The organism is Limosilactobacillus alvi, from assembly GCF_016900115.1.
Classification (GTDB): domain Bacteria; phylum Bacillota; class Bacilli; order Lactobacillales; family Lactobacillaceae; genus Limosilactobacillus; species Limosilactobacillus alvi.
In genome coordinates, this window is sequence record NZ_JACJJQ010000006.1 from 1 (window position 1) to 57,671 (window position 57,671).

The 57,671-nt window shown below is 42.6% G+C and carries 57 protein-coding genes, 1 pseudogene and 1 other annotated feature (1 of these 59 running past the window's edge); of the genes and pseudogenes, 4 read left to right on the plus strand and 54 right to left on the minus strand.

Annotation, left to right across the window (positions count from 1 at the left end):
• Positions 1-136: 136 nt before the first annotated feature.
• The 4 genes from tuf to rpsO all read right to left on the minus strand — a co-directional run bounded on the left by tuf (position 137) and on the right by rpsO (position 4,975).
• Positions 137-1,327 (minus strand): elongation factor Tu, encoded by a 1,191-nt coding sequence (tuf, locus tag H5993_RS01905; RefSeq protein ID WP_180870000.1) that lies wholly within the window; start codon positions 1,325-1,327, stop codon positions 137-139.
• A 198-nt stretch (positions 1,328-1,525) separates the two neighbouring features.
• Positions 1,526-2,428 (minus strand): hypothetical protein, encoded by a 903-nt coding sequence (locus tag H5993_RS01910; protein WP_204776014.1) that lies wholly within the window; start codon positions 2,426-2,428, stop codon positions 1,526-1,528.
• 71 nt (positions 2,429-2,499) lie between these two features.
• Complete coding sequence (locus tag H5993_RS01915) at positions 2,500-4,314, minus strand: RNase J family beta-CASP ribonuclease (protein ID WP_204776015.1); 1,815 nt, start codon at positions 4,312-4,314, stop codon at positions 2,500-2,502.
• A 391-nt stretch (positions 4,315-4,705) separates the two neighbouring features.
• On the minus strand, positions 4,706-4,975 hold the full coding sequence (gene rpsO / locus H5993_RS01920; protein WP_019205880.1) for a 30S ribosomal protein S15: 270 nt from the start codon (positions 4,973-4,975) through the stop codon (positions 4,706-4,708).
• Between the two features lie 245 nt (positions 4,976-5,220).
• Here rpsO and rpsT point away from each other — a divergent pair, with 245 nt between their 5' ends.
• A complete protein-coding gene (gene rpsT, locus H5993_RS01925; protein WP_180870004.1) occupies positions 5,221-5,475 on the plus strand; it encodes a 30S ribosomal protein S20 in 255 nt (84 codons plus the stop codon).
• A gap of 376 nt (positions 5,476-5,851) precedes the next feature.
• On the opposite strand, the gene holA is transcribed toward rpsT, so the two are convergent.
• The 13 genes from holA to H5993_RS01990 form a co-directional block, all read right to left on the minus strand.
• Positions 5,852-6,871 carry a DNA polymerase III subunit delta gene (gene holA / locus H5993_RS01930; RefSeq protein WP_204776016.1) on the minus strand — a complete coding sequence of 340 codons (1,020 nt, stop codon included), beginning with the start codon at positions 6,869-6,871 and terminating at the stop codon, positions 5,852-5,854.
• A complete protein-coding gene (locus H5993_RS01935) occupies positions 6,841-8,451 on the minus strand; it encodes a DNA internalization-related competence protein ComEC/Rec2 (RefSeq protein WP_204776017.1) in 1,611 nt (536 codons plus the stop codon). Before H5993_RS01935 ends, holA begins: the two co-directional genes overlap by 31 nt.
• Positions 8,452-8,463: 12 nt before the next feature.
• Positions 8,464-9,090 carry a DUF4131 domain-containing protein gene (locus H5993_RS01940; protein WP_204776049.1) on the minus strand — a complete coding sequence of 209 codons (627 nt, stop codon included), beginning with the start codon at positions 9,088-9,090 and terminating at the stop codon, positions 8,464-8,466.
• Between the two features lie 12 nt (positions 9,091-9,102).
• A complete protein-coding gene (locus H5993_RS01945) occupies positions 9,103-9,585 on the minus strand; it encodes a ComE operon protein 2 (protein WP_180870008.1) in 483 nt (160 codons plus the stop codon).
• Positions 9,586-9,650: 65 nt separating this feature from the next.
• Positions 9,651-10,295 (minus strand): helix-hairpin-helix domain-containing protein, encoded by a 645-nt coding sequence (locus H5993_RS01950; protein WP_204776018.1) that lies wholly within the window; start codon positions 10,293-10,295, stop codon positions 9,651-9,653.
• Between the two features lie 209 nt (positions 10,296-10,504).
• A complete protein-coding gene (locus H5993_RS01955; RefSeq protein WP_204776019.1) occupies positions 10,505-11,560 on the minus strand; it encodes a SepM family pheromone-processing serine protease in 1,056 nt (351 codons plus the stop codon).
• A gap of 12 nt (positions 11,561-11,572) precedes the next feature.
• Positions 11,573-12,094, minus strand: a complete 522-nt coding sequence (gene coaD / locus H5993_RS01960) for a pantetheine-phosphate adenylyltransferase (protein ID WP_180870013.1) — start codon at positions 12,092-12,094, stop codon at positions 11,573-11,575.
• Positions 12,094-12,660 (minus strand): 16S rRNA (guanine(966)-N(2))-methyltransferase RsmD, encoded by a 567-nt coding sequence (gene rsmD, locus H5993_RS01965; RefSeq protein ID WP_204776020.1) that lies wholly within the window; start codon positions 12,658-12,660, stop codon positions 12,094-12,096. The genes coaD and rsmD overlap by 1 nt, the downstream gene beginning before the upstream one ends.
• Positions 12,661-12,663: 3 nt before the next feature.
• The gene (locus H5993_RS01970; RefSeq protein WP_180870017.1) at positions 12,664-12,942 is read right to left on the minus strand and encodes a DUF2129 domain-containing protein; all 279 of its coding nucleotides are present in this window, start codon (positions 12,940-12,942) and stop codon (positions 12,664-12,666) included.
• Complete coding sequence (locus tag H5993_RS01975) at positions 12,935-14,086, minus strand: FtsW/RodA/SpoVE family cell cycle protein (protein ID WP_239457939.1); 1,152 nt, start codon at positions 14,084-14,086, stop codon at positions 12,935-12,937. Before H5993_RS01975 ends, H5993_RS01970 begins: the two co-directional genes overlap by 8 nt.
• A 354-nt stretch (positions 14,087-14,440) precedes the next feature.
• Complete coding sequence (gene typA, locus H5993_RS01980) at positions 14,441-16,285, minus strand: translational GTPase TypA (protein ID WP_204776022.1); 1,845 nt, start codon at positions 16,283-16,285, stop codon at positions 14,441-14,443.
• Positions 16,286-16,362: 77 nt separating this feature from the next.
• Complete coding sequence (locus H5993_RS01985; RefSeq protein ID WP_204776023.1) at positions 16,363-17,127, minus strand: inositol monophosphatase family protein; 765 nt, start codon at positions 17,125-17,127, stop codon at positions 16,363-16,365.
• Positions 17,124-17,408, minus strand: coding sequence for a UPF0223 family protein (locus H5993_RS01990; protein WP_239457940.1), 285 nt, complete (start codon positions 17,406-17,408; stop codon positions 17,124-17,126). The genes H5993_RS01985 and H5993_RS01990 overlap by 4 nt, the downstream gene beginning before the upstream one ends.
• A 174-nt stretch (positions 17,409-17,582) precedes the next feature.
• On the opposite strand from H5993_RS01990, the gene def reads away from it, so the two are divergent.
• Entirely contained in the window at positions 17,583-18,143 is a 561-nt protein-coding gene (gene def / locus H5993_RS01995) for a peptide deformylase (RefSeq protein ID WP_180870024.1), read from the plus strand.
• Positions 18,144-18,263: 120 nt separating this feature from the next.
• Here def and H5993_RS02000 read toward each other — a convergent pair whose 3' ends face one another.
• The 5 genes and pseudogenes from H5993_RS02000 to H5993_RS02020 form a co-directional block, all read right to left on the minus strand.
• A complete protein-coding gene (locus tag H5993_RS02000; RefSeq protein WP_204776024.1) occupies positions 18,264-19,388 on the minus strand; it encodes a glycosyl hydrolase family 8 in 1,125 nt (374 codons plus the stop codon).
• Positions 19,389-19,400: 12 nt separating this feature from the next.
• A pseudogene (locus H5993_RS02005) lies at positions 19,401-20,707 on the minus strand (glycosyltransferase family 2 protein).
• Positions 20,697-20,846, minus strand: a complete 150-nt coding sequence (locus H5993_RS02010; RefSeq protein ID WP_180870025.1) for a hypothetical protein — start codon at positions 20,844-20,846, stop codon at positions 20,697-20,699. The pseudogene H5993_RS02005 and the gene H5993_RS02010 overlap by 11 nt, the downstream one beginning before the upstream one ends.
• 163 nt (positions 20,847-21,009) lie before the next feature.
• A complete protein-coding gene (locus tag H5993_RS02015; protein ID WP_204776025.1) occupies positions 21,010-21,693 on the minus strand; it encodes a hypothetical protein in 684 nt (227 codons plus the stop codon).
• A gap of 260 nt (positions 21,694-21,953) precedes the next feature.
• Complete coding sequence (locus H5993_RS02020) at positions 21,954-22,391, minus strand: hypothetical protein (protein WP_180870030.1); 438 nt, start codon at positions 22,389-22,391, stop codon at positions 21,954-21,956.
• A gap of 127 nt (positions 22,392-22,518) precedes the next feature.
• Between H5993_RS02020 and H5993_RS02025 the strand changes: the two genes are divergently transcribed.
• Positions 22,519-22,731: a DNA-directed RNA polymerase subunit epsilon gene (locus H5993_RS02025; protein WP_204776026.1), complete on the plus strand. Its 213-nt coding sequence runs from the start codon at positions 22,519-22,521 to the stop codon at positions 22,729-22,731.
• Positions 22,732-22,802: 71 nt separating this feature from the next.
• Positions 22,803-23,768: a diacylglycerol/lipid kinase family protein gene (locus tag H5993_RS02030; protein ID WP_180870034.1), complete on the plus strand. Its 966-nt coding sequence runs from the start codon at positions 22,803-22,805 to the stop codon at positions 23,766-23,768.
• A 66-nt stretch (positions 23,769-23,834) separates the two neighbouring features.
• Here the strand turns inward: H5993_RS02030 and H5993_RS02035 are convergent, their stop codons facing one another.
• From H5993_RS02035 to mraZ, 32 genes are all read right to left on the minus strand, one after another.
• Positions 23,835-24,263: an ArsC/Spx/MgsR family protein gene (locus H5993_RS02035; protein WP_180870036.1), complete on the minus strand. Its 429-nt coding sequence runs from the start codon at positions 24,261-24,263 to the stop codon at positions 23,835-23,837.
• Positions 24,264-24,354: 91 nt separating this feature from the next.
• Positions 24,355-25,845, minus strand: coding sequence for an accessory Sec system glycosyltransferase Asp1 (gene asp1 / locus H5993_RS02040; RefSeq protein WP_180870037.1), 1,491 nt, complete (start codon positions 25,843-25,845; stop codon positions 24,355-24,357).
• Between the two features lie 5 nt (positions 25,846-25,850).
• Complete coding sequence (locus H5993_RS02045; RefSeq protein WP_204776027.1) at positions 25,851-27,374, minus strand: glycosyltransferase; 1,524 nt, start codon at positions 27,372-27,374, stop codon at positions 25,851-25,853.
• Positions 27,375-27,629: 255 nt separating this feature from the next.
• Complete coding sequence (locus tag H5993_RS02050; protein ID WP_204776028.1) at positions 27,630-28,082, minus strand: hypothetical protein; 453 nt, start codon at positions 28,080-28,082, stop codon at positions 27,630-27,632.
• A 246-nt stretch (positions 28,083-28,328) separates the two neighbouring features.
• Positions 28,329-30,467: a YSIRK-type signal peptide-containing protein gene (locus H5993_RS02055; RefSeq protein ID WP_204776029.1), complete on the minus strand. Its 2,139-nt coding sequence runs from the start codon at positions 30,465-30,467 to the stop codon at positions 28,329-28,331.
• Positions 30,468-31,053: 586 nt separating this feature from the next.
• On the minus strand, positions 31,054-32,052 hold the full coding sequence (locus tag H5993_RS02060) for a ribose-phosphate diphosphokinase (RefSeq protein WP_204776030.1): 999 nt from the start codon (positions 32,050-32,052) through the stop codon (positions 31,054-31,056).
• 104 nt (positions 32,053-32,156) lie between these two features.
• Positions 32,157-34,745, minus strand: coding sequence for an SF1B family DNA helicase RecD2 (gene recD2, locus H5993_RS02065; RefSeq protein WP_204776031.1), 2,589 nt, complete (start codon positions 34,743-34,745; stop codon positions 32,157-32,159).
• 8 nt (positions 34,746-34,753) lie between these two features.
• The gene (locus tag H5993_RS02070) at positions 34,754-35,011 is read right to left on the minus strand and encodes a YrrC family ATP-dependent DNA helicase (protein WP_180870049.1); all 258 of its coding nucleotides are present in this window, start codon (positions 35,009-35,011) and stop codon (positions 34,754-34,756) included.
• Positions 34,998-35,672, minus strand: coding sequence for a tetratricopeptide repeat protein (locus H5993_RS02075; RefSeq protein WP_204776032.1), 675 nt, complete (start codon positions 35,670-35,672; stop codon positions 34,998-35,000). Before H5993_RS02075 ends, H5993_RS02070 begins: the two co-directional genes overlap by 14 nt.
• A 12-nt stretch (positions 35,673-35,684) precedes the next feature.
• A complete protein-coding gene (locus H5993_RS02080) occupies positions 35,685-36,341 on the minus strand; it encodes a histidine phosphatase family protein (RefSeq protein ID WP_204776033.1) in 657 nt (218 codons plus the stop codon).
• Positions 36,342-36,510: 169 nt separating this feature from the next.
• Positions 36,511-37,644 carry a tRNA 2-thiouridine(34) synthase MnmA gene (mnmA, locus tag H5993_RS02085; RefSeq protein ID WP_180870055.1) on the minus strand — a complete coding sequence of 378 codons (1,134 nt, stop codon included), beginning with the start codon at positions 37,642-37,644 and terminating at the stop codon, positions 36,511-36,513.
• Between the two features lie 225 nt (positions 37,645-37,869).
• Positions 37,870-38,214, minus strand: a complete 345-nt coding sequence (locus H5993_RS02090) for a cysteine desulfurase (RefSeq protein ID WP_180870057.1) — start codon at positions 38,212-38,214, stop codon at positions 37,870-37,872.
• Position 38,215: 1 nt separating this feature from the next.
• A complete protein-coding gene (locus H5993_RS02095) occupies positions 38,216-39,370 on the minus strand; it encodes a cysteine desulfurase family protein (protein WP_204776034.1) in 1,155 nt (384 codons plus the stop codon).
• The gene (locus tag H5993_RS02100) at positions 39,370-40,080 is read right to left on the minus strand and encodes a 5'-methylthioadenosine/adenosylhomocysteine nucleosidase (RefSeq protein WP_180870060.1); all 711 of its coding nucleotides are present in this window, start codon (positions 40,078-40,080) and stop codon (positions 39,370-39,372) included. Before H5993_RS02100 ends, H5993_RS02095 begins: the two co-directional genes overlap by 1 nt.
• Positions 40,081-40,095: 15 nt before the next feature.
• Complete coding sequence (locus H5993_RS02105; RefSeq protein ID WP_180870062.1) at positions 40,096-40,335, minus strand: hypothetical protein; 240 nt, start codon at positions 40,333-40,335, stop codon at positions 40,096-40,098.
• Between the two features lie 18 nt (positions 40,336-40,353).
• Positions 40,354-40,899, minus strand: coding sequence for an NUDIX hydrolase (locus H5993_RS02110; RefSeq protein ID WP_180870064.1), 546 nt, complete (start codon positions 40,897-40,899; stop codon positions 40,354-40,356).
• Positions 40,889-41,107: a cold-shock protein gene (locus H5993_RS02115; RefSeq protein WP_180870066.1), complete on the minus strand. Its 219-nt coding sequence runs from the start codon at positions 41,105-41,107 to the stop codon at positions 40,889-40,891. The genes H5993_RS02110 and H5993_RS02115 overlap by 11 nt, the downstream gene beginning before the upstream one ends.
• Positions 41,108-41,238: 131 nt before the next feature.
• Complete coding sequence (gene ileS / locus H5993_RS02120) at positions 41,239-44,034, minus strand: isoleucine--tRNA ligase (RefSeq protein ID WP_204776035.1); 2,796 nt, start codon at positions 44,032-44,034, stop codon at positions 41,239-41,241.
• Between the two features lie 55 nt (positions 44,035-44,089).
• Positions 44,090-44,300 (minus strand) — a binding site (T-box leader).
• A 9-nt stretch (positions 44,301-44,309) separates the two neighbouring features.
• A complete protein-coding gene (locus H5993_RS02125; protein ID WP_180870070.1) occupies positions 44,310-45,062 on the minus strand; it encodes a DivIVA domain-containing protein in 753 nt (250 codons plus the stop codon).
• A gap of 16 nt (positions 45,063-45,078) precedes the next feature.
• Entirely contained in the window at positions 45,079-45,861 is a 783-nt protein-coding gene (locus H5993_RS02130; RefSeq protein ID WP_204776036.1) for a YlmH family RNA-binding protein, read from the minus strand.
• Between the two features lie 28 nt (positions 45,862-45,889).
• Positions 45,890-46,183, minus strand: coding sequence for a YggT family protein (locus H5993_RS02135; protein WP_180870074.1), 294 nt, complete (start codon positions 46,181-46,183; stop codon positions 45,890-45,892).
• Positions 46,164-46,592: a cell division protein SepF gene (locus H5993_RS02140; protein WP_180870076.1), complete on the minus strand. Its 429-nt coding sequence runs from the start codon at positions 46,590-46,592 to the stop codon at positions 46,164-46,166. The genes H5993_RS02135 and H5993_RS02140 overlap by 20 nt, the downstream gene beginning before the upstream one ends.
• 19 nt (positions 46,593-46,611) lie before the next feature.
• Positions 46,612-47,889 carry a cell division protein FtsZ gene (gene ftsZ / locus H5993_RS02145; protein ID WP_180870078.1) on the minus strand — a complete coding sequence of 426 codons (1,278 nt, stop codon included), beginning with the start codon at positions 47,887-47,889 and terminating at the stop codon, positions 46,612-46,614.
• A 24-nt stretch (positions 47,890-47,913) separates the two neighbouring features.
• On the minus strand, positions 47,914-49,323 hold the full coding sequence (ftsA, locus tag H5993_RS02150) for a cell division protein FtsA (RefSeq protein ID WP_204776037.1): 1,410 nt from the start codon (positions 49,321-49,323) through the stop codon (positions 47,914-47,916).
• A gap of 178 nt (positions 49,324-49,501) precedes the next feature.
• Positions 49,502-50,350 carry a cell division protein FtsQ/DivIB gene (locus tag H5993_RS02155; protein WP_180870081.1) on the minus strand — a complete coding sequence of 283 codons (849 nt, stop codon included), beginning with the start codon at positions 50,348-50,350 and terminating at the stop codon, positions 49,502-49,504.
• Between the two features lie 35 nt (positions 50,351-50,385).
• Complete coding sequence (gene murG / locus H5993_RS02160; protein ID WP_180870083.1) at positions 50,386-51,492, minus strand: undecaprenyldiphospho-muramoylpentapeptide beta-N-acetylglucosaminyltransferase; 1,107 nt, start codon at positions 51,490-51,492, stop codon at positions 50,386-50,388.
• Positions 51,492-52,865, minus strand: coding sequence for a UDP-N-acetylmuramoyl-L-alanine--D-glutamate ligase (gene murD, locus H5993_RS02165; protein ID WP_180870084.1), 1,374 nt, complete (start codon positions 52,863-52,865; stop codon positions 51,492-51,494). Before murD ends, murG begins: the two co-directional genes overlap by 1 nt.
• An 87-nt stretch (positions 52,866-52,952) precedes the next feature.
• The gene (gene mraY / locus H5993_RS02170) at positions 52,953-53,918 is read right to left on the minus strand and encodes a phospho-N-acetylmuramoyl-pentapeptide-transferase (RefSeq protein ID WP_204776038.1); all 966 of its coding nucleotides are present in this window, start codon (positions 53,916-53,918) and stop codon (positions 52,953-52,955) included.
• A gap of 25 nt (positions 53,919-53,943) precedes the next feature.
• A complete protein-coding gene (locus H5993_RS02175; protein ID WP_204776039.1) occupies positions 53,944-56,103 on the minus strand; it encodes a penicillin-binding transpeptidase domain-containing protein in 2,160 nt (719 codons plus the stop codon).
• Entirely contained in the window at positions 56,100-56,462 is a 363-nt protein-coding gene (locus H5993_RS02180) for a cell division protein FtsL (protein ID WP_204776040.1), read from the minus strand. The genes H5993_RS02175 and H5993_RS02180 overlap by 4 nt, the downstream gene beginning before the upstream one ends.
• A gap of 18 nt (positions 56,463-56,480) precedes the next feature.
• Positions 56,481-57,428 carry a 16S rRNA (cytosine(1402)-N(4))-methyltransferase RsmH gene (gene rsmH, locus H5993_RS02185; RefSeq protein ID WP_180870091.1) on the minus strand — a complete coding sequence of 316 codons (948 nt, stop codon included), beginning with the start codon at positions 57,426-57,428 and terminating at the stop codon, positions 56,481-56,483.
• 17 nt (positions 57,429-57,445) lie between these two features.
• Positions 57,446-57,671 carry the 3' portion of a division/cell wall cluster transcriptional repressor MraZ gene (mraZ, locus tag H5993_RS02190; RefSeq protein ID WP_180870093.1) on the minus strand. 203 nt of this gene lie beyond the right edge of the window, so only the last 226 of its 429 coding nucleotides appear in the window; its start codon lies beyond the right edge, outside the window; its stop codon occupies positions 57,446-57,448.

Below are 57,671 nucleotides of genomic sequence, written 5' to 3' on the forward strand. Positions count from 1 at the left end.
ATACATAAAATCCCCTAAATCAAAAAAATTGGTACTGCTAGGATTTTACTCCTATCAGTACCAAATATTGTAGACCCCGAAAAAAGCAAAAAAGAGGTTGAGTTTCCTCAACCTCTTTTCATTTTAACCAATAAAATTAGTCAAGCACTTCTGATACCACACCGGCACCAACAGTGTGTCCACCTTCACGAATAGTGAACTTAAGACCCTTTTCAATGGCAACTGGCTTTTGAAGGGCAACAGTAAAGGTTACGTTGTCCCCTGGCATAACCATTTCTACACCATCTGGTAATTCAATAGTCCCAGTAACGTCAGTCGTGTGGAAGTAGAATTGTGGACGGTAGTTTGAGAAGAATGGAGTGTGACGACCCCCTTCTTCCTTGGTCATAACGTAGACTTCACCCTTGAATTCCTTGTGAGTTTGGATGGAACCTGGAGCAGCCAAAACTTGACCACGTTCGATTTGGTCATGTGAGATACCACGAAGCAATACCCCAACGTTGTCCCCAGCTTCACCAAGGTCAAGCGTCTTGTGGAACATTTCAACACCAGTAACGGTTGACTTAAGGATTTCATCCTTCAAACCAACGATTTCAACTTCGTCACCGATCTTAACAGTCCCACGATCGATACGACCAGAAGCAACAGTCCCACGACCAGTAATCGTGAAGACGTCTTCAACTGGCATCATGAATGGCTTGTCAGTAGGACGTTGTGGAGTTGGGATGTATTCGTCAACAACGTCGAGCAAGTGAAGGATAACCTTTTCTTGTTCTTCGTCACCTTCGAGGGCCTTTAAAGCGGACCCACGAATAACTGGAATATCGTCACCAGGGAAGTCGTATTCGGACAAGAGGTCACGAACTTCCATTTCAACTAAGTCAACCAATTCATCATCGTCAACAAGGTCAGTCTTGTTCAAGAAGACAACAATGTATTGAACACCAACTTGACGAGCAAGAAGAATGTGTTCACGGGTTTGTGGCATAGGACCATCAGTTGCGGCAACAACCAAGATAGCACCATCCATTTGAGCAGCACCAGTGATCATGTTCTTAACGTAGTCAGCGTGACCTGGGGCGTCGATGTGAGCGTAGTGACGCTTTTCAGTTTCGTATTCAACGTGGGCAGTGTTGATAGTGATACCACGTTCCTTTTCTTCTGGAGCAGCATCGATATCAGAGTAATCTTCTGCCTTAGCCAAGCCCTTTTCAGCCAATACCTTAGTAATAGCTGCAGTTAAAGTAGTCTTACCGTGGTCAACGTGGCCAATAGTACCAATGTTAACGTGTGGTTTAGTACGTTCATAATGTTCTTTTTCTGCCATTTATGAAACCCTCCTGAGTAAATTACAAGTATCATGCCTATCCATTTAAAAAATGACTAGACACACCCTTATATCTTATTGTACTACTTCTGATCGCTAATTCAAAGAAGAAAATTAGTTAACCAGAATTCTTAATCATAATATCAGTTCACCCTTGATTTGTAAACGGATTTGACTAACTTTTTCGGAATCAAATTGCTAGATTCCCATTTGAACCAAAATTTGGTTTAAACGTTCCTGCCAATTTCGCATTTCTTGCACGATTGGTGCTTCTCCGCCTTGACGGGGAGTCCCCATGATAGCTACCCACTTTTGCGGATCAATAATAGCTTTATTAATGAACGGATAAAGTAAGGCAACTTGGAGATTAAATTGTTGTAACCGCATATGATAAGTTATCGGATCATTATTTTCATATTTATGTTGGAGAACGTGGTAAACGTGCTCAACAGTTGGATGTGTTTCGATGGTTGCAAATTTTGCCGGAATAATTGGGTATTCATGGTTATCCAACCATAAGAGCTTAAATTCCTTGTTGATTTTCAATTTGACCAATACTTGAACTAAGCTACTCTTGATAATTGGTTTGACAAATGGATCCCTTAAAACAAACTGACTTCCTTGTAAATACAGGTCTAGAGGTAGTTGAACAGCGTCGTTAAAATTCCGCTGTTGCTTTATAAATCCCCCATCACCTAAATGAAAGAAATGTTGTTGACGGGTTCTTAAAGTCTGCGGCATTGAAACTAAGGCTTGATGTTCGGATAAATGAATATTTTTTTGAAATCTATTTTTTGGAATTTCTGGCAAAGATTCAACTAATAATCGGGCATTGATAAAGTTACCATTTTTCAATTCAAGATTAATTAATAATTCTACCCCGGTAGCTGAATTTTGGTACTCAAAACGTCGTTCATTCGCAATTACTAAGGCTTGAGTATAGTTTTCTGCCTGTGTTAAAGCCTTTACGTATGCTAAGTTAACCTCATAAGCATCAACTTCATCATTCAAAGTTGCTAGCTTCTTTAAGGCTTTTTCCGTTTCACCCGCCTTCAGCGCCTGCTGGGCCTGATTTAACTGCTCATTTTGCTTATCTGTCATTTTCTCTCCTTAATTTGTTAAAAGAAGAGGCCAGGAAGAACTCCTCTTCTTCCTAGCCCCGATCTTAATAATTATTTTTCATCAGTCTGTTTTGCTGTTTCCTGCCGCTTCCGCTTTTTTCCTCGCCCACGTGATGGACGGTTACTTTGACGTTTTGCCTTGCCACCTTCTTTAGTTTTGGGAGTAGCGGTTTGCTTCTTCGGCTTGTTTTTCCGCTTTGGATGTTGGTTAATTTCCATAATGACTGGCAAAATTACCGGATGACGCTTGGTCTGATTAAACAAGAACCGATTTAATTTGTCGCGCACATTTTGCTTTAAATGACTCCAATCAAATTCTTTTTGGTCAAGGTCCTCCTGGATAATTTGTTCAACTAATTCTGCACTTTGCTTCATTAATTGCCGATTTGTCTTCACAAAGACAAAACCACGGGAAGTAATTTGTGGCCGGGTAACAATTTGCTTCTTCTTCCGATCAATTGTTGCCACCACGACAAAAATCCCATCTTCTGAAAGAACCCGCCGATCACGAAGCACAATATTCCCGATATCACCGACCCCAATTCCATCGATCATGGTGTTACCGACTTCAATCCGATCACCAAGGTGGAAAGTCCCATCTTGGTAGGTCAATACATCCCCCTTATTCGTTAAGAAAATGTTTTCGCGAGGAATACCAACTTCTTCTGCCAAAATGGCATGTTGATCAAGAAGGCGATATTCTCCTTGAATTGGCATAAAGAAAGTTGGGTGCATGAAGTTAAGCATTAATTGTTCATCATTTTGGTTTCCGTGCCCCGATGGATTAAGATCTTGAGCAATAAACTTCACTTCTGCTCCAGTCCGGTAAAGCATGTCAGTAACTTTTTGGACCACTGCTTCCATCGCATATGAAGGAGTAGTAGCAACAAATACCAAGTCGCCTTCCCCGAGTTGAACTTTTGGATCATCGCCATTGGCAATCTCTTGTAAAGCTTTAATTGGGGCGCCCATTTTACCAGTCTCAAGGATCACGACTTGACTTGGTTCTAAATCTTCCGTTTCTTCCATTGAAATTAGGAGTTTAGCATCAAAGTGCAACTTACCTAAATTCATTGCCGTACTAATGATTTGCTCCAGATCTTGTCCACCAGAGAGAACAACCTTCCGCCCACTAGCTTCTGCGGCATCAAAAATTTGTTGAACCCGCATAATATTTGATGCAACACTTCCAACAACGATCCGACCATTATGGTTTTCAAAAACATCCTTAATGTAGGCAGCAATATCCTTTTCTCGGGTCGAAGCATCGGTTAATGCTGCCCCTGCCGAATCACTCAATAATAGTAAAACGCCGTTTTGACCAATTTGAGCTAATCTTGCAAGGTCCGTCCGGTAACCATCACGAGCAGTTTGATCAAACTTAAAATCACCCGTGTAAACAATTTCACCCTCATCGGTATGCAAAACAATCCCTAAGGTATTTGGTAAGGTATGCGTGATACTAAAGAAGCTAACCGTTACGTCTTGGAAGTCTATTTCCGTTGCCGGATCAACTTCATGAAAATCATTAAATTTCTTAACTTGTTTATGTTGCTTAACTGCTAACTTAGCTAATTCAATTGTTAACTTACTTCCAAAAACCGGAACTTTGAAATCCATTAAAAAGTAAGGCAAGGCTCCAATTGCATCAGCGTGGCCATGGGTTAAGAAAACTCCCGCGATACGATCCGCATGTTCCTTAAGATACGACCAATCGGGAATAACAACATCAATCCCCATCAATTCGTTTTCAGGATATTTTAGACCACAATCTAAAATAAATATTTGTTCATTAATTTCAACGGCATACATATTCTTGCCGTTTTCGCGCACGCCCCCAAAGGGAATTACATTAATTTTACTCACGCTAAAAAGTCTCCTTTAAATTGATTCAACTGTCTTAGTTAGCTGATAATGGTTGGGTAAGCTAACCGATATTTCATACAGAATATTAATTAGTAACATCTTACCACACCCACGCTTAGCAATTCAAAGGTTTGTCAATAATCTTAGTTTTCACCTTAAAAAAAGGAAAAAAGACTAGGAAGAAACGTGAATTCTTCCTAGTCTTTCTCACATCTCTGAATATTACTCAGAAGTTACGGTCGAAAACCATGGACTTAGAGCATAAGTTCAAACGAAACAGTAGCTGAACGGCAACTGCCGCTAATCGCTCCAAGCCCAATTCTTATGATTCAACCCTCTCCTTATCCTTTTTAGACTGTTGAGAAGGTTTTCTCTCGACCTCTTAAGGAAATTACCGACGAAGACCAAGGCTCTTGATCAATTCACGGTAAGCAGGTAAGTCAGTCCGCCGAAGGTAAGCCAGAAGGTTACGCCGGTGACCAATCTTCTTCATCAAACCACGTTGTGAGTGGTAATCATGCTTGTGCGTCCGGATGTGTTCGTTAAGTTCGTTAATATCAGCAGTTAAAACAGCAACTTGAACTTGAGTAGAACCAGTGTCTCCTTCGTGCGTAGCGTATTGCTTGATGATTTCGTTCTTCTTTTCCTTTGAAATAGCCATAACTATTTTCCCACCTTTCATTTTTAAACCCCTAATTCTAAGTAAAACGTCGGTGAGGATCGTTAAACTGAGAAATAGGCTGGTCATTAGCGACCGTTGATAATATACTAAATTCTGGCATTAATTGCAAGTTTTCTTTTTTCATTATGGATCAACTATTGCAATGAAGCTAATGATTCTGTATAATGACAAATGTTGAAAAATTCTGGTCAACCGATACCAAAAGGTCCGGAGGTGAAATTAAAATGCCAATTATCAAGTCAGCAATCGAACGCGTCCGCGTTAACGAAAAGGCAGCTGCACGGAATGCTTCTCAAATGAGCGCTATGCGGACTGCTATTAAAAAGTTCGACAAGGCTAAGTTAGCCGGGGCCGACAACGTAGAAGACCTTTACAAGCAAGCAGTCTCCGCTATCGACCGGGCCCACTCTAAGGGCTTAATTAAGGCTAATAAGGCAGCTCGTGACAAGTCACGTCTCGCTGCACGTCTTGCTAAGTAATTAAAATAAAACTGGTGTTAGTCAAGTGACAAACACCAGTTTTTTTGTACATAAAAAAGAAGAGGATGAGGCATGGAAAGAAGCTTGTGCTTCTTCCCAGCCCCTTTTTTATCTCCGAATGTTACTCAGTAACTAAGGTCAAAGCAGTAGCTGAATGGCAGTTGCTTCCTTGACGGTCGCACCAACCGATTCAGCCTTGCATGGGCTCACAAACGCCAAACCAGTTGGCTGGTTCGCTCCAAATCACGGCCTTAGCGGATAAGTGCGAACGAAAGGCCGATTCTGATGAATCAACCTTCGTTCTTCTTATCCCACCCAGGCCGTCAAGGAGCTTTTTCCCAACCTCCATCCTCCTCAAAGTTTTCAAGACAAATAATCAATTAGCTTGATACTTAAGTAAAAATAATTGAAATAGTAGCTCTGGTGACCGACTAGTAGTCTTCAGAGCTTTTTCAATTTGAATTAACCCTAAAAATGCTTGCGCAAGGCGCGGAAGGCTAAAATTTCGAACCGTTTGCAATGCTAATTTTACCCGGTATGGGTGAACTCGAAGTTGCTTAGCTAAAGTTGCTTGACTCAAACCCCGGGCCGCTAAAATTTTAACTTGCAAGAGTAACCGAAATTGACTAACTAAAACCGCATTAATCTGAAGTGGTTGTTGTTGGGCAGCAATCAATTGCCGGTACAAATCCAGCGAATGTTCTTGTTGCCGTTTTAAAACCGCAGTTACTAAGTCAAAAACATTCTCATCTAAAGATTGAGTAACCAGACCTTTAACGCTGGTTAACTTAATGGTTTTAGTATCAATATCAAGTAATTTTAATTGTGGTAACCAAGCCATCATACGCCCATAATCGGCATTTGTCCGGCGAATCAGTTCATCTAAGGCTTCGTCTTCGAATCGGTACCCAGCCGTTTGGACTTGACTTTGAATTAATTGCCGGGCCTCTTTTTCAGTTAGTGGTGCAGCACTAACTTCAACCGCTTGCTTCTTTAATGCCTTGACCACTCCCTTGCGACCGTCTAGTTTCTCATATGGGGCTAAAATAACTAAAACCGTTGATGGCTGAGGAGCCTTTAAATAATCTTGAAGTAAATCTGGATTCTGTTTAATTTTCCCACGACTATTTCCACCGGTTAAAAAAGTTGGCTTATTTAAAATTACCAAGCGCCGTTCTCCAAAAAAAGGACTTGATTCCGCATCGTCAATCGCATCGGCTAGGCTGGTTTCTTCTAAATCATAGGAGCCAACATTCATGACTTGTTCTTCGGCTGGAATCAGCTTCAAAAAAGCTTCTCTTGCTTGATCGATTAAGACCTGTTGGGTCCCTAAAACTAAATAGACTGGAGCTGGTGGAACTGTTTTTAATTGCGTGCGTAGAGCGGCAACATCCATTTTAATTCACTTCCCTTTAATTTTGTGATTATGCTTCCCCGTTTTCCCCAATATTGGTAAGTAATCATCCCCCGATTCTGCGTCGACATAAAGGGACATCCAATTCGCTTTAAAGTTTGAATCGTTTCTTGATTTGGGTGGCCATACCGATTTTGACGTCCCGCTGAAATGATTGCCAATTGGGGGTGAAGGTGGCTTAAATATTGAGGATCACTTGCTGTTTTACTTCCATGGTGACCTAATTTTACGATATCCGCTTGGACTGATGGATATTTTTTGATAACAGCACGTTCATCAGCTCGATCAAGATCACCGCTAAAGATAAATTTTTTACCCCCCAATTCTCCCCATAAAACCATTGAGTCTTCATTTTTACCCTGTCCTGTTTTAAATGGATGCAAAATCAATAGCGGGAACCCTTCCAAATGTTGCTGGTCAGTTACCGGGACTATCGCTACTTTCTTTGGTAACCGTTTGGTAAATTTTGGCATTTTCTCCATTCCCGCTGGTACTAAGATTGTTTTAACTTGTAAATTTTTCATAACCGTACTAGTAAAACCAATGTGATCAGCATCACTATGGCTTAAGCATAGATAATCAACCCGGTGAATTCCTTTACTTTTTAAGTAATTAATGCTGGTACTGGTCGCCCGGTCATTCATATTTATTCGCTTTGCCCAAGCTGGTTGGCGAAAAGTCAATTGGCCACCAGTATCAATCATAATTACCTGGCGATTAAACGGTGTGCGAATAATTGCACAATCTCCTTGCCCAATATCGACAAAGGTTACCTCACCACTAAGGGGGAAATGGATAAAACAAAAACAAATGAGGTACATCGATCCTAATAGCGACCAATACCGTCTAAAACGAGACTCCTTTTCAATCAAAACTAACGCCATCACCGTTAAGCCGACTGCAATTAGCGGGCTAATTTTACCAAAGTAAACATTTCCCGGCCAAGCCGCAATTTGAATTAAAGTATTTTGAAAGATTAACAAGAGTTGGTTAGTAATTGAAATTAAGATTGGCAGGCTCTGACCAAATCCAGCGGTCACGATAACAGCCGGTAAAATAAAACTACCAAATAGTGGGATTAATAGCCAATTTAAAAGGACCGTTAAAAAATGAAATTGGTATGCGGAAACGAGTAATGCTGGTAAGCCTACCAACTGAATAGCAATTGCCCGTAAACCCGGATGGGTGATCCGACAGCGCCCGATTGCTAAGGCTAATAAATAAGATAGCTGCCCCCCCAACGATAGGAGTACTCCAGGCATAATCAAGGAATGAATAATTAAGCTGGTATTCCAAGCTACCTGTTGATTCTTTCCCAAAGCTTTCGCAATTAATTGGAGTTCTAGCATCAGAACCGCCCGGGTTAAACTTACCGCCCCACCTCCCAGGATCCAAAGAAACGGTAAGGCCAAAATAGCAACCAACGTAATTGTTTCTTGGGTCAAGTGAAGTTGACGCAGAACAAATTCAAGCAATCCAACAAAAACGAAGGCGTGTAAACCTGATAAACAGAAAAGATGGATCACTCCGAGTTCACGCGCTGCCCCAATTGTGGTTGCCAACTCTGGATCACTTTATCCTAAAAGGAGACGTTGACAATAACTTGCCAGGGGTTGCGGGAAATTAGTAAAACGGTGACTTATCCGAGCTCGCAAGCAATGGAGCTGGTCAAGTAAAGTCTGCCCTGGCAATAGGCGCAAACTTCCTTGACCCTTAATTTGGTTATAAATCCCTAATTGTTGTTCGTAAAAACGATAATCAAATTGATTTTGATTAGTTGCTGGTAGTAAGGGACTAATTTTACCATGAATTTGAAGACGAACTGGTTGGGTAACTGTCATTAATTCGCGTTGCTGTTGCTTACTGGTTAGAAATAACTGAACCAGGACTTTTTGATTTTGATACTTTCCCGTTGCCTGGTCAAAATTACCATTAACTCGCCACTGATCAGGTAAGACAGTGACTTGGTAGGTCCCGGTTTTCTCAGTTACGAGAGTTTGTTTTTGCTGATGCTGAATCTGTAACCAGCACCGTCCACCCATTAGGATGCAACAAATCACCACTAGCCACCGACCGCTTTTCGAACGCCAAGTTAGTAAGCGCCACAGAAAGTAGCCGAGGGCAAAAATTGCCCACCATTGATGAGCAAGGCTAACTGCCGCTAGTAACGAAACCCCTACCGCCGCAAAGAAAGTCCAAATTTGAACCGTAAGCTAATCCTTTGGATGGATATATTGGTCTAAATTGACCTCATCCAAAATATCTGGATCAAGTTTAATCTGGTGGAGTTTAACCCCCTTCATGGTAATTAAACGCATTGCATATTCATCATTATGATAATTTCGCAAATAATTAATTTGGGTAATTCCCGCTTGAAGTAAGCTCTTAGTACATTGTAAGCACGGAAAATCAGTTACATAAACCACTGCCCCATCCGTTGATGTCCCAAATCGAGCACATTGTAAAATGGCATTCATTTCCGCATGGATCGTCCGCACACAATGACCATCCCGCAGGCAACAATCTTCATCAATACAATGGACGTCGCCAGATACGGAGCCATTATAACCACTACCGATAATCCGCTTATCACGGACCAAGACGGCCCCGACAGATAGACGCTTACACGTTGACCGCGAAGCCAACAAAGCTGCCTGAATCATAAAGTACTGATCCCAATCAATTCTTTTCTGCACAATAATACCCCCATTCAATTTTCAATAGTAGTTCTAGTATAGCAAAGTTTGAAGGGGACACCAGATTAAACCGCAAGTTGCTCTTTTAATTTTGCGACGGTTTTTTCGCCAAACCCATCGACATTTTTTAACTCATCAATCGTTTTAAACTGTCCATGACTTTGGCGATATTCAATGATTTTATCAGCTTTTTTATCACCAATCCCACTTATCTTCAGCAAATCATCTTTGGTAGCTTGATTTAAATTAATTTTTGGCTGACTCCCCGAACTATCAGTTGAACCATCCAAACCAGTCGCAGAAGCCGTTGTCACTCCCGACAGTTGTTCTCCCTGGACCGGAATATAAACTACTTGTTGATCCATCAATTCTTTAGCCAAGTTTACCTGATGCATATCCGCTTGACTAGTCTGACCACCAGCCGCCGTAACGGCTTCTTGAACCCGCGACGTTTTAGGTAAAGTGTAAACTCCGGGTTTGTTAACCGCTCCTTTTATGTCAACCGTAACCTTTCCAGTGGGCGTTGCTGAACTAGCTATCGACTTAACCTGACTAGTTTGGTTAACGGCATTATTAGTTGCCAAATTCGCATTCATCCCCTGATGCTGGTACCAATAATAGCCCCCAAAGATGATACTTATGATCCCAATGATCACTTCCTTTCGATGCATTTCCCAAAGCTCACGTAACTTAGCAAGTAACTGTTCCATTTTTTCACCCCCTAATATATATATACGTAAAAAATGCCGCAAAATTAGTAGCATTCTCAATTTTTTTTGCTTGCAGTAAGCTAAAGGGCTGACATCAAAATTTCTAGGTGTTTGATAAAAGTACTGTCAATATCTTAAATCAGGAGTTGGTAATACAAAAACAGTGAGGCCGTCAAGGAGCTTTTTCCCCAGCCTCACTGTTAAGTTCTTTATTCATGATAATTTTTTAAATACTTAACCGCATCATTAAAGGTTTGAACCGGGACAACCTTCATCCCCGGCGCATATTTTTTAGCGGTTGCTTTGGCCATTTGATAATTCGTTTGATGACCTTCTTCATACTTAAGAAGCTCTTTAGTTGGTTTAACATATGGGGCAAAGAAAATCTTTGCCCCGGCTTTATGAGCAGCGATCACCTTTTTATCAATTCCGCCGATTTCACCAACTTGGCCCTTGGCATTGATCGTTCCCGTCCCCGCAATCTTTAACCCGTGCCGTAAATTTGTCTGGGTTAGTTGATTGTATACCTGGAGGGCAAACATCAAACCACCAGAGGGCCCACCGATTTGCCCAGGGGTGATTGAAGCCTTGATCTTGGTATCAACCTTAACATTATCAGTCAAGATGATGCCAATCCCAGTTTTGCCAGTTGCAAGTTTCACTAACTTTTGTTTTGCTTGGGCCACTTTTCCATTGTGAAGGTAAGTGACTGTAAGTTGACTCCCAACCTTCTGGTGTGCAATGTATTGTTGATACCCACTAGCATTGTTAAAGTGATGACCATTGACAGCCGTAATCGTATCACCCACTTTAATCTGATGGCGGAATTTAGAATTCTTTTGCACTGAAAGAACATAGATTCCTAAATATTTTTTCGTGTATTCCTGGTGGGCTGCTTTATAAGCAACCGCAATTGCTTCATTGATTGCGCTTTGCATATAAAAATCTTGAACTTTGTTGTAGGTCTTATTTGATTGTCCACCAGTCACTTCCGCAGCTGATTCGATCGTTGCATGCGGATTAAACTTTGCCCACACCCACGTTGCCGGTCGCGCTTGTTGAAGATAAACCGAAGTAATCATAAAACTACCCTTTTGTTTATCAGGATGTCCTTGGACCTTTACATAGGCTTTGAGATCATCAGCTGATCCCGGACTCTCGATGTAGCTATTTAATGGCCAGAACAGCGCCCAGCCAATAAATAGGATTGCCACAATTACTCCGAAAATCCGGCGCAAAATCCGTTGATCCTGTTTTTTACTCATTCAATCGCCATCCTATTTTTGGTTTTGGTTGCGCAGGCTAATCCGTTCTTCTTCCCGTTTTTGCATCCGCTTGGCTAAGTCGGCTGAAATATTTGATGGTAAGTAAGGATCAATATCACCACCAAAACGGGCCACTTCTTTCAAGAGACTGCTTGAAAGATGTTGATACTTAGGATCGGCTAACAAAAATACCGTTTCAACTTGATCATCCAAAAATTGGTTCATCGCCGCAATATCGCGTTCGTACTGGAAGTCATTAGTATTCCGTAACCCCCGCAACAAGTAATCAGCGCCAATTTTGTTCATCAGATTAACCGTCAGACCAGTTGCTGTAATCACCGAAACATTATCAAAACCACTTGTTGCCTTCTTAACTTGGGCTACCCGTTCTTCAACACTAAAAAGCGGATCCTTGGCCGTATTAGTCATCACTGCAACAGCTAACTGATCAAATAAGGCACTCCCCCGCTTAATTAGATCGAGGTGGCCAAGGGTCAAAGGATCAAAAGTTCCTGGAAAAATAGCTACTTTCATTAATCGTTCTTCCTTCCTGTAAAGTGATAAATGTTCAAAATCGTGATGCCATAATCTTGCCGGCGCACCATTTCAAAGCCAGGTAAATCAGCTGGTAGGTTGGCTTCTTGATTTGTTTCGGCGACAATCACTGCCCCTGGGTTTAATAAACCAAGTTCGACCATCAAAGACAGGTTTTCAACAATTTTTTGTTTTGCATACGGGGGATCGAGGTAAACTAAGTCAAAATGTTCATTTTGATTTTGTAAAAGGTGAAGCGCCTTAGTAGCATCCTGCTTAAAAATTTTAAATTTTTCCGGCCGTTTGGTAGCCGCAACGTTCTTTTTAATTGTCTTGATTGCCGCATATTGACGGTCAATCAGGACCGCCCGGTCAATGCCCCGGCTAACCCCTTCAATACTCAGACCACCGCTACCCGCAAATAAATCTAAGCTCACGCCCCCATCAAAGTAGGGACCAATAATATTAAACAAAGCTTCCTTAACTTTATCGGTGGTTGGTCGCGTTGCCATCCCCGGAACGGCACTCAACTTTCGCCCCCGAAACTCACCTGAAACTACTCGCATTCTTTAATCATCCTCATCTTGTGTTTTATATAATCCGGTCGACTTTAGATCCACCACTTCAGGATCAAGTTCGCGCCAGTGAGAAAATACGACTTTGGTTACATTACGTAACTTTTTAATTTCTGGTAAAACACTTGCTACTCGGTCTGCATCGACGTACATGATAACATACCGCATTTTTTTTGAAACATATTGAATGCGGCCATAGTGCCTCAGCACGCGAATAACTCGCCGACTCGCAATCGAAACAACTAAACTCTGCCGTTCTTTAATTTTAAACATTCATCGTCGCCCCTTCCCCTTGAATTTCTCGTTCATGAATTCGACGAGCAACGTTTAAAACTAAACCTAGCGAAGCACTTAAAACGACCATACTTGAACCACCATAAGAGATAAATGGTAAGGTCACCCCAGTAATTGGTAATAAGCCTGATACTCCGCCAATATTAAAGACCGTTTCAATGCAAAAGAAAGTGGCAACCCCATAACAAAGGAGTCCTTCATAAACGTGATTAGTTTTCGCTCCCAGATAAATTGAACGACAAACAATGACGGCGATTAAGCCTAAAATAATCACTACCATCACAAAACCAAGTTCTTCGGCAATTACTGCTAGGATAAAGTCAGTATTCGGTTCTGGTAAATAACCCATCTTTTGAATACTATTTCCTAGACCAACCCCGGTCAACCCGCCGTTACTAATCGCATAATAGGAATTAACCAGTTGGCTACCGGCCCCATTTTTCGTTCCAAATGGATTTAAGTAAGCCACAAACCTAGCAACCCGATAACTATTTCCCGCATGGTCAACAAGCCAACTTGAGCCAAGGGGCAAGCCAAGCATTACCAAAATCACAATTGAAGTTAGAATTAAGGAACTGCGTTTCCAAGTTGAACTACTAGCCAAAAACATTACGAGGGCGATGATTCCGTTAATTGCCATCCCTCCAGTATCTGGCTGAATCAAAATTAAACCCAAAATTCCAACAACAACTAATGCCGGGCGCACATACTTAATTTTATAATCTGGATTAGGATAATTTTCCATCGATGCAAAATGATGCGCCAAATAAATAATCAAGTAAAACTTGGCAACTTCGGCAGGTTGAATACTAAAAAAACCTAAATCTAACCAACCCCGAGCACCATTAACCGCTTGCCCGATTAGTCGGACCAAAACTAATAGCCCAATTATCCCCCAACAGCCGTACTTCACCAGCTTGGGGTAGCGTAATTTTTCAATATTCATATTGTAAATAAAAAGGGTAATGATGAGCCCCATGATTACGTAAATTGCCTGTTTAATTAAATAAGCAGTTGGCGATCCCCCAGTTTGCATTCGAATTGCGGCACTGGCGGAATAAACCATTACGATTCCAATTCCACATAAAATGATGTATGGCAAAAAGAGCCACAGATCAAGCATTCTAATTTTCTTCCGAATTTTCCTCATAACTTCCTCGAATTCCCGTTAACTAATTTGTTAGCCCTTGATAAAATTATCTGCTTAACATTATAACGCAAGCCTTATTCTTCTGATACTAAGCAGGATTAATTAGCTAAATTTTAAACGATAATGATAAAAAAAGGCCTGGAAGAAACGCACGTTTCTTCCAGGCCTCCTTTACATCTCCGAATGTTACTCAGTAACTAAGGTCCAAAAGCACGGCCTTAGCGGATAAGTGCGAACGAAAGGCTGATTCTAATGAATCAACCTTCGTTCTTCTTATCCCAACCAGGCCGTCAAGGAGCTTTTTTCCCAACCTCTTTCAACGCACACTTACTTGTTTTGTGCTTGCTTACGCCGCTTAGCAGCCTTTTCCCGGGCGTTGGTATTCAGAATCTGCTTCCGTAACCGAATATTTTGCGGTGTAATTTCACAGTATTCATCATCGTTCAAGAATTCAAGTGATTCTTCCAATGACAAGTGGGTTGGCGTCTTAATCCGCGCCATTTCATCAGAACCAGCAGCCCGGACGTTCGTCAAGTTCTTACCCTTGGTGATGTTAACCGTAATATCATTTTCCCGGCTGTTTTCACCAACGATCATTCCTTCATAAACTTCCGTCCCTGGATCAATTAACAAGGTCCCCCGGGATTCGATTCCCATCATGGCGTAAGTCGTTGCCTTCCCAGCATTCATGGAAACCAAAGTCCCCTTTTGCCGACCTGGGTTCCAGTTTCGAATAACTGGAGCATACTTTTCAAAGGTGTGGTTCAAAATCCCATAACCACGGGTTAAGGACATAAATTCTGTTGAGTAACCAATTAAGCCCCGTGATGGAACAAGGTAAGTCAAACGAGTTTGACCATTATCCGTTTGTTCCATGTTTTGCATTTCACCCTTCCGCTTGTTAAGAGAGTCAATTACGGAACCAGTGTATTCGTCAGGAGTATCAACTTGAACTTCTTCAAATGGTTCACATTCAACCCCGTCAACTTCCCGGTAGATAACTTGTGGCCGAGAAACCGCTAATTCATAACCTTCCCGCCGTAAAGTTTCAATCAAGATGGAAAGGTGTAATTCACCACGACCAGAAACCGTCCATGCACCTGGATCATCCGTGTCATCCACCCGGAGTGAAACGTCAGTATGCAATTCGGAACGTAACCGGTTTTCAAGTTGCCGTGATGTAACAAATTCACCTTCTCGACCAGCAAATGGTGAGTCATTAGTCCGGAAAGTCATTTGCAAAGTCGGTGGATCAATCCGAAGCGGGGTTAAGGCTTCTGGATGGTTAGGATCGGTAACGGTTTCCCCAACGTTGATATCTTCCATCCCAGAGACGGCAATTAAATCACCTGCTTGGGCTTCTTGGATTTCTTCCCGCTTTAAACCAAAGAACCCGAAGAGCTTTGTAACCCGGAAGCTCTTTTGGGAGCCATCAAGCTTCATTAAGGTAACTTGATCTCCGACCTTGATCCGGCCACGGAAGACCCGACCAATCCCGATCCGCCCAACGAAATCGTTGTAATCAAGAATTGCAACTTGGAATTGGAGTGGTTCATCTGAGTTGTCAATCGGTGCAGGAATCGTCTTGATAATGGTATCAAAGAGTGGCTTCATCGTGTGTTCTTGGCTTGCAATATCGGAGTCGTAACTTGAAGTTCCGTTCATTGCTGAAGCATATACCACTGGGAAGTCAAGTTGGTCTTCGTCAGCCCCTAATTCAATGAAAAGGTCTAAGACTTCATCCACAACTTCTTCTGGACGAGCACCTTTCCGGTCAACCTTGTTAATCACAACAATTGGCACAAGGTGTTGTTCCAAAGCTTTCTTCAAAACAAACCGGGTTTGTGGCATCGTTCCTTCAAAGGCATCGACAACCAAAAGCACCCCGTCAACCATCTTCATAACCCGTTCAACTTCACCACCAAAATCGGCGTGACCTGGAGTATCTAGAATATTAATTTGGTACTTACCGTACTTAACCGCCGTGTTCTTTGAGAGAATCGTAATCCCCCGTTCACGTTCAATAGCGTTGGTATCCATAGCCCGATCTTGGATATCAAAGTGTTCTGGTAAAGTATCAGATTGCTTTAACATTTCGTTAACTAAGGTCGTCTTACCGTGGTCAACGTGGGCAATGATCGCAATGTTTCGAATATCGTCGCGCGATGTCAAATCTAATCTTCCTTTCTTCTTATGGAATCAAAATTTTTCATAAAAAAACTGTGACGCAAATTGTCACAGTAAGCCGGCTAATTAACAAGGGCGAAAACGTCAGTCGCCACTTGCTTCGTCGCTACTAATACAAAGTTGGATGATAGCACATCTAAGGACGGTTTGTCAATTGATTTGACAACCAGACCGAGAGTTTCCGCCAAAACTCGTCCGGCAGCTAAGTCCCAAGGCTTTAAATAAGAAAGATACATTCCAAGCCGCCCTTCCAAAACATTAATCATTTCAATGCCCGCACTCCCGTATAAGCGTAAGCCGCTGGCATGTTTAAGAACCGTTTGTAAATCATACTTACTTGACAATAAGATTCCATGGTTAATGTCGATTAAAGAATCCCGTAAGCTCAAATTTTGGGGTGCCGTTAATTGCGTATCATTACACCAAACACCAAGTTCGGGTCCCCCATGATAAAGGCGCTTATTCATAACGTCCATAATGTAACCAAGTTTCGGCTGACCATCTTCATAGCAAGCCAACATGATCGCGAAATTAGTCTTTTGCTTAACAAAATTAAGGGTTCCATCAATTGGGTCAACAATATAAACCCGGCCTTTGAGCGAACTTACTTGGTCTCCAAAGCCCTCTTCGCTAATGATTTGCGATGTTGGATCAATTTTCTTCAAAGCTTGATCAATAAAACGTTCATTGTCCTTATCGACTGTAGTTACCAAATCATTAAATTGGGTTTTTTGATCCACCTCAAATGAGGTCTGCATCTGCCGGAGGGTTCGCTCGCGTGCTTGCCACATCAAGTCCTGTAAATTTTTATCTAATTTTTCCATCATTCTACCCCTAATTTAACCTGACCGCTTTGCTTTTGAGTTGCCACTTTCACAACTTCGTAAAGTTCATAACCACTTACCCGCGCAAAAGCCTTGCTAAGACGTTTTTCTTCACTTTTAGCCGGGATAACTTTTTTAAAGGCTTGATAAACTTCCAAAATTTTAGGTGCAGGAATCCCAACTTCGTAAGCATCTTCAACAACCCGAAACATTGATATTACGGTTTCAACTTCTTTAACTGACCAACCTGGATCAAGGGGGTAACTGTAATTTGCGTTCATCATTTATATTCCTCTTAAAATAAATTATTGGGAACATTTTACCATCATTTCTGAGATGCTCCTAATTTGGTGACTTAAATGATTGACTTTTCCAAACGATGAGATCCCTTTCCGAAGTTAATTAAGGTGTGTTACACTAGCATAAGTAAGATTAGCGTTCAAATTGGAGGGATTTTTTTGTTTTTAATGAAGGATATTACGCGTGATGGCAACCCGGTCCTTCGTAAGCGGGCTGCTAAGGTTGAATTTCCCCTTTCGGACGAAGATCGGGAATTAGCGCGGAAATTAATGGAATATCTTGAAGTTAGTCAAGATCCTGAGCTTTGCAAGAAGTATGGTTTGCGAGCTGGGGTAGGTTTAGCTGCCCCGCAAGTTGGGGTTTCAAAGCAGATGGCTTCTGTCCTCGTCCCACCGGAAGAAGAAGGTGGCAAGCCATTATTTAAAGACGTTATCATTAACCCCGTAATTGTCAGTGAATCCGTCCAATATGGAGCCCTGACCGAGGGGGAAGGTTGCCTTTCCGTTGACGAAGATATTCCTGGCTACGTTCCACGTCATGACCGGATTACTCTTAAATATACGGATGTTGATGGTAATGAACATAAGGTTCGGCTAAAGCATTATCCAGCAATTGTCTGCCAACACGAAATTGATCACCTCAAGGGCGTGCTATTTTACGATCATATTAATAAAGATGATCCATTTGAAGCTCCTGAGGGAACGGTAATGTTTAGTTAGTCGCGATTAAAACCTAAAAGCGGGTGAGCAGAAACGCGTTTCTGCTCACCCGCTTTTTTCATCTTCAGCTTACTCCAAACCACGACCCGGGAGCTTTTCCCATCCCTATGCTGTATCGCTCTATTGATCTAAAACGACAAGGGCCGTTAAAGTAGCTGCATAGTAACTATTCGTTGGTAGCGGACGCTCAATGATTGCCCGTTCCCGGACGAAAAGGGAATCATAACCAGCATTTCGATTAGCCGATACAGCCGCAAATACTGGGGCGCTGATACTGTTACTTTGATAGTGATTTAACGCTTGTCCATTAAGTCGGTAGCCTGCCGTAACCCGGGATTGCTTTTCGAAAAATTTTAAGAGCCGTTTCTCTGTATCCCGGGCAAGGGAATCATGACTATGTGCTAATAACATCGGTACCCGACAAGCATTTCCAGCATAGTTACCATCATTTGGTCCTTCAACCGTATTTGGCTGTGCTGGGACAGCACTATTGCCAGTGATATAAGCAAAATCCGGAACTAGTCCGGTCTTGTTTTGATGACTTAATTGATTTAAGCGTTTTAACATCACTTGCTTAATCTCTAACCACTGATGATTTCCTGTAGCCCGGTAAAACTCATCAAAGGCTTCTGGCATGACGTCTGAAGTCCGTAACAAATTCCAATCATGACTCTTCTTGGTCACCCAATTACCAACAGTTAGCACCTTCGTCTGGGGATTATATTCATCCCGGAGAACCGCCGTTAAAATTTCTTTTCCTAACTGACCATAGTGATGACCCGGCCACCGCCGATCAGCCCGAAAAAGAGCTTGGGCAATGAGTAAATCCCCATCAGTCGCGGAATTATGATTACTTTTTATCAGTTTCCCATTGGAATTATAAAATTGCCGCCAAGCCATCAAAGCAGTCTTTTGGCCGTGGTGAACATCCCGATTGGCAAGGTAATAGTTAACATACTTTTGAAACTCGGTTCGGTTGGCCCAACCGTGTTCAGCAGCCATTAAAGTAAGTAACATCCCATACCCTTGTCCTTCAGAAAGAGCAACCATGGTCCGGCCATTCCCAGCTTTTGAGTTTACGATAATTTGTTGATGAGGTAATTCAACCACATAGTGACTATGCCATTGTTGGTAAACATTATTTTGTAACTGGTGATTATTATCTAACCGGACGTAAGAAAGAATGGCAACATAGGCCACCGTTATTACGCCGATCAATAGCCAAAAAAATCGGTTTAACTTCATAATTTTCCTCCGTCAATCTGCAAACCGTTTTGTCTTCACCCAATGGGCTTTTCGTCCTGTTATGCGGTCAACCATTAGTGAACAAAAGGCATGGACCGAAACAGCGATGAAAATTTGGCCATACGTAAAGTACGCAGCCAAGGCCAGCCACAATTGTTGCGGATTAGTTTGGCCAAATTGAGTTGCCAAACTGAGGTTAACCTGTAAGATCGACAAAAGGATCATTAAAACCCAATTAATCAATAACACTTGATATAGTAATAAGGCATTGGTCCCAAAGGTGAAGGGAATTACTAGCCCTTGACCCGGAACAATCATGCTTAGTACCCCAACCCCAACATTAATCAAAAACAGGATAGGATAACTGCTAAATTAAACCAAAAAAAGTTACTAATAAAGTATACTTCTTCCAACTTAACCCGCCAGTGTGAGCGATCAAAGAGGTGCTTAAAGTTCATAAAGACAACTTGATAATTTCCCTTCGCCCACCGCAACCGTTGATAATAGTAATCCTTCAAATGTTCTGGTTCCTGTTGGAAGGCCTCAGATTGATAAGCAAGGGCGATTTGTTTGCCTTGGATCATTAATTTAAAAGAAAGGTCCGTATCTTCAGTTAAGGCCCCGTTTTGCCAACCACCTATTGCTTTCATCGCACTAGTTAAAATCACAAAGTTAGTTCCCGGAATGTAGCCAATGCCAAATAGGTTCCATAAAGCAATATGGCGGATCCGCTGGGTTACCATAATTTCTTGATTAATACACCGGGTTAAAAAATTCTGTTGCGCATTTCGCGTTTTATTCCGCCCATACGCTGCCACATAATTCTTAGGATCCTCTTGAATTTTCCGCATTAAAAAATACAAGGCGTGTTCTTCCGGCATCGCATCAGCATCATAAACCGCAATATATTCACCTTGTGCAATCTTTAAAGCATCGTTTAAGACTCCGGCTTTGCCACCAGTCCCCTTTCGCTGAATAACCTTAATGGTTTGTTTTGCGTATTCCGGTTTGGAAACGACCTTTAACATTTCTTTTGCCGTATTATCCGTACAGTTATCTGCATATAGTAATAATTCCAACTTGTCACTTGGATATGCCATATCCAAAATTGCCTGCACCGTTTGGCCAATTACCAACGCTTCATTATGTGCTGGCACCACGATCGTGACTGTTGGATAGCGTTTAAGGGGCTTCAGCTGGGTCCGCTTTGTGGCGTGACCAAGCCAAAATTTAGTTGCCCCAAACAAATTAATTAATGCCACTAAGAGGCCAATCCAGATCGTGATCAAAGTAAACATTAAGACAATTTTAACGATCACTTGTACCGTCCTCCTTTGATTCAATCACGGTATGCTCAACTAAAAAGTAGATAATCCAGTCACAAACAAAGAGGACTAAAAAAGCAAGAAAGAAGATCACTGTGATTGCAATGGCAAGCCACATAAATCCGTTAATCATCGTTTTCCTCCACTAAATATTCAATCAAAATATCCGTTTCCAACTTCCGCACCAGATGATTTAGTAACCGTCCAAAGTTATATTTAGTGGCAGTTACTGGGGTTAGCCGCGTCCGGCCAATTTTAATCCCCTTTGGGTTTTCGGGGGCGAGTTTATCAAGGCGTTACCGCGTCAAAGATGAGAGCGTTTCAATCTGTGATGGTGTTAAATTATAGGAAAAGATTAGAAAGGTGGCATCATCTAAATAGAAGAACTGTTCACTTGGCAGGCGATGTTGTTTTAAGTCTTGGGAAATGGTTTTTAAAAAATCATTGTGTTCACGAAGGTGAAATTGCTCATATTGCCGATGGTGTTCCCAGTGAATGGCCGTTACATCTAGACTAGTCACAAATTTTCCCTCTTCTAACAGGGATTGGGAAATGTGATAAGTTCTTTGGGCCGCATTCTGAGTTCGGAGATCAACGATCGGATCCCGCTCCGTTAAATATTGATTAATTTCTTTTTCCGCGGCCGCAATTTGCCGATATTCAATAAGTTTTGAACGTAAAACGGTCGTTAACGATGCTATTAATGGAAAAGCAACTAGCAATAATAACTTAGCCGGGATGGGAATTAACAAATAACCAAATAAAAGAATTGCAATCCCAATTGATGTCAACCCAATCAAGAGCCAAGAAAGCATTAACCCGGGAACGAATAGTCCCACTAATGCCCCTAATAAGATTTGGAGTCCCAACCCGACTTGAATATTAATCGGGTAACGTTGCACCCACATTTCCATCCCCAGCGGGAAGATTAGGAGAGCAATGACTGCCAAATAGACCCCAAATTGCTTCTGTCGTTTCACACTTTCTTCCTCCATTTGTCCCATTTTTTCAAAAATGTTTATTAATTAGTCAATCTTTTTTATTGTACCGAGTTCGCCTATCATTGTATATTGTTTATCTACATTAAATTCTAATTGAAACAACTGCTTAACTAGCTCACTAATTTAGTTTTGAAATAAAAAAAGCAGGAAGCTTTTCGCTTACTTCCTGCTCTTTTTAATCGAATGTAGAAAACTTATGCTTCGCCCCAAATAACGCTGAAATTTCTCACTTTTTAGGCTTAATGCCGGTCCACTTTTTCGATATCCTTAACGTACTCTTTAGTGGCTTCATTTGATAATTGAGCAACTTCAATGTGTAAATCCTGTTCATAGGTCCACCAGTCGGTAATTTGGTACTCAACGGTTGAATCAATTAATTGTTTGGCAACTGCTTCTTTGGTAAGCCCTTCCTTTTGCTGAGCAGTGAGCTGATTTAAATCAATAATATATTCAAATACCAAGACTCCTTTCCCCCAAACATCAGCAATAATTTGCGAATCGGTTGGCGCCTGATTACCCACTAACGATTCTAAAATTGGAATTACCATGGCATCCGTTGCTTGTTTGGCTTCTTTTTGTAACATCAGGGTGGCTCGTTTTACGAGCATCCGGTGGAAAATTTGGTATCCGAATGCTACTAAGAGAAAAGCAATAATTACCGTTATAATTAAGGACATTTATCTCGCCCCTTTCGTTTCTTTATCTTTAGGATAACATAGTTATTCGGATTTGGGACGACTTCCCTGCCGAAGTGTGCTAGAATAGATTAGTATTTGGCAAAATAAAATAATGAGGAGCATTGAAATGACTTTTAAAATCTACTTCCAACCAGATCAAACAATGACCCCCCGGCGGGAAAATACGAAATCTATCTACGTCGAAGCTGATTCCGAAGCCGCTGCTCGGCAAATGGTTGAACAACACACTGAGTATAATATCGAATATGTTGAACTACTGGACAAAAAAGCACTCGATTACGAAAAGCAAAGTCCAGACTTTAAGTTAACCACGTTCTAATTTTGTGGTTGATAAAAAGCGGGGCTGGGGGCGGACCCTAGTCCCGTTTATTATTATGGAGGAATTGCTGAATGCATTTTTCAATTATCATCAATGAAATAGCAGGCGGTGGAAATGCCAAAGTTGCTTGGCAAAAAGTTAAAGCTCGGCTCGATCAATTGAAAATTAATTATACCTTTCAGATTACCAAAGCGGCTGATCATGCAACTTATCTAGGACGAAAACTTGCTGACCGCTTTGCTGGTAGTTCAGACGAGATTGTCTTGGTAATCGGCGGAGACGGGACCCTTCACCAGGTCTTAAATGGTTTGATGAAGAGTGAAGCTAATCGCAAGCATCCCCTACCAATCGCCTATATTGCTTGTGGGACTGGCAATGATTTTGCCCGAGGTTATGGAATTAATCTCGATCCATTAGCTGCGCTTGATCAAATTTTAGCGGCTAAACAAGCCACTTTAATTAGTATTGGGCATTATTTTGAAGCCATTAAGAACGAAGAAGGCTTTTTCTTTAATAACATTGGAATTGGCTTTGATGCCTCGATTGTTAGCCGCACCAATAATTCCAAGCAAAAGAAAAAGCTGAATCATTTCCACTTGGGACATCTTTCATACCTTGCGAATGCCATTGGGGCTTTATACAATCAAGAACCCTTTGAGTTAATGGTCGAGAATCAGCATCACCGGGATTTTTACCGGAAGTCCTATATCGTGATCGTTAGCAACCATCCCTTCATCGGAGGTGGCTTTAAGATTGCTCCGGACACGAGTTTATACGATCCAAACCTTGAGCTAGTCGTGGCTGAACGGAAGAACTGGGTGCTGACCTTAATTCAACTCTGGCGATTTGCCCGCGGAAAATTAGCTCATTCGCGGTTTGCTCACCGTTATCATGCCAAACAACTACGTTACTCCACTACCTCCCTAGAATTTGGCCAAATGGATGGTGAAGAAATGGGAAATCGGTTTGTCGATTTAACCTTTGACACAATTGCTTATCCAATTTGGGAAGTGCCGTTAACGAAAAAAGAAAATTAATGCAACAAAGGCGGGAAGAAATCAATTTCTTCCCGCCTTTGTTATACTTTTACAAATTACTTAACGCTATAAGACCACCTGGCCATTTGGTTGCGGACTAGGGGTTAGTTTAGCTAAAAGCCTTGATAACTCCAAACGTCGTTGCTTTTTCGGAATAAAAATACCCATTTTCTCCCGGTCAAAGCCAGTCACCAACTTGGTTGAATCAAAAATAACCGGATTCTTTAGAATTCGTGGTGAAACTTCAATTGCGGCTGCTAACTCATCAATTGTGATGTTTTGCGTATCGAGCTTTAGCGCCTTAGTATCCCGTGACCGCATTGAAATGAGATCATCGGTACCATTAAGCGACAGGGCCAGCAACTGACGAACTTCGGTTTTAGTCAGCGGCTGTTTTTCTAAATTCCGCTGTTCAACTTTAATTCCGCGACTCGTTAACCAATTAACAGCCTTCCGCTTTGACGGATCATTAGTATGAAAATATAAGTTAACCATCCTGCCACCTCACTTTAAATTTAAGTTTATTGTAGCAATTTCTTTCGTGTGTGACAGTTTTTTGGAAGCAACTTAATAAATCTTTATTATTTTAATCTAAGGCCGTTTGCCATTCTTTCCAAGCAGCTTCCCCATCAATTCCAGTCGTTGCCCGAGCACCTGCACTTAATTTTGCCCGCTGATCGTCATCTTTCATCAAAGCGATGATCGCATCAGTAAGGGCATTTTGATCACCGTTAGCAACCAGGCGGCCGTTAACCCCATCTTGGATTAATTCGTGGGGGCCATACGGGTAGTCATAGGTTAGGACTGGAACTCCGTGAGCCAAAGCTTCGGCCATTGCCAATGGATAATTATCATTGTCGCTGGCATCTAACATTAGCTCCGCCCGGTCATAGACTTGATTAACGTCTAAAGTATAGTCTTCGAGGCTAACAATTCCCGTTAAACCGAGGTCATTAATTTGCTTTTGATAGGCATCATGGTCACCACCATAACCGTAAATCCGGAGTCGAACCAACGGTAATGCTTGATGAACCTTCTGGAAGGCTTGAATTAGAGTTGGGGTCCCCTTATCATCATCGGTCCGCCCAACGGAAACGATCAAACCTGGTTCGCGGTGAATTTCATTCTCAGACACTTGGGCTTCGACCGCCGGATTGATGGTATAAAGATGAACCTTTTTACCTAAGCGTTCCCGCAACATTGCCGTTTGGGTAGCCGTTGGCACGATAATCCCCGTCCACCGACTAAGGTTTTGCTTCGCTAAGGCTTCACTGTAGATTCCGAGGAATGGTGCACTGATTGGATTTTGACCATGAGCAACGTGATCCGTAGCCATCCACAAGAAGAGCTTAGCCTTAGACTTCATTAAGAACAATGGATGTACCGTCGAACCTGGTCGATCAGCAATAAAGGCCTCCTGACCATCGGCTTGGCGGTTTAATTCATCCAAGAAGAAAGCCGTTAATTGGTCATAGTCATCAAAGTAATAGTCTTGACCTTGGTAATTACGGAGCACTAAAAGGGAGTTAATTGGGGTTCCCGTTGTTGATTCAACGTAGTAGGATTCCAGATAAACCGTCCCGTCAGGTCGATAGTAGCGTTCGTAGTACTTTTCCTTTTGCTTGGTTCCGTAAAATTCTTCGCGCCATTTAAAACCCCGGGAATCATAACGTTGAACCATCGTTAACTGGCCACTTACATCGTACCAATCTACATGTTCGACTTGACCAAAAGTCCCTCCAATGAAATGGACTTCACAAATTAGTTGGTCCCCAAAGGTCACCTTCCGGTAGTTGTTCCCCCCACTCACCATATATTTAGCTGGTAAATGTAAGTCTTCAACGTGTAATTGACGTTCGGTTGCGGATTCAAGGTTGCCAAAGAAATCATGCAGGGTCACGACTTGTTCTCGTTTAACCCCAAGCCTTGGTAAAGTTAAACTTAAATTCGGCATTTCTTTTGTAAGGGCAAGCTTCGCATTTATCCCATGGTTTTTAAACAACCGGAGGCGCTTAATTTCAGTATGTTCCACACTGGAATTACGATCAAAAAGGTATTCATTGACAAAGTAAACCATCTTTTTTATTTTGCCTCCATATCATCAATAATTGCTTGGTAACACTTCATAATGTTTGCTTCAGAATAACGCTCAGCGTCTTCATAGGCGCCAGCGCTAAACCGTTTTAGCTTTGCTTGATCCGTTAAGAGATCAATAATCCGGTCAGCTAATTGATCCAGATTTTCATTTTCAGTCAAATAACCAGAATGACCATCAACGACGATATCACTTGGTCCGTACTTGATGTCATTGGCAATCACTGGTAAACCGTAAGAAAGAGCTTCAACTAAGGCCATCGCCAACCCTTCTCCCCGGGTTGGGAGAACCATCAATTGCGCTTGCTTATCAATTTCAGGGACTTTTTCAGCGTAACCGCGGAAGTGGACCGAGCTCTCAATGCCTTCATCCTTCACGATTTGCTTCAAAGTCTGATCAAAGTTATCGTTAGCGTAACCCCAAAGATCCAATTGAGCATCCGGAACGGCCTTGAGAATCCTTGGCCAAACCTTTAATAAGTGATCCTGTTGCTTCTCCGGTGAAAGCCGGGCAACCACAACTACTTGGTGAAGCTTCCGGTTTTCAAATGGAACATGTGGTGCATTCAAAACTTCATCCGGCACAATCGCACTTGGCACCATGTAAACCTTCGACTTCGTCCACCGGGCTTCAACATCAGCCTGTTGATGAGGGGTAAGAACCCCAATGCCGTCCCAAGCTTCAGCGTTATTAAGGCCCCAGTCATAATTAAAGTTTAATGCTGAATGCAAGATATCATCATTATCAACTAACTGGTCATTATGGAGTTGCATAACCCGGAAGACTCGCTTTTGCATATGCAAAACGGCCCAACCGATTTCAAAGACCCGGTCAACAATCAAACCAACTTTTTCACCGTTATTAATCTTTGGATCATCAACAATTTGATCATAGAAGAATGACGTTAATTCCTCTAAGCCGTTAAAATGGTAATCTTGACCTTGATAATTAAGTTGATAGCTAACTAAATCCTTATCTCGTTGATTCTTAAAGTTAGTTTTAACGATGGCTAAGCGGCCACTTGGCGTGTAATAGTTTTCGGCTGAAATCCGGTTATTCCAATCATACAACTGTTCAACCGATTTAAAGCCCCGCACATCATACCAAACCACCTTCACCAGCTTACCAAAGCGATCAAAGATTTGTTGGTTAATAATCGTCTTTTGGGCATTATCACGGCGCCGGACATACATCACCCGTTGGTTACCGTCATAGAAGTTGTAGTTAATCCCATCAGCCTTTCGTTTCCACTTGGGATTTAAATGGAGATCCTTCATGGTCACTGCTTTCCGTTTAACCAGGACTGCCTCTTGAAAGTAGTCAAAGAGGTTTACAAAATCATGGTCATCAACCCCAGCGTTGTTCATCACTTGGTGAAACTCATTGGAATATTGACGCGTAATAATTTTAGCCGGTTGGTTAAAGTGCTTAAACAGATTTAAGCGCTTAATTTCAGCATGCTCGATCCCTGACTTATTTTCTTGAAAATTATCGTTTAAAAAATAAAGCATTGGTATTCATTTCCCTTACAAATTAATCGTTTTAATTATAACAAACTAATCAAGTTAAATTAGTCGCTTTCAACAAAAAACGGGTTAATTAAGCATTTAAACCTAATTAACCGGTAACTCATTTTTCCTAATTTTACCCCGATTCTATTGGTCAGCAATTGTCATCTTATAGTTAGTTGTTTTTCCGTTAGTTGTTACCTTTACTAAATAATCACCAGAATTATTAAAGGCCTTAGAAATTTCTTTTACCTTATTTTATGAGGAGAAAGTAGCATAAATTACTCCCGAGTGAGCACCAATTACCCGTACGGTAGTTTGACGTGGAAGAATAAACTTGACCTTAGCTTCGCCATTACCATCTAGTTTTGGATTAACCGGCGTGTAAGCAAACTTGACCTTTTTCTCCAACTTTGCTACTTTTTGCTTCGCCTTTTGCTTTGCCTCCTTTTGTTGTAGTTTTGTTTGCAAGGTTTCTTGCTTATGGCGATTATAGTGGAAATGTGGTAGCGCATTTGGATGACCAACCCCATAAACAATTCCCCCAAGGCTACCAAAGAAGATAATGATTAAAAGCCATGAGAGAAAGACCGTAAACCGGCTTGCATTAGTAACTCGTCGATAGTGCTTAATTAATTGTACCCGGGCAACTAAAATCAAAATGAATAACACAAACGAGGCAATCGCCAAAACAAAGAAGAGGTTAAGCATGTCAAACTCCTTATGAAAAATTTTTAATTTAACTGTTCTAATTGTAACTAATATCTGCAATCATCACTAGTCAAATTTTGATATGTAGTTGAGAGGATGAAAATTGATCGTCCTCTCGCGAAATATAGGTAAGGATTAACAAAACTAATCTAATTTTACCTATATAATAAGGAAAGAGGCTGAGGATATTCTCAGCCCCTTTTCCTATTTAAGATCGTTACTAATTAATCAAGTAACCTCAATTAATTAGGCACGACGCTTGTTAACACCGGCAAGGCCAAGCATACCAACCAAGGCGGCTACACCAAGGCCAGCAGCGGCAACGGATGATTCGTTACCAGTTTGTGGCAAGGTAGCTTGCTTAGTTGAAGCAGAAGCTGCAGCCTTAGCAGAAGCTAACTTAACTTGTGCCGTGTTACCATTAGCACCCTTAACAGCTACCGTGTTAGCAGTTGAAGTAGCTGCGGAGTCATTTTCACCCTTAGCAGCGTCTGAACTGTTTGCACTTGAGTTTGCTAATGAGTTAGCAGAACTGTTTGCGCTTGAGTTTGCTGATGAGTTAGCAGAGCTGTTTGCACTTGAGTTTGCTGATGAGTTAGTGTTGCCATTTTGCTTGTTGAATTCAGCCAACAATGCTTCGTAAGCGGCCTTAGCGTCAGCAGCCTTTTGTTCAAGGGCCTTTTGTTGTGCTACCGCAGCGTCGTAATTAGCTTGAGCCTTGGATACAGCACCCATAGCGTTCTTGGAGTCAGCCAAAGTCTTCTTAGCTAATGCAACCTTAGCAGCGGCGGCATCAGAAGCAGCCTTAGCAGTCTTGTAATTGTTCAATGCCTTTACGTAAGCAGGCTTTGCTTCAGCATTCGCCAAGTCAGCCTTCTTAGCAGCCAATTGGCTGTTGTGACGTACCTTAACAAGTTGAGCAACCTTCAAAGTATTTTGAGCATCAGTCAATTGCTTTTGAAGAGCATCACGCTTCATCTTAGCATTAGCTTGATCAATACCTAACTTTTCACTAGTTGGTTCCTTAGCAAGAGCTGCATTGGCAGCATCAAGATCCTTTTGGGCATCATTAAGTTGAGCTTGTAAAGCATCAACCTTGGCTTGGTCAGCGGCAATCGTCTTGTCGTCATTAACCATACCATTTTCTAAGTTCTTAACAGCAGCGGATGCTGAGGTAACACCAGTTTCGGCAGCAGCGTTGTCAAGTGCCGTCTTAGCAGCAGCCGTGTTAGCAGAAGTAGTAGCAGCCTTTTGTTCAAGGTTAGCTAATTGATCAGATGAAGGTAAGTTGTTGTCCAACTTAGCTTGTTGGTAAGCAGCCTTAGCAGCCTTAGCAGCGTCAACCGCCTTTTGAGCAGCTAAGTAAAGAGCTTCGTGGTTAGCCTTAGCAGCTTCGTACTTAGCCTTTAATGCAGGAAGTTCATCATTGAGCTTCTTAGCATCCATGATTGCTTGGTCAGCATCATTCAAAGGAGTTACCCCATTGTCGTAATCAACGGCCTTTTGGGCTTCCTTCGTAGCAGCCTTAGCGGCAGCTAACTTACTTTGCCAGTCAGCTAACTTACCAGCGTATTGTTGCTTCAAAGCAGTTGCTTCAGCCACAGCTTGTTGAGCAATAGCGTATGCTTGTTGAGCAGCTTCATAGTCAGCACCGGAAGTGATACCAGCTTGCTTGTAGTCCCAAAGTTCGTCATTAGCAGCCTTTTCAGCAGCAGTTTCAGAAGCAATAACACTGTCTTGAACCTTAACAGCGGCTGATAATTCATCAACTTGCTTTTGCGCAGCAGCTTGCTTAGCTTGGGCAGATGCTAATGTCTTAGCATTAGTTTCAGCTTCAGCACGGAAGTTGTTGTAAGCTGATTGCCAGTTTGCGTGACTAGCTAAGTAGTCAGAAGCAGAGTTGTAAGCAGATGCAGCAGCTGATTCAGCATCAGCAGCCTTGTATGAAGAGTTTAATGCTTCGTTTTCAGCAGAAATTGCGGCGTTAGCAGATGCTAAAGCATCCTTAACGTTAGCAACACCTTGGTTAGCTGACTTAGCAGCGCTCAATGCGTCAGAAGCAGATTGAACGTTTGCCTTGTTAGCATCAGCGTTTGAAGCAGCTGCAGAAGCAGTAGCAGAAGCGGATTGAACATCAGCAGAAGTTACCTTGGCTGCTTCAGAAGAAGCCGTAGCTGAGGAAGTTGATGCTGATGAAGTTTGAGCAGTTGGTAATTCTCCTGCATTAGCTGGCGTAGTAGCAGCCTTTGCATTTGTCCCACCATATACTAAAGTAGTACCAAGCAGAACAGAAGCCACACCAACACTAAGCTTAGCTAAGCCATACTTAGGTGCCTTAACGGCTTTCTTTTCTGCATTCATCTTTACATTGTTCTTAGAGTACATAAAGAATCCTCCCTTAAAAAAACATAATTTATTGTTTTCAACGGTAAGTTTTTTTCCCCCCCCAACATGTTTCGTCAATAAAAAATTCACATTTTCTTTGCAAAAGTTATAGTAGATTTTTTTATAATTACTGATACTTAATTTTTTAAATAACTTTTTAAAGAAATTCATCACAAAGCGTTGGCAAATTCTTAATTAATTAAAGGTTACTCCATAAAAATGGCTCAAAATTATTTATTTATCAAAACCTGCTTATTTAACAATTTCTTATAGAAAATAAAGGGGCTGGGAAGAAACTCATGTTTCTTCCCAGCCCCTCTTTCATCTCCGAAGATTACTCAGTAACTAAGGTCAAAGCAGTAGCTGAATGGCAGTTGCTTCCCTAACGGTCGCACCAACCGATTCAGCCTTGCATGGGCTCACAAACGCCAAACCAGTTGGCTGGTTCGCTCCAAATCACGGCCTTAGCGGATAAGTGTGAACGAAAGGTCGATTCTAATGAATCAACCTTCGTCCTTCTTATCCCAACCAGGCCATCAAGGAGCTTTTTCCCCAACCTCCAATTGGCGCTTAAAATTTACCCGATTTACTTATCTTGTTCATTACGCAGCTTATACAAGTCATGAATGGATTCATGGTTATGAATCCGGACTAAGGCATCCTTAATCAAGGGAGCTACCGATAAACGCACAAGCTTTTCAAATCGTTTTTCTTCGGGCACCGCAATCGTATTAGTTACAATTACTTGTTTTAATTCATTACAAGCTTGGAGCTCTTGAGCCGCATTTCCTGAGAGAACTGCATGGGTGGCAACCCCATAAATATCCTTCGCCCCAAACTTCTTTAATAATTTGGCAGAAGATGTCATGCGGTTACCAGTGTCGACAATATCGTCAACAATAATTGCCGTTTTGCCCTTAACATCCCCAATAATCATATCAGGTATATGTTCATCTTCTTCAAGGCCACGGTGGGATTCCGTCCGTTTGTCAACGATCGCAATCGGGGCCCCACCGATTAATTCAGCAAAGCGACGCACCATGTTAACTCCGGCATGATCAGGAGCAACGACCACAGTATCATTCGTTAATTGATGGTCAATAAAGTAGTTTATCAAAGTTGGTGCGGCCATCAAGTGGTCGACTGGAATATCGAAAAAGCCCTGAACCTGCGGTGCATGCAAATCAATCGTAATTAGCCGGTTGATTTGATCCATTTCTAAGAGGTTAGCCACTAACTTCGCCGTAATTGGTTCCCGGGAACGGGCCTTCCGATCTTGCCGTGCATACCCATAGTATGGCATCACCACATTAACTTGCTTGGCACTCGCCCGCCGTAAAGCATCCACCATGATGAGCAGTTCCATTAAGTTTGTGTTTACTGGATCTGAGACCGCTTGAATAACGTAGACTTCACAACCACGGACACTTTCATCAATCGTAACCGCGATTTCACCATCCGCAAAGTGACTCACCGTACAATCGCTAAGCGGTATCCCTAACAATTCAGCCACCTTTTTGGCCAGGGGCTGATTTGAATTCAAAGCAAATAAACGGATTTGTTCCGCATTCTTCATTTCAGTCATTTTTCCATCCTTCTGATTAATTGAAACACCAATTCATGCTAATTATCACAAGTTCAGACCAGAATTGCAAGCAGAATCTAGTCGAGAGCAAAATTGATAGACGCTTAACAATCAGCGGGCACAATCCCATCCATGCCAATCATTGGGTCAACCTGATTTTCCAGCACCATTGCCGGTGTTAATTCCGTTGGCAATGGTTTCTCAGCGGATTTAAGCGGGGCCGTTGCTTGCTTATCAAAAGGCAAACCATCACTTCCCGTCGTTAAGTTTGGATCAGCAGGAGCGGTGATCGGTGCTTCAGTTTTAATCACCGCTTTTTCAGTTGGCTTTGCTTGTGACTTAGCCACCGGTTGCTTTTCCCCAACCAATAGCCCGGTGATCCGTTGACTAAGGGTGGTATGCCGATAATTGGTTGCCGTTTCCGCACAACGAACAAAGGCCCGAGGATCGCCAATCATCATCAAGGCTTGGGCCGCTCGAGTTACGGCCGTATACAGTAAATTCCGCCGCATAATCGTTGGGGCTTTTAAACTGTTCGGAAAATAATCCATTACCATTGGCAAAATTACGACTGGTGCCTGACTCCCCTGGGCCTTATGGATCGTCATACAATAAGCTAGTTGTAACGCTCCAACGTCTTGGGGCCGGGTGTATTCAACCTCGGTGCCATCAAAATCAACCACTAATTTAAGGTTAATTTTGGTGTCCGCACTCGTGTTTTTGGCCCGCACTCCTTCAATCGAAGTGATTAGCCCCAGGTCGCCATTAAAGACATTTTTGTCTGGATCATTTACGGTCTGCATCACCTTATCCCCGACCCGAAAAATCCGGTTGGGATTTAATTCCACTTCAGGTTTGGTAGCTGCTGGTGGGTTTAAAGCTCTTTGTAAGTGGGCATTGAGGTACTGGGTTCCCGCAAGGCCCGCATGAATTGGCGCTAATAATTGGATGTCCATCAAAGACAGGCCATGGCGTTCATGATAGAGTTTTATCGCTTGCGTGATCATTTCCGGAACGGCTGCTAGCTTAGCCGGAAAAAAGCGCCGGTGGGCATATTTTTCGGGATCACCTGGGGCAAACAAACTTGGGGTGACCTCCCCGGCATTGATCTTTTGCGCCAAGGGAATGATTGAAGAGTCAGCGGCTTGACGGTGAATATGAGTTAAACGAATTTGCGGCAGGGCTTCAACCGCTAAAAGATCCCGGAAGACTTGGCCCGGCCCGACTGATGGCAATTGGTCAAAGTCCCCAACTAAAACTACCCGGGTTGCTGGCCCGACAGCACTAATCAAGGCTGAAAACAAGGTTAAGCTCGCCATTGACATTTCATCAACGATCAACAACTTACCATCAAGTTCTTCAAAATCAGCACTTACTAAGTCATCATCCGTAATGTCGGCGGTTAAACCTAAAAGACGATGAATCGTTGAAGCTTCAATCCCGGTGACCGCGCTAATTTGTTTAGCTGCCCGTCCAGTTGGTGCAACAAGTAAAACATCACTTGGTGAAACAGATGGATCAAGTTTTAAAAAGGTATTCACAATTCCCTTAACAATTGTCGTTTTCCCGGTTCCGGGTCCCCCGGTTAATAGCAGTAATGGTTGTTTGAGGGCCATCGTAATCGCTTTTTGTTGGACTTCGTCATAATCAAAATCTTGCTCCGCCTCAACTTCCGCTAACTTTGCTTGTAGGCGTTTATCAGTCGGAATTTTAACCTTTGAATCTTTTAAAATTGTCCGGAGGCAATCCGCAATTTGCCATTCAGCTTGGGATAAAGCCGCTGGATAAACCTGGTCACCCTCAGTTACTAGGCGTTCATTGGCAACTAAGTTGGTAAACTCTGCTTCTAAACGATCTGGATTGCCACCTTTAAGAAGCCGATAGGCCGCATTTAAAAGCTGATTTTTAGGAACCCAACTGTCACCACTTTGGTTAGTTAGATTGTGACTTGCTACGATAATGGCCGCTTGAAGGCGACGAGAATCATCAACTGAAATCTGGAAAAATTGGCGGGCCAATTCATCAACTCGTTGAAAAGACAACTCATAATCTTCAAGGTCAGTTAAAACATAGGGATTGGTCGTAATTTTGGTTAAGGTTTGGACGCCAAAATGATCAAAAATTAAATTAACTAAGCGTTCGGATAAGCCGTAACGTTTTAGTTGCTCAATAATCTTTCCCGTAGTATTCCCAAAATCATGGGCGGTAAAGAAATCAATTAGTCGTTCCTGGTCACCAATCCCAAAACCACTCACCTGCTTAAGGATGGTTGGATCATCGGTGACCTGTTTCATAGCAGTTGCTCCCAAATCTTTAAAGACCGCTTGACTCGACTTTTTGGGGGCATGTAATTTCACCCCATGATATTTAACAAAGGTTGCTAACTGGGGGGCATTTTGCGGGAGCACAACATGCACTCCGGAACAGGCAAATTGCAGACCATAGCGCTTATCCTCAACTACCCGGCCTTCAAACTCGTAACGGTCACCTTCAATAATTTCACCGAGTTGACCCTTAACGGTAATTTCGCCTTGATCCCATTCAAAATTTTTTTCCTCAACACTAATCGCCGCAATCCGAAAAAGACCCCGTTCAAAAATCACCACCTTCACCTTCCCAATGAAGGACGTTGGACCGGTGGTGGTTACCTTTTCACTGTGTTCAACTGGTTCAAAATTACCTTGACTTGCCATTTTTCTCCCTAACCTATTCGTTTAGCTTGCCGTGCGACAAACTGTTGTCCAAAGCGTGGTTTTAAGACAAGGTGTCCGATAAATTGATATTCTTCACCTTCCATTACCTCGCCAATTGGCCCACTAACCGTGATTTCGGGTCGGGTCCAATCAAAACTACACCGGACAACTCTAACAACCAGAATACGAAAGAAGCCATCGGCAAAGGTAATGTCTTGCACTACCCCCGTCAATGACCCTTCATTAACTAATTTACTTTTTGGCATGACCATCTAGCTCTTGGAGCGTATGCTCAATATCGGCAATCCGTTGCTCGCTCTTTTCATAGTAATCCAAGTCTAGTTGCTTAGCTTGGGTTAAAAACGATTCATAAGGTTCACCTAATGCCATTGCGACTAAGCCCCGGTTAAACTGGGTATCAGCTCTACCAGGATGGTGTTTGAGGATCCGATCATAGTAATCCTTGGCCGGCTTAAATTCGCCTAAAGCTAAGCATGAATCTCCTAAAACTTGGGCAATTTCTGGATCATCTGGGCGCAAGTCCAAGGCCGTTAACCCATAAGCAACTGCTTGCTTGTATTGTTTCTTCTTCATGTAGCTTTGCGCCAACATCAAGTATGAATCACCTTTTAATTTGGCATCCGTAATTTGGTTGTAATAAGCGATTGCCTTATCAACTTGGCCAACTGAATAGTAGAGATTTCCAAGACCGTACTTTAACAAGTTGATTGCTTTTTGATCTCCTTTAGGCTCAAAAATCCCCAAAGCCTTCATAAATAACTCTTCGGCTTGTTCATAATCTTGTAAACGGGTTAGTAAAGAACCCAAGTCATAGTAATTATTAAACTTATCTGGCGCTTCGTCGATCGCTTCAACCAAGCGGTGGACGAGCTTTTCAGTTTGCTTTTGTTTTACTTTTTCAGTCATTTTTACACCTCTCTAAATGGTATCAGTTGGGTCGACCTTTGTTTTGTGTAAGTAACCAGTTTCATTCCATTGCAACAACTGGTAACTCTTTCCATCTACGGTTGATAAAATCGTAGTTGATGTATTACTTAACCCACCCTTATCTTTTAGATGGGCGAGCGGTAAACCAAGCAAACCGTTAATTCCGGCATTGAGCGCTGCCCCATGGGAAACAACCAAAATATTTTGCTCCGGAATCATTGCCACATACTCACCAATTGCCTCCTTAAACCGTGCGATTACCGCAGAAAAACTTTCCCCACCAATAATTTGCTCATCGTATAAATCAGCATGATGGTGGAAATTTTCTTGGATAGTTGGCCAACGCTTTGCCACATCAGCAAAGCGCATCCCTTCCATCTTGCCAAGATCAAATTCCCTTAATCGTTCATCCGTTGTCATCGGAACCGGTTGAGGTAACGCCGCAATCAACTCTTTTGCCGTCGTTTGCGCCCGCAAAAGTGGCGAAACATAGGCATGGGCAAACTTAACCGGTGCTAAGTACTTAGCTAACAGCTTAATTTCGGTTAAGCTTTCTGGCAACAGTGGCGAATCTCCATGAGCCCCTTGATAGCGTGATGCAAGATTCCATTCTGTTTTTCCGTGTCGAATAAAATAAATCTTCGTCATCGCACTCACCAATTAATCCTTTTACCAATTTCTAAATCTATGATAGCAAAGATTTGGCAAATCTGGCCAGATTTTGCTAAAAAAGTGAAAATTAATTAATATTTTTACTCCATTTACTAACGAAAACTCGATAAAAACTGCAACTTCTGGCTCTTCCTAACCGAATTAATTAGATATATTGGAGTTGCTTGTCACCACGGTAAGCGCGATCAATAATTGCACTTCCAAGACATTCTTGACCATCATAAAAGACGACCGCTTGGCCAGGCGTGATTGCGCGTGCCGGATCATCAAATTCAACGGTTACCATTGAGTCGTCATCGGCAATTGTAACGGTAACGCCCTCATCAACTTGGCGATAACGGAACTTGGCCGTACAGTGAAAATGACGACCATAACGAGCCACAACATCATCAACCCAGTGAATGTCAGAAGCTTCCAGATGGGTAGCGTACAGGTGCGGATGTTCATAACCTTGCCCAACATAAAGGACATTCTTACTCATATCCTTACCAACGACAAACCATGGATCATTGTTTTCCTTAGTTCCACCAAGACCAAGGCCCCGCCGTTGACCAATCGTGTAATACATTAATCCAGCGTGCTCACCAACGACCTTACCATCTAAGGTTTCCATTTTCCCAGGTTGAGCTGGTAAATATTGACTCAAGAATTCCTTGAAGTGACCATCTTCACCGATAAAACAGATCCCTACAGAATCCTTCTTATCAGCAACTACCAAACCAGCTTCCTTAGCAATCTGGCGAATTTCTGGCTTCGTATAGTTTGCTAAGGGGAACATCACCTTTGCTAATTGGGCATGGTCAAGTTGGGAAAGAAAGTAGGTTTGGTCCTTATGAGTATCCTTGGCCCGCATTAAATGCGCATTACCATCTTCATCCCGCTTTAGGTCAGCATAATGACCGGTGGCCACATAGTCTGCCCCCAATTGGTTTGCATATTCAATAAACGCCTTGAACTTGATTTCTTTGTTACAAATCACATCCGGGTTTGGTGTCCGGCCCTTTTTGTATTCCGCAATGAAATACTTGAAGACCCGATCCCAATACTCTTTTTCAAAGTTAACGGAATAATATGGGATCCCAATTTGGCTCGCGACTTTTGCGACATCCTTATAGTCTTCTGTTGCCGTACAAACACCATTTTCATCGGTATCATCCCAGTTTTTCATGAAGACACCCACCACGTCATATCCTTGACGCTTGAGTAAAAGGGCGGTCACACTTGAATCGACACCGCCACTCATCCCCACAACAACCCGGGTTTGACTGTTATCAGCCATGCATAAATCACCATCATTTCTCATAGATTCTGGATCGAATTACGATTGAAGGTCGCATGTCCAGTAATGACCATTGTACCAAAGTTTTAATCTGTGGTCATGCTAAAAGAAAAGAAACTACTAAGGCCACTAATTTAAAGGTTGAAACGGAGCCGACACAACTTAACCTTTATTAGTGGCCTTTATCATTAAACCGGCATGCCTGCGAGAAGTTTTTCTCCCGACCTACCCCTTCTTGACAAATAATCCCCGTTCAACCATTTCATCAAGGATGAAGTGGTACTGTAAGGTAAATTCTTTGCTCCGGGCATGCTTAAAAATATTTACCTTATTAAATCCTGTGGCGTTGACCGTTTCCATTTTCATCCCACTTAAATCACTAGCAACCGTAATGATTAATCGAGCAGCAGGCTTAAAGGGGTTTTTCCGGTCTAAGGAGCCACTATATTTATAGTTTCCGCGTTTAGTTTTTTCAAAACCCAGGTCAAGTAAGGTATATGGTTTCATTTCTGGACTGATTTCATAAGTATCTTTGTCCCCTTGAACCTTAACGGCTGGTAAAAATTCCATCTTAGTTTTCCCCCTTAACCCGTTTAATAATCTTGACCAAGGTTGTCACAAATTGGTTAATTTCATCACTTGTATTCAAAGCTCCAAAGCTAACCCGAATTGATTCTTCAATCCGTGGAGAATCCTTCCCAAACATGGCAACCAAAACGTGGGATGGTTCAAGGCTCCCCGCAGTACATGCCGAACCACCAGAAACCGCAATTCCATCTAAATCTAGGTTAGTTTGTAAAATATAGGTTGAAATCCCCTTGATCCAAAGGTTCAAAACGTGATTTAAATTCTTTGGATCCATGGAACCATTAACTTCAAAGTCAATTCCGGCTGCCGTTAAGCCAGCAACAATTTGCTTCTTAAAGTCAAAGTAACGCGCTTGTCGGGTTGCTTTTTCGGTTGGGGAATCAATTTCAACCGCCTTGGCAAAGGCAGCAATTGCCGGAACATTTTCGGTCCCGGCCCGCCGTTTGGTTTCTTGATCGCCACCCTTGAGGTAACTTGGAAAATTAATTCCCTGCCGCCGATATAAGAACCCCAGCATTTTGGGGCCATTCAATTTATGCGCTGAAGTTGAAAGTAAATCAATATGGTCGCGCTTAACATCAATATCCAACAAGCCATAAGCTTGGACGGCATCCGTATGGAACCAAGCTTGATGGTCAACTAACCGTGCCCCAATTTCTGCGATTGGCAAGTGACTCCCAACTTCGTTATTTCCCATCATGATTGAAACCAAGATTGTCTCATCATCCAAAGCGGCATCAAAATCAGCGAGTGAGATTTGCCCCGTTTCATCAACTGGCAAGTAGGTTACCTTAAAGCCTAAATTCTCAAGGTACTTCATCGGTTTTAGAACCGCTTCATGTTCAATAGCCGTGGTAATAATATGTTTACCAAGCTTTTGGCGACTTAGCGCCGTTTGAATAATTGCCGTGTTATCACTTTCTGTTCCCCCACTAGTGAAAACAATTTCGTCATCTTCGGCATTAATGCTTTGGGCAATGACGTGGCGGGCATCTTCTAAAACTCGTTTGGATTCTCTGCCGTAGCTATACCCCGTTGAAGCGTTCCCCCAATTTTGGTGGAGGTTTTCAACCAAGGTATCAATAACCGGTTGGGTCATTGGGGTTGTGGCAGCATTATCAAGGTAGATCTCAGCCATTAAGCAATCTTTCCTTCCTTTAAATCAGCAAATAACTTCAAGAGCATCGTTGCAGAACGTTTTCCAGCTTCGATGATAAAATCATCGAAGGAAACACTGGCTTCTTCATCCCCAGTATCTGACATTGCCCGGACAACGACGTATGGAACATGATGATCAGTTGCGACTTGGGCAACAGCTGCTCCCTCCATTTCAGCAGACAAGGCATCTGGAAAATGTTTTTTAATTTGCTCAATTTGGGCTTGACTTGCAATAAACTGGTCCCCCGTCACAATGAGACCCCGCTTGATGTTTAAGCCCGTTTGTTCACCAGCGCGCGCGATTGCCTGGCTCCACTTTTCGGAAGCCTTGTACCGGGCTGGCTGACCGGCTGGTAATTGACCATAAGCATAATCGAAGGCCGTGACATCAACATCATGATAAGCCGTTTCCGTTGAGATCACGACATCACCAACGTGCAAGCCATCCCCAATTCCACCAGCGGAACCAGAGTTAATAACCACCGCAGCCCCAAAGTCGACAATTAAGTGTTCCGCCGTCAAAGCCGCTTCAACTTTCCCAATTCCTGATTCAACCAGGACGACCGTTTGATCACTTAACTTTCCTTCATGATATTGCTTATCGCCCAAAGTTGTTACTTTACTATCCGTTAACTGTGCTGTTAATTCCTTGATTTCCTCAGGCATGGCACAGATAATTCCAAACTTCATCTTAGTCACTCCTCTTTACCCAACAAAGAATAAAAATAAATAAACAATGACGATCGCAACTACTAAACCAATAATCGTTAAGTTCAACCGATGCTTTAATTGCGCCGTCCGTTCCGCTTCCAATTGCGCTTTGGTTAGCCGCAAACTTTCTTCCCGAGTTAATTTTTCCGACGCTCGGTTAGTTTGTGGCTCATCCTTTTGCTTTTGCGCCTGTCGACGCCGATATTCACTTCTGGTTAACGGTTCTTTATCCATTTTGCCTCTTTTGAATTGCTATTTTGCGATTGCTACCCAGTAATAAATTGCTGAAATGGTCTTTTGATCTTCAATTTGGCCATTCTTAATCATTGCCAAGGCTTGGGCCTGATCAACCCAAAACATCGCCAATTCTTCATCTTCATCTTGTGGCAATGCTTCTTTGACCGGACGTAAATCCGTTGCCAAAAAGGTTGTAATATATTCATCGCAGAAGCCAATCGAAGTATAAGCCCCATTGATTTTTTCTAAATGCCCTGCTTTTAGGCGGGTTTCTTCATTCATTTCCCGGATGGCCGCATGTTCTACACTATCATGATCCCGTTGATCAACCTTGCCGGCGGGAATTTCGTAAGTTAACTTTTGTACGGGGGCCCGCCATTGTTTCATTAAAGCAATTTGTTGCTGATCGTTAATCATTAAAATTGCCACTGCAGGGGCATGATGAACAATTTCGCGACTCGCTTCGTTACCTAGCGGCGTTTTCACCGTTTGTTTTTCAACTTGAATCAGATACCCATCAAAAATCTTTTCTGACCGTAAAACTTTTTCCTCAAAATTCATGAACCTTCACCGCCTTTATCTTCACGTGCGCTGCTTGCCAACCCCGCCGGCCCATTACCAAGACTAAATTTACTTTCCGCCCGGGTTGCATCAATGGTCGACTGGCTGGCGTAATGGCTTGAGTATGCACGAAAATATCTGCTTCTCCAGGAACTTCGATGAATCCCCAGCCTTTGGCCCGGTCGAACGATTTGACTGTTCCTTCCATTTTAATTCCTCCGATTACCAATTTAGTTGCTTACCAGTGGCTTTTAAACATTTTTAGAAAATACAAAAAGGCCGAGGTAAACTACTCAGCCTTTTCATTTTACAACATTTATTTAGTTTTCGCTTGCGAGATTAATCTTCCAAACCAGTTTCAACCGTTTCTGGGAAGTTAGCTCGCACAATGTGAGCACACCGCGCACAAAGTTGTGGATAAGCCGAATCACTACCAACGTCTTCCTTAGTCATCCGACAACGCGCACAAACTTCGCCGGTCGCCTTTTCAATGGCAACTGCTGAATTGTCGCTAAAGTGTTCGAGGTCAGCTGGTGCATCATCAGCGGCCTCCAAGGCTAAATCAGAAACCCCTAATAACAAGGCCACATCAGTCTTGAAGCTCTTAACTAATTCTAGTTGGCTTGGTGTCAAGTAGAGGGTTGCCTTTGCTTCTAAGGATTTCCCGATTAACTTAGCGTTCCGGGCTTCTTCCAAAGCCTTCAAAACGTGTGAACGTAATTCCATAAAGGCTTCCCAACGCGCAAGTAAGCTTTCTTCGCCATCAAAGCTTTGGGCATCTGGAATCTCGGTTAATTGAACAAAGTCCTCTGGTTCATCCATGTATTCCCATACTTCTTCAGTCGTATGCGGTAAGATTGGGGTTAACAACTTAACTAAAGTCGTTAAAATTTCGTAGAAGACCGTTTGCATTGACTTCCGCGTTAAGGACTTAGCTGGTTCAATGTAAAGGACATCTTTGGCGACGTTCATGTAGAAGGCTGACAAGTCGTTGTTAACAAAGTTAATTAACCGCTTGTATGCACTCAAAAAGTCAAAGTTGTCGAAGTCCTTACGCATGCCAGCTAAGAAGTGGTTGAAGTTAACCGTCATGTATTGGTCAACTTCCGTCCGCTTCTCGAAGGCCACTGTTTCTTCAGCCGCATCAAAGTCTGCCGTGTTCGCTAACAAGAAGCGGAAAGTGTTCCGCAATTTCCGGTAAGCTTCCGAGATTTGCTGGAAGGTCCCCATTGAAACCCGAACATCAGCGGAGGTATCAGCGGACATTACCCAAAGACGGATAATTTCAGCCCCCATGTTTTGGACAACCTTAGCTGGATCAATCACGTTTCCTAGGGACTTGGACATCTTATTCCCCTTCTTATCCAAGGTAAAACCTTGAGAAAGAATTTGCTTATATGGTGCATGACCGGAAACCACAACACTGGTAATCAAACTCGAATTGAACCAACCCCGGTATTGGTCAGAGCCTTCAAGATACATATCTGCCGGGTAAGTTAAGTAATCCCGTTCGGCTAAAACCCCTTGGTGAGAAGAACCAGAGTCAAACCAAACATCCATGATGTCGGTTTCCTTAGTAAACTTACCATTCGGTGAATGTTCACTCGTAAAACCTTCTGGTAAGAGATCCTTAGCGTCCCGTTCAAACCAGACATTTGAACCATATTCGCGGAAAAGATCAGAAACGTGGTTAATCGTTTCTTCCGTCATGATTGGGGTCCCATCTTCAGCATAGAAGATTGGGAGCGGAACTCCCCAAACCCGTTGCCGGGAGATAACCCAGTCACCCCGGTCACGAAGCATGTTGTATAGTCGAACCTTACCCCATTCTGGTTTGTACTGAACTTCATCCACCGCGTTCAAAATTTCGTCCCGCATTTTATCGATGGAAACAAACCATTGATCAGTGGCCCGGAAGACAATTGGTTGCTTGGTCCGCCAATCAAATGGGTAGGAGTGCTTCAATGGTTCTTGGAGTAAGAGGGCGTTGTTTGCCTTCAATTTTTCCAAGGAAATGTCGTCCGCATCTTGGTAGAAGACGCCATCAAAGCCATCCCCATTTTCAGCAGTCAAATGCCCTTGATCATCCATTGGAGCGAAGATTGGTAAGTTGTACTTCAAACCGAAACGGTAGTCATCGTCCCCGTAACCAGGAGCCGTGTGAACTAACCCCGTCCCGGTATCATCAGTAACATAATCACCAAGGCCAACTAAAAGGTCGCGATCAAGGTAAGGGTGGTTAGTAACCATGCCTTCCAAGTCTTTCCCTTTCAAGACCTTAACCGTCTCAACATCTTCCCAACCAAGCTTTTCACTTAATTCAGCTAATAAACTGCCGGCAACAACAAACTGCCGATCATCATTAGCTGGCTTTACCACCACGTATTCGTAATCGGCATTAACCGCAACGGCTTCCGAAGCGGGAATCGTCCAAGGCGTCGTCGTCCAAACGACCAGATATGCGTTGTCATCAAGTAAGTCTTTACCATCCTTAACTTGTTCAACGAAGAAAGCGGTCTTAGCAACTACATCGTGATATTCAACTTCAGCTTCGGCTAATGCTGATTCAGAAGACCATGACCAGTAAACCGGCTTCTTAGCTTGGTATAAGAGTCCCTTCTTGGCAAAGGCACCAAAAACCTTAATTTGCGCGGCTTCAAATTCCTTGTGCAAAGTTAAGTAAGGGTGTTCCCAATCCCCACTAACTCCAAGCCGCTTAAAACCTGCCATTTGCTTTTGCACTTGTTCAAGGGCAAAGTCACGACAAAGGTTCCGGAATTCTGCTGTAGACATCTTCTTCCGGTCGTATCCGGCTTTCGTTAATTGGTGTTCAATTGGTAAACCGTGAGTATCCCAACCAGGAACGTATGGGGCCCGGTAGCCCGTCATGGACTTGTAACGAACAATAAAGTCCTTAGAAATCTTATTCATGGCGTGACCAACGTGAATATTTCCGTTAGCGTATGGAGGACCATCATGAAGCACAAAAGTTGGCTTCCCCTCGTTTAATTTTTGCCGTAATTGATAAACTTTGTTTTCTTCCCAAAGTTGTTCCCGCTTGCCTTCAGTTTCCGGCAAATGGCCCCGCATTGGGAACTTAGTTTTACCTAAGTTTAAGGTGTCCTTAACGCGCATGACTCTTCCTCCTTAATATGTTTTGCAAAGCTAAAATGAAAAAACACCCCGCCCCAAAAGGGACGAAGTGTTTTCGTGGTACCACCCTTGTTTTCGGGAGAAACTCCCTAACTTGGTCATTGAATAACGGTCATGAACCGAGATCCCCTAGAAACTTAGGGATCCACTCGAGGTGATTTACAGACGAACTTAATTAGCAACCTCTCACCAATTGTTGCCTCGCTAAGAATTAATTGCCGTCTGCCCGTCCTCATCATTGCTTTGCGAATAATCAACTAGTCAGCTGGCTTGTCAGCATCATCAGGGAAAATCACTACCGTTTGGCTTTCCGGTTCATTAGCTTGGGAAGTAGGTTCTTCCGCTGCTGGCATCGCTGGAACTTCCATTTCCGGATCGTGGGCTTCCCCTTGCGTAGCCGCAAAATCAAATTGACTTGATTGATTTGTTGCCGTTGATTCTACACTCTCATTTGAAACCTTGTCAACCCTTGAACCCAAGATCTTTTCAATTTCATCATATTGACTCAAATCATCGTTGGCTAATAATTCGTCCCAATCTTTGCTCTTAACCACTTCGAGCTGGGATTCAAGCATCACTTGGAGCCGTTGTCTGAAAATCCGGGTTTGCTTCTTCAAATCATTAGTTTCGGTTGTTAATCGCCGAGTTTGACTAGCTGCATTTTCGATGACAGCGTTAGACTTGTCGTTAGCTTCTGAAACAATATCAGTTGCTTGCTTTTGGGCTTCCCGAACCACAATTTCAGCTTCACGCTTAGCGTTACTCTTAACTTTATCAGCCGCCTCTTGGGCAACTAAAATTGACTTATTAAGTGAGTCCTTCAAGTCAGTGAAGTACTTCAACTTTTCTTCATTTGCCTTTACTTGTTCACTTAAGGCCCGGTTTTGCTCTGCCAAATCTGCAACCGTCGAAGCAACTTGACGTAAAAAGTCTTTTACTTCGTTGGGGTTAAATCCTCGCATTTTTGAATCAAATTGCTTGTTTGCGATTTCATCAGGCGTCAACGTCATTATTCATTCCTCCAAATCATGCTTTTATAACGTCAATTATAACACGTAATTTATCTTTTTTATTTCGATTACCGATCTGGGAAAGCCGAATTCTTCCAGCATGCCGGACCGACATTAAATCAAATTCATCAAGCTCATAGTTAGGGCGATCAATGGTTTCCCAGTTAACCCGGACCAGCCCCCGTTCTATTGTTTGTTTAGCCCGATTTCGCGAGTAATTGAACCCTGCAGCGATAATTACATCTAACCGTAACGAACTAACCGTCGTTTGGACTGGTTCCCAATCAACCTCCGGGGTAATGACTGCTTCAAAATCGACCGGTAAAAATTTAACCTTGGCTTTCCCAACATGGGTGATCTCGCGCCGAATAAAGGGAACCATCTCTTCTTTGACAATTACCTGGACCCGAAGGTCGGCTTTTAAAATATCCCCAAAAGTCGTTCGCGCGAGGCCTTCGCCAATTAAGGTTCCCATTACTTGTCGATGATGAAGCTCCAAAAACTTCGTTGGGTAATCAATCTCCAATAGTTGGAGCTTAAAATCTTCAGCTTGAGGGCTAAAATAAGACGGGTAAAACAACAACCGTTGCATTTCCGCTTGTGGATAACCACCCCAATGAGCAAGCTTGACGTCATCATAACGATTAACCAACGTCTGAGCAATGTAAACCTGACGGGGATTTGCAAATTCGGTCAAAACCGGCCGATATTCGTTTATTACCTGTTTTAGCCAATCCTCAATCTGATCAATAAAGGGATTTTCTTCAGGTCGAAAATGTTGTCTAAAGTCGTTTACCATTGCTAACTACTCCTATCCAACTACTAACTTAAAGCAATTGACCAAGAAATCTAATCCCTGATTGGGCAAACCAAAGCACCATGATCGCAACCACAGGCGCAAAGCTTACCCCTCCAAGCGGCGGAATAACCCGTTCAAAAAAGTCCAGGTAGGGACCCACTAACTTCGTCAGCCATTCCCCAACTTTTGAGTTTAAGCCACCTGGAAACCAAGTTAAAATACACCAAACAACAATTGCTGTTGTGTATAAGTTCAATAAACTACTAATTACCCACACAATAAAAGCGACCACTTCACCACTCCTATAAATTGTTACTATCATGTCGAAGGTCCAACCCGACACGACCACTAACTTCATAATTCTTAGGGGTACACAAGAAAATTTCTTCACCGATCCGCTTAATCTTGCCGTCAATCGCAAAAACGATCCCATTTAAGAAATCTAAGGTTCGCCGCCCAGTTTGCTCGTCCTCTTGACTAAAGTTAACGATGACGGCTTCGCCATTTAATAGCTGCTTGCTGATTTCCCTAACGTCGCTATAGATTCGCGGTTCAAATAAGGCAATCCGCCCCGGTTCCCGAGAAATTCCCTGTTGGATTGAGACGACCTTATTATTTTGTTTAACAACCGGTTGTTTTGCCGGTGTTACAGGGGCTTCCTTAGCGTAGTATTCCGTAGCAGTTGGTTCGTCGCTAATTCCAAAAAAGTTACTAAAAAACTTACCAGCCATTCAACCGCCCCCTTTCTGATCACTTCCGCCGATTCTTAAAGAAGGCTGGAGTTGAAAGATCTTCGCCCTCATCGTCGACGTTTGTTAAATTATCATTTTGAACACTGAAGTCAGGCTTTTCAACATCATTAAAGTTGTCATTTTGTCGATTAGTCAAGTTAGTACCCAGATCATCATCCCAGCCGCTAAATGGATCCGTCTTGGTTTCACTTGCTGGTTCATTGATCGGTGCCCCAGTTCCTTCAGTCAATGGCGCCGTTTCATTTTCATTGGCTTCCACAACTGGTTGTCCTTGGCTAGCTTGTTCTTGCGCTGCTCGCCGTTGGTCTTGCTTCTTTTTATCAATACCAGTAGCGATAACCGTAACCCGCACTTCATCACCTAGATTGTCGTCCATGGCCATCCCAAAGGTAATATCAACATTTGTATTGGCGGCTTGACGAATTACGCTTGAAGCTTCTTGGGCTTCAAACATTGACAAGTTCTTACCACCGGTAACGTTTACCAAGACGTGTTCAGCCCCGTCAATGGAAACTTCCAATAATGGTGATGAGATTGCCTTCTTAGTTGCTTCCGTTGCCCGGTTTTCACCAGTTGAAGAACCAATTCCCATCAAAGCAGAACCTTGGTTAGTCATCGTGTGCCGAATATCAGCAAAGTCCAAGTTAATGTATCCCGGATTAGTGATCAAATCAGAAATCCCTTCAACCCCTTGACGAAGCACGTCATCAGCTTCCTTGAAGGCTTCCATCATTGGCGTTTTCTTATCGATCATTTCCAAAAGGCGGTTGTTGGCAACCACAATTAAGGTGTCAACACTCTTTTTCAAGCGTTCCAACCCTTCTTCGGCCAACTTAGCCCGCCGGCTCCCTTCAAAGGAAAATGGCCGGGTCACAACCCCCACCGTTAAAGCACCAGAGTCTTTAGCAATCTTGGCGATTACCGGAGCAGCACCAGTCCCGGTACCACCACCCATTCCGGCAGTGACAAAGACCATATCAGCGCCTTCAAGCGTCTTCGAAATCTGGGATTCACTTTCTTGCGCTGCCTTGGCCCCAACTTCTGGATTAGATCCGGCGCCTAATCCTCGGGTCAACTTAGGCCCCAATTGAATCTTAGTTTGAGCGGCTGAACCATCTAAGGCTTGTAAATCAGTATTAGCAACGATAAAGTCAACTCCCTTGACTTTTTCGTTAATCATTTGGTTGACGGCATTTCCACCACCGCCACCAACACCGATGACTTTGATACTAGCGCCCTTTAAATCCATTTGGTCAGTGCTGGTTACATTATCCATGAAAAATTCCTCCGTTGTGGTTAATTAGTCAAAAAAGTTACTGAAGAAGTTCCGCCAACTTGTCTTTTCCTTTTTTACCGGAGCTTGAGCTGGGGTTGCTTCCTTTTGCGTTGGTTCATTTGATACTTTATCCGGTTTAGGGGCATGCCGCCGCATGTTTGCCAAAACATGTGTTTTTGCCGGCTGTGGAGCTGGCGCTGGTTTTGGTGCCGGCATGGGCCGATTAACTTGGCTCCGACTTTGACTTGGACTGGCAATCAAATCTTCGTCATGTAAGGTCCGTTTTATTAACCGGGTAACATCACTTAAATTGGCTTCGTACATTGTCAATGACAAACTGGTGGCATAACCAGGATGACGAATCCCCATTTGTTCAGGTACAATTACCCGAATATTACCAGGGAAATATTCACTCGCCAATTCTTTCAAGCCAGGCATCGCTGCTCCACCACCTAAGAGCACTAATCCTCCTGGTAACTCAGGTGCATTAATGGCTTCCAAGCGATCCTTAGCTCGCCGAAAAATCTGTCGCATCCGCGCTTCAATAATTTCCGCAAGATACTTTTCCGTGTAGTTAACGGGTTGACTCTTCCCCACTACATCGACCGCAAGTTCAACATCATCTTCAACAACTGACGCTAAGGCATAGCCGTGATCGAGTTTCAACCGTTCGGCATTCTTTTGGGAAGTATTTAAGACCGTTGAAATGTCTTTGGTAACATATTTTCCCCCTTCAGGATCAACATAGGCAAACTTTAGTTGATGATCATGAATGATGCTAGTGGTCGTCTGACCTGCACCAAGGTCAATTAAGAGGGTTCCAAAGTCCTGTTCCCCATCGGAAAGCAAATTAAAGCCAGTTGCAATTGGTCCAACCACTAAATCCTGAAGCTTCAAGCCGGCAGCAGCAACAGCTTTCTTTGTATTATGAACAATAGTCTTCGAACCAGAATATAGGGTTGCCCATAATTCAAGCCGTACACCAGCCATTCCGCGGGGATCCTTAATCCCGCGGAATTGATCAACCGCAAAATCTTTTGGAACAAGGTCAATCACTTCCCGTTCCGGCGGTAAAGCTTGTGAAAGAGTTGAATGGGCAACATCGATCACATCTTGGTTAATAATTTCGCGAGGTTGCCCTTGATCTGTAACCGTGATCATACCATGAACTTCGCTTTGCTTTAAGTAATTTGCCGGTAATCCAACCGTTACCGTTTGAATATCCGCACCTGACTTGGCCTTAGCCTTTTCAACAGCCGTCCGAATTGCCTGAGCAGTTTTATCGATATCAACGATCGCCCCATGACTAAGTCCGCCAGATGGTTGCGATCCGACCCCAACGACTTCAAGTTTGCCCTTGACGTTTTCGCACACAAGTACCTTAATCGAGGCGGTTCCAATATCTAAGCTAACATAGATTTGTGAGTTATTCATCTCAAGGAACCCTCCTATTTAAATGATTATAAATTTTATTATTTTTATTGTTGGTATTTATGTTTAAATTCTACCACATTTTATATGATAAAAGGTGATTAAATCGGGATTTAACTACGATTTAATCACCTTTGGTAATTAATTTTATTCACCAAATAATTTGGAAGCGGATGATTAATCACTTAGCTTTTGAACTATAACCATAAGAATAAGCGCCAAATTCAAGATTAATAATCCGTTTTCCATTTGTATTAGCAACAATTGACGGATAATAACTCATTTTTTCGGCCAGCGTATCTGCTCGCACAAAAACCGTATTGCCATCGTTCATTACTAATTTTAGGCGTTGCGTATCAAGCGTTGTTGGTGAATAGGTGACCTCTGAAATCCCATTGCGGATTGCAGGTTTGAGTCTTCCAACTTCCTTAGCTGTTAATTTTAATATCCCATAGTGATTTTTAAAACCATCGTAAGCAATAAATTGTTCAAGATGCCCAGTGACTGGTCGCACCTTCCCATTACTTAGTAATAGTTTCGGTTGATTACCAACATTAATCAACCCAATCACATCATATTCTTTAACCCGAATATCAACCGATCGCATCCCCGTTAACACGATCTTAACACTCTTAATTTGAGCATTTCGGGTTTGAATTTTTTGTAGCCGCGCTGGGCTCATCGCAATACTCCCCCAAATAAAACGTCCTTTCTTTACTTGGGTGGCCTGCTCGATCTCTTGATCAGTCAAATGATGATTTCCCGAAACCACTACCTGATTAATCCGTGCAAGCGGCGAAATAATATATAGCATGAACAAAAGAATTAAACTAAACGGAAGGACAACACTGATGATTCGTTGTAAATTTCGTTTTAATCGAAATTGTTTCAAATTTGGCAATTGCTTTTTTAAAAGTGGTTTTCGCCGCTTTGCACTGTTGTTAAGCGCGAGGATACTTCGTTCTTCAAGCTTCGCCAAGCGTTCATTATACCTTTGATGCTGGTCATTATTTGAATAGTGATCCGCCATCGTGTTCCTCCTTTCTGCTATTTAGATGGTTAATTTTACTTTTGATGGTCAGCTTGGGCTTTTTTCAAAATGGCAATTAAGTCATCCGCTGCCGTTGGATGGCCAATTTTTTTGGAGTTAGTTGCCATTTTATCTCGTAAGGCTTGGTTGGTCATCAAGTCATCAACCGCGGTTAATAAGGTCTTGCCAGAAAGATCATTTTCTAAAATCATCCGGGCTGCGCCTTTATCAACCAAGGCTTGGGCATTTTTAACTTGATGGTTGGCAGTCACGTATGGACTCGGAATCATGACAGTCGGCACGCCAATTGCTGTAATTTCAGCAATCGTTGTCGCTCCCGCTCGGGAGACTAGCACCGCCACTTTTGGTAATTTCTGTGGCATCTCCTCAATATAAGGGACCACCTTCACGTTTTTGCCAACTTCAACCTTCGCCAAAGCCTTTTTCACATCTTCATACCGTTTTTGACCAGTAGCAAAGATCACTTGGTAAGGTCGCTGGTTAAAAGTGGGAATTGCTTCAATGACACTTTGGTTAATTTTGGGTGCCCCTTGACTCCCCCCAAAGATCATCAAAGTTGGTACATCATCTTTTAGACCAATTTCTGACCACTTAAAGGTTGTTTTTGTTTGGGAGGCGACTTGCTGGGCCCGTGGATTACCAACCACAGTAACCTTTTCAGCAGGGAATTGTGACTTTGCGGCCGCAAAAGCAATCGCTATTTCGTCCACATACCGGCTCAAGAATTTATTAGTAATTCCAACGACACTATTTTGTTCATGAATAACGGTTGGAACATGTAAGCGCGCCGCAGCATAAAGCACTGCTCCACTTACATAACCACCCGTCCCCAAAACGACGTCCGGTTTAAAATCCTTAACTAACTTTTTGGCTTGGTGAACCGATTTTAAGAAGAGGTAAAGCGTCTTGAAGTTTGCCAAAGAAAGTGAGCGTTTAAAGCCTTGAGTCCGTAAAGTTACTAACTTAAGCCCTGCTGCCGGTACAATCTGATTTTCTAATCCCCGTGTGGTCCCGACATAAAGGACTTCGGTACTTGGATCCAATTCTTTTAAGCGCTCGATTAAGGCTAGGGCCGGATAAATGTGTCCTCCTGTTCCCCCACCTGAAACCATTAGTCGCATTATGCTTCCTCCTTCTGGCCAGTTACTTGCTCAACCGCTTCAATAAACTTGTCGCCCCGAACCTCAAAGCTCGGGAATTGATCCCAACTTGCATTGGCTGGCGAAAGTAAAATCACATCACCAGGTTTACTCAATTGCCAGGCAACCGGTACCGCGGCCACTGCATCTTGGGCTTCAGTAACTGGAATCCCAGCCATTTCCCCCGCGGCCTTCATCTTATCCTTACATTCACCAAAGACAATCAAGTGCTTAACGTGGGCTTTAAAGTAAGGAACTAACCGTTCAAAGGTGTAACCGCGGTCAAGTCCCCCAGCCAAAAGGATCACTGGTTGCTTAAAACCTTGGAGGGCAACTTGGGTGGCTTCAATATCCGTTGACTTAGAATCATTGTAGAAGATCCGATCATTTGCTTCTAAAACAAATTGTAACCGGTGGCGAACGCCAGTAAAGGTCGTCAAAACTTGAATAATGGCTTCATTATTAATACCACTCAACTTTGCAACTGCTAACGCCGCCAAAGCATTTTCAATATTTTGCGGCCCGATCAGACGAACTTTATCAATGGGCATAATTGCTTCACCACGCCAGCAAAGTTGGCCGTTTTCAACATAAGCACCTTCCTTAGACTTCATCAGCCGGGAGAAAGGCACGACCGTTGCGTTGGTCCGCTTAGCCAAGCGCTGCCACTCTTCGCGATCCCAATTAATTACTAGGTAATCGTCAACCGTTTGGTTTCGCGTGATATTTAACTTTGCATTGATGTAGTTTTCACGGGTTTTATGGTAGTCGAGGTGATTTTCAAAAATATTGGTAATGACGGCAATATGCGGATGGATGGTTGGCGCACCAAGCAACTGAAAACTAGAAAGTTCAGTTACAATTGTGTCCTCAGCTGAAAGTTTTTCGGCAATCTTTGAAAAAGAGACACCAATATTTCCAGCATATTCAACCTTTCCGGAAAGACCATTTGCCAAGATTTTTTGAATCAAAGTGGTCGTAGTTGTCTTTCCGTTGCTTCCCGTTACACTAACGAGATGTCCGGGAAAGATTTCTGCTGCCAATTCAGCTTCTGTAATAATTGGGGTGCCAAGTTCAACAAATTTGGCTACCAAAGGAACATCATAAGGAATTCCTGGGTTTTTAACCACATAATCAAACCCTTCCTTAGCCAATGATAAAGGATTATCACCAGTAATTGTCTTAATCCCAAGCGCTTCTAAATCAGCAATCACCGTTGGATCAGCAGGTGTCTTTTGATCATTTGCAACCACCTTGGCTCCCAACTTTACCAGTAGTTTAGCAGCATTAATCCCGCTAATTCCAAAGCCGATAACTAAAACCTTTTTCCCTTGGTATTTAGTAATTTGTTTCATTTTTTCCACTCCATCAAAATTTCGTCATTCGTTTTTTATTTTATCACCAATTAAGGCGACTAATAATATTAATATTTAATTTTTTATCTACCGGAAACTAATTACGACAACTGTAACTACACTAACAACCAATTGGAATAGCCAAAAGACAATATCAATCTTCCATTCACTCCAACCATCCATTTCAAATGAATGGTGAATTGGCGTCATCTTAAAAATCCGCTTGCCAGTCGTTTTAAATGATGCCACTTGTAAAATCACACTTGCTGTTTCAATTACATACACAATCCCAATTAACAACAAGGACCATTCATGATGTAGTAATAAAGCAACTGCCGCTAAGGCACCACCGAGGGCTAACGAACCCATATCACCCATAAAGATCTTAGCTGGCTTATGGTTATAACGGAAGAAACCTAACAACCCACCAATCATTGCCAAACAAAAGAGGGCAACTTCACCTTGACCTTGAATTAAGGCAATCACTAAATAAGCCAAGAAAGAAACGATGGCTAACCCATCGACTAAACCGTCAAGTCCGTCGGTTAGGTTTACGGCATTGGAGAAGCCGACCATCCAAAAGATAATGAACAACCCGTAAATCCAACCAAGATTCATACTCCCAAATCCCATTTGGAAGCCCTCATGTTGGTAAATCACGGTGAAGATCATTGCTGCAATCACTTGGGCTAAAAACTTTTGCCAAGGCTTAAATCCCTCATTTTGGTGATGGAAAATCTTGATACTATCATCCCACATCCCAATTAAGCCAAAAATCACCAGGGTAAACAGTAAGGCCCACATGGTATTAGTTAAAAGGTTCATGGCAAAAGCCGCAATGAGCACTGCAATGACGGTACTTAAAATAAACAGTAAGCCCCCCATCGTTGGTGTTCCGGCCTTTTTTTGATGCCAAGTTGGCCCTTCTTCGCGAATTTGTTGACCTTCCTTTTTAGCCCGGAAATATTGAATCAATTGGGGCATTAGCAGGAAAGTGATCAAAAACGAAAGCAAACCGGCAATGCCACCCCACAACAATAGATTGGTAATCATTTTCTTCTCCTCATTTGAATTCTAATCATTTTACGGTACTTTGATCTTTATAAGTTACTTTTAAGGTTTGACCTGGATGGACAACCGTATTTTTCTTAATATTTTGGCCATCCACGAAGCCACCCCCAGAGCTCTTAAGCTTCAGATTTAAAATTTGGGCTAAATGACTAACGTCAGCTTGCGACCAACCAGTTAGATCTGGCATGTTTACCGTTCCCCCAGTTGTTAAGAAGACCCGGTTATTAACCGTAATTGAACTTCCGGCCGCAACCGATTGTTCCTTCACCCTGGTACCATTGCCAAGGACTACGGGTTGGAGGCCCTTGTTCGTAAGTCCCTTTTGAGCCGCCTCGGTTGTCATCCCCACTAAGTTTGGTAACTTCACCAAACCTTGATTTTTCGTACTTTCGAGTCGTTTTTTATCTAACAGTTCTCTAAGCAATGGCGTGGTAATTGTCGCCAATGTTTTTTCGGCTGAACCGTTAACCTTACTTGGCTTCCGCATCGTTAAGTAAATAATATACTTGGGATTATTGGCCGGCGCAAAACCAGCAAAGGAATACAAGTAAGCATTTGAACCAGTTTCATAACCGTTGGCACTCCCGATTTGAGCAGTCCCGGTCTTACCAGCAATCCGGTAACCATCAACTTTATAGGCACCACCGGTCCCATTTTTATCGTAAATAACTCCTTGCATATACTTTAAAACTTGCTTGGCGGTCTTGGCTGAAATTGGGTGGCCCACAACTTGAGTTTTGGTTTTTTCAACGGTTTTCCCGGTTTTAGGATCAGTTACTTTTTCAATCCAATATGGTTTAACCATCTTGCCATGGTTGGCAATGGCCGTGAACGCCTGCAACATCTCCATCACATTAACGGTAATCCCCTGACCAAAGGCGGTGTTAGTTTGTTCCAAGGTGCCCCGGAAATTCGTATAACCGGCTTGCTCACCACCCATTCCGTAAACATTTACCGGCTTAAACATGCCAAACCGCTTGAGGTACTTCATCCAAGTTGACGAACCCATATTTTGTTCAATATGAGCAAATCCAACGTTACTAGACCGGTAAAAGGCTTCTTTGTATGAGATCGTACCCCATCCAGAGGTTACCCAGTCGGTAACTTTCCCACCACCAATTGTCCATGTTCCGGAATTATAAGTGGCGTTCGGATTAAAATGACCAGAATCAATCGCCGCTGCCAAGGATAAAACTTTCATCGTCGAACCAGGTTCGTACGTGTCTTGCACCAAGGCGTTTGTCCAAACTGGATTTTCTGACTTATAGTTTGGCCGCTGAGTGGCCGCAATAATCTTTCCGGTCTTAGCTTCCATGATAACTGCGGTCATCATCGTGGGGTGCGAATAGTCATAAACTTTGCCCATCAAGGTTTCTAATTGATGTTGCAGCTTATTATCCAAAGTGGTGGTGATATTGTCACCGTCCTTTACTGGCTTAGCCGAATTACCAGAGTCAGCCAATTGAGTCCCATAAACATCATTGATTGACTTTTTAAGGCCGTTTTTACCAGTCAGCAATTTATTTAAGGTACTTTCCAGCCCCATCTGACCAACAAGGTGGGGAGTTGAATTCTTCGAAGTTTTGACCGTTGCCAAACCTATCAATTGACTAGCAAATTGCCCCTCCGGATATTCCCGGGCTGGCGTCTTAGTGAAGGTAATTCCTGGTAATTTTTCTGCCTTAATTTTTTCCATTGTTGCAACCGAAAGATTACTCCCCGCCGGACCAAATTGAACTTGAAAGGCGTTCTTGGTTGATAACAACTTTTTAATTTGCTGGGGTTTCATATTAATGTATTTTGCTAACTTATTTGCGGTTTTCGTTTTATTAACAACATAAAGTGGTTTGCCATCAGTATCGCGCATTGAATGGTTTAAAACGGCAATTAAAGTATACTTACTCGTATCTTGAGCAATGGCATTTCCGTTAGCATCATAAATCGTCCCTCGTTTAGCAGTGATGATTTGTGTATTCGTATACATTCTTTGAGCCGCAAGCTTTAAATTATGATTTTTTACATCTTTAAAAATTGCAATATAGCCAAAACGAACGATAAACAGGGAGAATAAAAGAAGCGCAATCATAAACAGGCCAAAGCCAAAGGCCTTATGGTTGTGCTGTTTTTCCTGTTTTATCGTTCGTTTCGGAGACTCTTGACCATTCATTTATTAACGTTCCTTACACTTGAATTAGCATCAGTCAACCCGTATTTATGGGCAATTCGTTGTAAATTGGACTGACTGGTTACCTCGGCGATTTCCTGTTGGATGCTCGTATTTGAACCATTAATTTTTGTGATCTTCGTTTGAACTTGTTGTAATTGTTGTTGGTGGTTAGTCAGGGTAATCTTCAATGAGATAACGCTAACAACCATCCAAGCAACAATCGCTGTACAAACAATCCCTAATAAAACTTCGAATTTTGAAGCCGGTACTTTTCTCTGAACCGGGTGAAGATTCGGTTGTTGCTCCTGTTGGGGAGCAGGTTCAACTTGTCTTAATTCACGTGCCGTATTTGCATCCATTCAAACCACTTTCCTATTCTATTTTTTAACTCGCTCAATTACCCTTAATTTTGCGCTGTGGGCTCGATGATTATTTGCTAACTCAGCTTCACTTGGCAAAATAGGCTTTTTATTCACTAATCGGTATGCTGGCTGACTCGCTTCTGGAATTACCGGCAACCCAGGCGGTAATTCTGGCAACGACGTCCGTTCCCGAAACATCGTCTTAACTAATCGATCTTCTAATGATTGAAAAGTAATCACAGCGATTCGCCCGTGAACCGCCAATAAGTCTAGCGCTTGTTCTAAAGAGCTTTCAAGCGCCCCTAATTCATCATTAACTGCAATTCTGATTGCTTGAAAACTTTTTTTAGCAGGGTGACCACCATGGCGGCGGGCCCGGGCAGGAATCCCTTCTTTAACAATCTCAGCTAATTCCGTTGTTGTTTCAATTGGCGCAACCTGGCGATGCCGTTCAATTGCTCTGGCAATTGACTTAGCGAATTTTTCTTCTCCATAACGGCTTAAAATCCGTACTAACTCATTAAAATCCCATTCATTAACAACTTCTTTAGCCGACAAAGCTTGCGCTTGATTCATCCGCATATCAAGCGGTGCTTCATGTTGGTAAGAAAATCCCCGTTTAGCATCATCAAATTGAGGTGATGAAACACCTAAATCGTAAACAATCCCATCAATTTGACGAACGCCTTGCTTGGCTAACTCGGCCTTTAGTTGCCGAAAATTAGCCTTAATTAACGTAACTTGACCAGCTGTAATCTGGCTAGCTAAGTGTTGTTGATTATAATCGATTGCCACTTGATCTTGATCAAATGAATAAAGATGGCCGGAACCAGTTAATTGACTAGCAATTAACCCACTATGGCCACCGCCACCTAAGGTTGCATCAGCATAAATACCAGCTGGCTTAATCGCCAATGCATTTACTGCCTCATGCAACAGGACAGTGGTGTGTTCAAATTCCATTCCGGTTCCTCCAGTTCTTAAAAATCAAAATCTAAGTTTTCTGCAACATCCGCAAAATTATCTTCCGCTTCTTGACTATACTTCTCCCAAGCATTTGGTTCCCAAATCTCAAAGTGCGCTGCCACCCCAACAATGATTGATTGTTGACTTAAGCTAGCGTATTTCATTAAAGTCGGTGATAAATTTACCCGACCTTGTTTATCAAATTCACATTCCAATGCCGCTGAGTATAGAAAACGGACA

Coding starts and splice junctions, on each gene's coding strand:
- tuf (WP_180870000.1), bottom strand. CDS start 1,327: ATGGCAGAAAAAGAACATTATGAACGTACTAAACCACACGTTAACATT.
- H5993_RS01910 (WP_204776014.1), bottom strand. CDS start 2,428: ATGACAGATAAGCAAAATGAGCAGTTAAATCAGGCCCAGCAGGCGCTG.
- rpsO (WP_019205880.1), bottom strand. CDS start 4,975: ATGGCTATTTCAAAGGAAAAGAAGAACGAAATCATCAAGCAATACGCT.
- rpsT (WP_180870004.1), top strand. CDS start 5,221: ATGCCAATTATCAAGTCAGCAATCGAACGCGTCCGCGTTAACGAAAAG.
- holA (WP_204776016.1), bottom strand. CDS start 6,871: ATGGATGTTGCCGCTCTACGCACGCAATTAAAAACAGTTCCACCAGCT.
- H5993_RS01950 (WP_204776018.1), bottom strand. CDS start 10,295: ATGGAACAGTTACTTGCTAAGTTACGTGAGCTTTGGGAAATGCATCGA.
- H5993_RS01955 (WP_204776019.1), bottom strand. CDS start 11,560: ATGAGTAAAAAACAGGATCAACGGATTTTGCGCCGGATTTTCGGAGTA.
- coaD (WP_180870013.1), bottom strand. CDS start 12,094: ATGAAAGTAGCTATTTTTCCAGGAACTTTTGATCCTTTGACCCTTGGC.
- rsmD (WP_204776020.1), bottom strand. CDS start 12,660: ATGCGAGTAGTTTCAGGTGAGTTTCGGGGGCGAAAGTTGAGTGCCGTT.
- H5993_RS01970 (WP_180870017.1), bottom strand. CDS start 12,942: ATGTTTAAAATTAAAGAACGGCAGAGTTTAGTTGTTTCGATTGCGAGT.
- H5993_RS01975 (WP_239457939.1), bottom strand. CDS start 14,086: ATGCTTGATCTGTGGCTCTTTTTGCCATACATCATTTTATGTGGAATT.
- H5993_RS01985 (WP_204776023.1), bottom strand. CDS start 17,127: ATGATGGAAAAATTAGATAAAAATTTACAGGACTTGATGTGGCAAGCA.
- H5993_RS01990 (WP_239457940.1), bottom strand. CDS start 17,408: ATGATGAACGCAAATTACAGTTACCCCCTTGATCCAGGTTGGTCAGTT.
- H5993_RS02000 (WP_204776024.1), bottom strand. CDS start 19,388: ATGAAGTTAAACCGATTTTTTTGGCTATTGATCGGCGTAATAACGGTG.
- H5993_RS02010 (WP_180870025.1), bottom strand. CDS start 20,846: ATGATTAACGGATTTATGTGGCTTGCCATTGCAATCACAGTGATCTTC.
- H5993_RS02020 (WP_180870030.1), bottom strand. CDS start 22,391: ATGTCCTTAATTATAACGGTAATTATTGCTTTTCTCTTAGTAGCATTC.
- H5993_RS02025 (WP_204776026.1), top strand. CDS start 22,519: ATGACTTTTAAAATCTACTTCCAACCAGATCAAACAATGACCCCCCGG.
- H5993_RS02030 (WP_180870034.1), top strand. CDS start 22,803: ATGCATTTTTCAATTATCATCAATGAAATAGCAGGCGGTGGAAATGCC.
- H5993_RS02035 (WP_180870036.1), bottom strand. CDS start 24,263: ATGGTTAACTTATATTTTCATACTAATGATCCGTCAAAGCGGAAGGCT.
- asp1 (WP_180870037.1), bottom strand. CDS start 25,845: ATGGTTTACTTTGTCAATGAATACCTTTTTGATCGTAATTCCAGTGTG.
- H5993_RS02045 (WP_204776027.1), bottom strand. CDS start 27,374: ATGCTTTATTTTTTAAACGATAATTTTCAAGAAAATAAGTCAGGGATC.
- H5993_RS02050 (WP_204776028.1), bottom strand. CDS start 28,082: ATGCTTAACCTCTTCTTTGTTTTGGCGATTGCCTCGTTTGTGTTATTC.
- H5993_RS02055 (WP_204776029.1), bottom strand. CDS start 30,467: ATGTACTCTAAGAACAATGTAAAGATGAATGCAGAAAAGAAAGCCGTT.
- H5993_RS02060 (WP_204776030.1), bottom strand. CDS start 32,052: ATGACTGAAATGAAGAATGCGGAACAAATCCGTTTATTTGCTTTGAAT.
- recD2 (WP_204776031.1), bottom strand. CDS start 34,745: ATGGCAAGTCAAGGTAATTTTGAACCAGTTGAACACAGTGAAAAGGTA.
- H5993_RS02070 (WP_180870049.1), bottom strand. CDS start 35,011: ATGCCAAAAAGTAAATTAGTTAATGAAGGGTCATTGACGGGGGTAGTG.
- H5993_RS02075 (WP_204776032.1), bottom strand. CDS start 35,672: ATGACTGAAAAAGTAAAACAAAAGCAAACTGAAAAGCTCGTCCACCGC.
- H5993_RS02080 (WP_204776033.1), bottom strand. CDS start 36,341: ATGACGAAGATTTATTTTATTCGACACGGAAAAACAGAATGGAATCTT.
- mnmA (WP_180870055.1), bottom strand. CDS start 37,644: ATGGCTGATAACAGTCAAACCCGGGTTGTTGTGGGGATGAGTGGCGGT.
- H5993_RS02090 (WP_180870057.1), bottom strand. CDS start 38,214: ATGGAATTTTTACCAGCCGTTAAGGTTCAAGGGGACAAAGATACTTAT.
- H5993_RS02095 (WP_204776034.1), bottom strand. CDS start 39,370: ATGGCTGAGATCTACCTTGATAATGCTGCCACAACCCCAATGACCCAA.
- H5993_RS02100 (WP_180870060.1), bottom strand. CDS start 40,080: ATGAAGTTTGGAATTATCTGTGCCATGCCTGAGGAAATCAAGGAATTA.
- H5993_RS02105 (WP_180870062.1), bottom strand. CDS start 40,335: ATGGATAAAGAACCGTTAACCAGAAGTGAATATCGGCGTCGACAGGCG.
- H5993_RS02110 (WP_180870064.1), bottom strand. CDS start 40,899: ATGAATTTTGAGGAAAAAGTTTTACGGTCAGAAAAGATTTTTGATGGG.
- H5993_RS02115 (WP_180870066.1), bottom strand. CDS start 41,107: ATGGAAGGAACAGTCAAATCGTTCGACCGGGCCAAAGGCTGGGGATTC.
- ileS (WP_204776035.1), bottom strand. CDS start 44,034: ATGCGCGTTAAGGACACCTTAAACTTAGGTAAAACTAAGTTCCCAATG.
- H5993_RS02125 (WP_180870070.1), bottom strand. CDS start 45,062: ATGACGTTGACGCCTGATGAAATCGCAAACAAGCAATTTGATTCAAAA.
- H5993_RS02130 (WP_204776036.1), bottom strand. CDS start 45,861: ATGGTAAACGACTTTAGACAACATTTTCGACCTGAAGAAAATCCCTTT.
- H5993_RS02135 (WP_180870074.1), bottom strand. CDS start 46,183: ATGATAGTAACAATTTATAGGAGTGGTGAAGTGGTCGCTTTTATTGTG.
- H5993_RS02140 (WP_180870076.1), bottom strand. CDS start 46,592: ATGGCTGGTAAGTTTTTTAGTAACTTTTTTGGAATTAGCGACGAACCA.
- ftsZ (WP_180870078.1), bottom strand. CDS start 47,889: ATGGATAATGTAACCAGCACTGACCAAATGGATTTAAAGGGCGCTAGT.
- ftsA (WP_204776037.1), bottom strand. CDS start 49,323: ATGAATAACTCACAAATCTATGTTAGCTTAGATATTGGAACCGCCTCG.
- H5993_RS02155 (WP_180870081.1), bottom strand. CDS start 50,350: ATGGCGGATCACTATTCAAATAATGACCAGCATCAAAGGTATAATGAA.
- murG (WP_180870083.1), bottom strand. CDS start 51,492: ATGCGACTAATGGTTTCAGGTGGGGGAACAGGAGGACACATTTATCCG.
- murD (WP_180870084.1), bottom strand. CDS start 52,865: ATGAAACAAATTACTAAATACCAAGGGAAAAAGGTTTTAGTTATCGGC.
- mraY (WP_204776038.1), bottom strand. CDS start 53,918: ATGATTACCAATCTATTGTTGTGGGGTGGCATTGCCGGTTTGCTTTCG.
- H5993_RS02175 (WP_204776039.1), bottom strand. CDS start 56,103: ATGAATGGTCAAGAGTCTCCGAAACGAACGATAAAACAGGAAAAACAG.
- H5993_RS02180 (WP_204776040.1), bottom strand. CDS start 56,462: ATGGATGCAAATACGGCACGTGAATTAAGACAAGTTGAACCTGCTCCC.
- rsmH (WP_180870091.1), bottom strand. CDS start 57,428: ATGGAATTTGAACACACCACTGTCCTGTTGCATGAGGCAGTAAATGCA.